Raw genomic sequence first — 57,671 nt, forward strand, 5'->3', positions numbered from 1 at the left:
TTCCTTGTTAGCCACTTGTAATAACCCGCTTTAGAAACGCCCAACCATTGGCATAGTCGTATGACAGGAAGCTTCACACTGGCCTTCTTAAGGATATACTCGAACCTTATTCTTTTTGGCTGTCGAAGAAAGCCTTCGCTTCCTTTAAGAAATCATTCTCCACCTCTGCCATCTCAAGCTTCTTTTTCAATTGACGGATCTCTTTCTCCAGTTGTGCAACGGATTTTTCGGGGCCGTGGTTAGGTATTGGGAGGGAGTTAGTCTTTTTCGATGTCATTTGGCATCTCCATTTAGAAAGTAGCACCGGCGATATTCCTAAGGATAGTGCTACTGACTTAACGGTATCAGAAGAATCGAGAGATCGCTGAACAGCTTCTCGTTTAAATTCGTCTGTATATTGTCTTTGTGATTTTACTTTCATGACACTCAATGCTCTGTATTAAGTGTCTACTTTTATGGGGTCACATCAGATACGAGATACGAGATACGAGATAAATGGGGAGTTTAAAAAGGTTGTTGGGATAATACAAAGGGAAGAAAAAAAATATCGTGGCATAGCCGGGGGGACTATACCACGGGTGCCAATGACACCTTCGCTTGCTGCCGGAGTGATATAGCAAAGCCATATCACCTCTGGAATAAAATTAAAGAGAAGTAGTTTCTCTTCGATGGAGTAACTATACGTCCAGGTACTTATTTTACTTATAAAATTAACGACAGATGCCTATGAGAAAACCGACATTATTTTAAGTGATTGATAGTTAATAATTTATTGTTGGCTGAGAGGGTTTGTACTAGTGAGGTAGTTCTCGCTAGTTGTTGAAAGTAACGTTTTTGACGTAAACGTTTTTAACGAAATTTACGAGTATGTATTTTCGAAAACATTGATTTCACACAATAGAATTGTGGGCATGTATGTGTATCATAGCGTTAATAACAATCTTTCTCATTATCAGTCACGAATTGGGTACTTATGAAACTCTCACAACTAGAGCAAGGAAAGGCGGCTTCTATTGTTGCACTAACAGGTTTAACACCAGACGTAAGGAAGAAACTTATGGTCATGGGTATGTTGCCAAAAACCGAGGTGACGCTTATCCGCCGTGCACCTATGGGTGATCCGCTTCAAGTTGAAGTGAGAGGTGTTTCTATCGCCATTCGTGAAAGCATTGCAGAACAAATCGAGGTTATCTAAATGGATTATCAAGTTCTTACCGTTGGTAACCCGAATAGTGGTAAAACAACACTGTTCAATGCACTGACAGGTGCCAAGCAGCACGTTGGTAACTGGGTTGGTGTCACTGTTGAAAAGAAGACGGGTTTATACTCGCACGCAGGTGATCAGTTTCAACTAACGGATTTACCGGGTATCTACGCACTAGACAGTGGTAATGATGCGAACAGCATCGATGAATCTATCGCGTCTCGCGCTGTTTTAACTCACCCAGCAGATGTGATCATCAATGTTGTCGACGCTAGCTGTCTAGAACGAAGCTTATACATGACATTACAGCTACGTGAGTTGGGCCGTCCAATGATCGTTGTGTTGAACAAAATGGATGTATTAAAGCGCGAACGTCAGGTGATTAACCTTAAAGCACTAGAGAAAGAGCTAGGTTGCCCAGTTCTAAGCTTGTCTGCAAACGATAAAGGTCAAGTGGTTCGCTTTAAAGAGCGTCTGCATAAACTGCTTGTTCAAGGTGTGAGCCTTGACCCTATCTCTATTGATTACGATGCCGCGTTAGAAGCTCTTATTCCTTCTGTTGAGTCACAATTTGATGATGCTGACGTATCTCACCGAGCGCTCGCGATTCGTGCTTTAGAGAATGATTACTTGGTATTGAATGGACTGGCTCCACAAACTCGCACTCAAATTGATAGCGTGCGTCTTGGTGCCGATTTCGATATTGACCTTGCTGTTGCTGACGCTAAATACACTTTCTTACATGACCTTTGTAAACGTGTTCGTCGCAGCGAAGGCAAACTAAGCCGTAATTTTACAGAGAAAGCCGATCAATTCATTTTGAACAAATGGGTCGGTATTCCTTTCTTCTTCGTCATCATGTACCTAATGTTCATGTTCTCTATCAATATCGGTAGTGCGTTTATCGATTTCTTCGATATTGGTGTTGGGGCAATATTAGTTGATGGTGGACACCACTTATTAGATGGCCATTTACCAGTTTGGTTAGTCACTGTACTTGCTGATGGTATTGGCGGTGGTATCCAAACGGTTGCGACCTTTATTCCTGTTATCGCTGCGCTTTATCTATTCTTAGCGGTACTAGAAAGCTCAGGCTACATGGCTCGTGCTGCATTCGTACTTGATAAAGTGATGCAGAAGATTGGTTTACCGGGTAAAGCATTTGTCCCACTTGTACTGGGCTTTGGTTGTAACGTGCCTTCAATCATGGCAACTCGTACTCTTGACCAAGAGCGCGAACGTAAATTGGCAGCATCAATGGCGCCGTTTATGTCATGTGGTGCTCGTTTACCGGTATACGCACTGTTCGCAGCGGCGTTCTTCCCAGGCGCTGGACAAAACGTAGTATTCGCTCTGTACATCATGGGTATTGTTGCTTCTGTATTTACGGGCCTTTTCCTGAAAAACACGATCTACCCAGGTAGCAGCGATAGCTTAGTGATGGAAATGCCAGATTACGAATTGCCGACAGTGCAAAACGTAATGCTGAAAACTTGGCAGAAGCTGAAGCGTTTCGTACTTGGTGCAGGTAAAACAATCGTGATGGTTGTGGCTATTCTTAGCTTCCTAAACTCTCTAGGTATGGACGGTAGCTTTGGTAACGAAGACAGCGAAAACTCAGTACTGTCTAAAGCGGCTCAAATTGTAACGCCCGTATTCCAACCGATTGGTATCACTGAAGAGAACTGGCCTGCAACGGTTGGTATCATCACGGGTATTTTCGCTAAAGAAGCTGTTGTAGGTACATTAAATAGCCTATACACAACGCCTTCTGATGAAGAAGCGGCTGAGTTTGACTTAGCAGCAAGCCTGCAAGAAGCGGTAATGACAATCCCTGAAAACCTAGCCGGTTTGAGCTACTCAGATCCATTAGGTATTGAAGTTGGCGACTTGTCTGATTCAAGCTCTGTGGCAGCTGACCAAGAAGTCGATACCTCTATCTTTGGTAACTTGAAAGACAAGTTTGTATCTGGTCATGCGGCGTTCGCTTACTTGATTCTTATCCTGCTTTACACGCCTTGTGTGGCAGCGATGGGGGCTTATGTTCGTGAATTTGGTCAGACGTTTGCACGCTTCATCGCGGTTTGGACGATGGCTCTTGGTTACTTTGGTGCGACTTTCTACTACCAAGCGGCAAACTTTGCTGCACACCCAGTGACAAGTGCAGTATGGATGGTGGCGATTGCTGGTGGTTTTGTGGTGACGTATCGCGTCTTCAAGAAAGTGGGCAGTAAGCAGAAAGCACTAGAGGTGCAAGTAGTATGATTTTAACTGAACTTCATCAATACATTGATAGCCAAGGCGTTGCGGCTCGTAAAGAGCTCGCTGCAAAGTTTGGCATGAGTGAAGATGGCGTCGATGCGATGCTGAGTGTGTGGGTCAAGAAAGGGAAAGTATCTCGCTTGGTCGATACGAATAAGCATGGTCATACAACGCGTATTCGCTACACCATCAGCAAACAAGATGGTTTGTCGCTTAACGTGATGATGTAGTTCAGGTCTTCAGACTCTCGTTGAAAAAGGCGAGATTAGAAAAATAAAAAGCCGCTTATCTAAGATGAGCGGCTTTTTGTGATGTGTCTTTTCTGAAGTGTTTTGCTTTTAAGCTCAACGAAACCAAGTCGAATTATGCTTTCTTGAAGATAGAGCTCAGTGACAGAACGTTTTGAATACGAGTCAGGATAGCAGCTTGATCTTCTTCATTGCGCTGTTCACCTTTGGTATTTCCCCATACTGGGCCAGGCCAAGCAATGTCGTCTTTAAAGCGTGCAATATGGTGAATGTGCAGTTGTGGCACCATGTTACCCAGCGCACCAAGGTTCAATTTGTCTGGTTGGAACGTGGCTTCTAGTGCTTGGCTTACCGCCTGAGATTCATGTAGGAACTGCTGTTGCTCTTTCATTGGTAAGTGGTGCAACTCTTTTAGGTTGGCACGTTTTGGTACCAAGATAACCCAAGGCACTGCGTTATCTTTGTGTAGCAGAGCCAAGCTCAGTGGAAATTCGCCGATAAGTGTGGTGTCTTTCGCAAGTTGCGGGTGAAGTTCGAAGCTCATGATCTTTCCAGTTAATTGTTTTACATGAGTATAAGGTCGGAGTTTGAATGTGGCTAGGGCTTACGTTCTCAATAAGCAGATTCCCCTTCACGTTCGTGCCTCACTGTAGGGAATGACGTTTGGGGAAGTGATGGTGTATTGCTTTGCTAGTGTTACGCGCCTAGAGGTGGATTCTCAATGACGTTGGTTCTTCACTAAAGGAAGTGACGATTGGGGGGAGTGATAACGAATTGGTTTGCTGTTGTTACGTGTTTTAGGGGATTGCCTATCATGTTTGTCCCTCACTGTAGGGAATGACGGTTGGGGAAAGTAATAACGATTTGGTGTGGTTTGATGGCGCATCATTGATGCTGTCTTGGATTCACTACACCTATTCTCGTCATCTCCTAGAGCGACGAAGGAGCGAAATAGGAGCTCTCTTGCGTGTAGGTTAGTTAATCGTATAAATAATCGAGTAAACAAACCTCCAGATAAAACAAAAGGTTGACGCTTTCACGCCAACCTTTCTAATTTTCTTGAATCGCTTACATGCGCTCTAGAGTATCGATACCTAGAAGCGATAGACCTTGCTTGATAGTCTTCGCTGTTAGTGCAGCAAGCTTCAGACGACTCTGCTTAACAGCTTCGTCTTCAGCAACTAGGATAGGGCACGCTTCGTAGAAGCTAGAGAATTGACCAGCTAGTTCGAACAGGTAGCTACACATGATGTGTGGTTGACCTTCACGAGCAACAGACTGAACTGCTTCTTCAAACTGTAGAAGTTTCGCGATAAGTGCTTTCTCTTTCTCTTCAGTGATTTTGATTTCACCTTCAAGCGAGTCCATAGAAATGCCAGCTTTAGCAAATACAGAAGCAACACGAGTATATGCGTACTGCATGTACGGTGCTGTGTTGCCTTCGAATGCAAGCATGTTGTCCCAATCGAACACGTAGTCAGTAGTACGGTGCTTAGAAAGATCTGCGTACTTAACCGCTGCCATAGCAACAGTGTTCGCGATCGCTTTCTTCTCGTCTTCTGCTAGTTCTGGGTTCTTAGATTCGATTAGCTGCGCTGCACGAACTTCGGCTTCATCAAGAAGATCAGCAAGACGAACAGTACCGCCTGCACGAGTCTTGAATGGCTTACCATCTTTACCTAGCATCATGCCGAACGCGTGGTGCTCAAGAGAAACAGACTCTGGGATGTAACCTGCTTTACGAACGATAGTCCAAGCTTGCATCAGGTGTTGGTGTTGACGTGAGTCGATGAAGTAAAGTACGCGGTCTGCGCCTAGTTCTTCAAAACGGTATTTTGCACAAGCGATATCTGTTGTTGTGTAAAGGAAGCCGCCGTCACGTTTCTGGATGATAACGCCCATTGGGTCGCCATCTTTGTTTTTGTATTCGTCTAGGAATACAACCTGTGCGCCGTCATCTTCTTTAGCAAGACCTTGCTCTTTTAGGTCAGCAACGATAGTTGGAAGCATGTGGTTGTACATGCTTTCGCCCATTACGTCATCACGTGTTAGAGAAACATTTAGGCGGTCGTAGTTGCGTTGGTTTTGAATCATTGTTACGTCAACAAGCTTCTTCCACATTTCTGCGCAGAACTCGTCGCCGCTTTGCAGTTTAACAACGTAGCCACGTGCTTTAACTGCGAACTCTTCGTCTTCATCGTAAAGCTTTTTAGATTCACGGTAGAAGCCTTCAAGGTCAGCAAGTTCCATTGAAACTTCGCCAGACTCAGCTTGAACGCGCTCAAGGTTTGCGATAAGCATACCAAATTGAGTACCCCAGTCACCGATGTGGTTAGCACGGATAACGTTGTGGCCTAGGAACTCAAGAGTACGAACTACCGCATCACCGATGATCGTTGAACGTAGGTGACCAACGTGCATCTCTTTCGCAACGTTTGGTGCAGAGTAATCCGCAACAATTGTTTGTGTTTCTGCTACTGCAACACCAAGGCGAGAATCAGCCAATGCTGCGTCTGCTTGTTGTGCTAGGAAAGCTTCATCTAGGAAGATGTTAAGGAAACCTGGGCCTGCGATTTCTACTTTAGAAGCGATACCGTCTAGGTTTAGAACGTCCAATACTTTTTGAGCAAACTCTCGAGGATTAGTGCCTAGTCGCTTAGCAACGCCCATAACGCCGTTTGCTTGGTAGTCACCAAATTGTGGTTTTGCAGATTGGCGAACAGCCGCAGGAGAGCCTGCAGGTGCGCCAGCGGCTTCTAGAGCCTGAGATACTTTGTCATTGATAAGTGCTTGGATATTCACACGCGTTTCCTTCAATTCAAGGATGATAAGAGTGGCCGTTATTTCGAGGTCATTAAATTGGTTAATTATGCGTCTAGTTAACGATTTAATGCCGAAATGAACAACAGACACTGTTTAAGTTCACAAAAATGGCGTTAATCATACCAATTTTGTGGGGTTTCTTATAGGTCGAATTGATAGAAAATTAACATTTCCTGAGTGGTTTTTGACAATCGACTTTTAGCAAGACGCGTTTGCATGTTTAAGGAGCAGAAAGAACATACCTATTGAGTATTTTTTGTAAAAGCAACGCTTGTTGCAAAAGGCAAAACTGATAACATGCAGCCATTATTTGGAGAACACAGACAATGATGATGAGCCTGAAGCAAGCTGAACTAGAACCAAAACAAATGATCGCCCGCCTTGATACCTTTATGGCAAAAATCGAGAACCTAGGAAATACATTGGGTTTGGATTTAAGCTTTGCTCAAGCCGATCATATTGCGCTGCGAATCAATGACACTGAGCTAGCCAAATCTGCCCATCAAGCATGGTCTGAGTACGGCTCTACAATTTCAGAGGCGATGATTAATGGTCGTCCAATTGTGGTGTTGGCTTTCGATGAACCGTTGCAAAGCCTTGGCTGGAAAATTGAATGCTTGGAGCTGCCATATCCTGCAGAAGGTAAGATTTACCCAAGCCAAGATTGGGAACATGTAGAGTTTGTGATTCCTTCTCACGCCCAAACGGCTGATGAGTACTTAGCGGATCTTAAAGAAACTTACCCGCAGTTCGCTGCTAACTTTGAAACGCTGGCTGAGCAAGGCGTTAAGATCAAACTCTCTAGCCCGAAAGGCGAGGGTGAACGTCTGAATAACCCAACGGTGGCTTTTAAACATCAAGGGATTTGCATCAAGCTGCATCCACACTCTTTGAAGAAAATTGTGGAATCAGAACAGGCTTAAGAGTTGCTGATAATAGATTCCTGATCTCGCCTAGGCTCGTCGGAATGACGTACACGAGTTCGGGTTTGTGCTTCATAGCGGACTCGTGTGATTAACGTGTGTATAGCCATGACTTTAATCACCCACGAGAGCCGTCATTCCCGATAGCGACGAAGGAGCGTAATTGGGAATCTCGTAAAGCGAGTTTGATCATCAGATACAAAAAACGCGCGATGGGTAAACCCTATTGCGCGTTTTTTATTGGGTTCTAACTGGAAGTCTTACCGGAAATCGAATCCTCGACTTACAGAATCACAGTCTTGTTGCCGTAAACAAACACATGATCATTGATCACCTTGTTTAACGCCTTACTTAATACATTCTTCTCTACGTCACGACCGGCTTGCGCCATGTCTTTCGCGCTGAAGTTGTGATCCACAGGTATAACATCTTGCTTGATGATTGGACCTTCATCCAAATCATTCGTCACAAAGTGTGCCGTTGCGCCAATGATCTTCACGCCGCGCTCATACGCTTGTTGGTATGGCTTCGCGCCAATGAACGCTGGCAAGAAGCTGTGGTGGATGTTGATGATCTTGTGGTTGTACTTTTCAACAAAACCTGGTGTCAGCACTCGCATGTATTTAGCCAAAACAAGGTAATCCGCCTCGTATTGGTCAATCACTTCTAGCATCTTCTTCTCATGTTCTTCACGGTTTAACCCTTCGTGAGAAACATGGTGGTAAGGGATGTCAAAACGCTCGGTTAGGCTTTGTAGAATGTCGTAGTTACCGACAACCGCCGCAATTTCAACGTCTAAGCTGCCATCGAAATTCTTCATTAGAATGTCGCCAAGGCAGTGTGCTTCCTTGGTCACGAGTATCACAACACGCTTGCGAGATGAATCAACAAGTTTACGTTTCGTGTTTGGTGGCAGGGCTTGGTCTAAATCGGCAAGCAAGGTTTCATCATTGAAATAGCCTTCAAGCTCGGTGCGCATAAAGAAGTGGCCACTTGTGTTATCTACGAACTCATTGTTGTGAATAATATTGAGTTGGTGCTTATAACAAATGTTGGTGATCTTAGAGATGAGGCCCGGGGCATCAGTACAATGTGTTAGTAAAGTTTTTCTTTCCATTTGCATCTTACTTCCATGAAATATTTTTATTCTTCAAATTAAATGCAGGCCGTCGAACGGTGAACTGAGCCGCAATATCACCGTTATAATTAATCTATTATCAAGTTGGTTTCAACAAATTCTGCTGCTCATTTATCGCTTTGATAAATTGTTTGATATGGAAATATCAGTTTTTAGATAGAAAAACAGGCAGAAGCTTCATTTTTAAAAGTTTTGACCGTAGTACGCATTTGAACTTCAACCGAGGCATTTACGCCTTGGCCAAAAATAGAGGTGATACTTATGGATAAAGAGTTACTAGCCAAAAAACTGTACTGCAAGCGAGTGAATTTATTGGCGAGAGGTACCGAGTTAGATAGTCATGTTCTAGATGAAATGTGGGAAAGTAAGACCTCACCAACCGATGCAGTGAAAGCCATACAGCCCGATGATAACCATTTTGAAGGTGCCCCTTGGCTGTCACGTTATCTAGGTCGAAAATAAAAACGATTCTCTAATTCCTACTTCTTCAATTCTTACCTTCAAGGTAGCTTAAGTCACGTTAAACTAAATCAAACACCTCCGGTGCGAAGTCATTCTTGATTCGCGCCGGCTCACTAAACCTGCCATAATTCGCCTTCTATTTTTCTAAACTTCGTACTCTATGATATCTAAAACGTTTTCTGCTGATGGTGCTCTGGGTAAAGCGATCCCCGGGTTTCAACCACGACAAGCTCAGCTAGACATGGCTGAAGCGGTTTCACAAGCTATTGAGAAACAGAGCCAATTAGTTGTTGAAGCGGGAACGGGTACCGGTAAGACCTTTGCTTACTTAGTGCCAGCACTGCTGAGTGGCAAGAAAACCATCATTAGTACGGGGTCTAAAAACCTTCAAGAACAGCTGTTTCACCGAGATTTACCCTTGATGGTCGATGCGCTTGGCTTTTATGGTCAAGTTGCGTTACTCAAAGGGCGTTCAAACTATTTGTGTTTGGACAGACTCAGCCGTCAAATGATCGAGAGTCATGGCACTCACACCGATCCCACATTGCTAGCACAACTGGTGAAAGTTCGTAGTTGGTCGTCTGCGACACAAACGGGTGATTTAGGCGATTGTGATGATATTGCAGAAGATAGCCCAATCATTCCAACAATTACTTCTACCAACGACAACTGCTTAGGCAAAGAGTGTCCAAGCTACACCGATTGCTTTGTACTTAAAGCGCGTAAAAAAGCGATGGATTCAGATGTGGTCGTCGTGAACCATCACCTTTTCCTAGCCGATTTAGCGATCAAAGAAACTGGATTCGGTGAGCTAATCCCAGAAGCAGACGTGTTTATCTTCGATGAAGCGCACCAGCTTCCCGATATTGCTAGCCAATATTTTGGTCAGTCTGTGTCGAGCCGACAGATTAATGAGCTCGCTAAAGACATCGAAATTGCCTACCGAACTGAAGCGAAAGACATGCGTCAGTTACAAAAGGTGGGTGATAGGCTCGTTCAGTCTGCCGCCGATTTACGCATTGTGTTGGGTGATACTGGCTTTCGTGGTAATTGGCGTGAGGCCTTAAAATCTGAGTCGATTGCACGAGAACTTGTTCGTCTACAAGATGCGCTGCAACTGGCCGTCGATGTATTGAAGCTAGCATTGGGTCGAAGCCAACTGTTAGACACGGCTTTCGAACGTGCAAACATGATTAAGTCACGCATTGAACGTGTGTGCGATGTGTCGATTACGGGATACTCCTATTGGTATGACACAACACCAAGGCAATTCGCTTTGCACATCACACCATTGTCAGTCGCAGATAAATTCCACGAACAGATTGAACTGAAGCCGGGCGCTTGGGTGTTTACCTCGGCAACCTTGGCGGTGTCAGATGATTTTGACCACTTTACCTCTCGACTGGGCTTAAAGCCGTCGGCTCAGTTTTCACTGCCGAGCCCGTTTGATTACCCGAATCAGGCACGCTTGTGTGTTCCTCGATATCTTCCTGAACCAAATAGCCCAGGCTTAGCCGATAAGTTAGTAAGAATGCTGACCCCAGTGATTGAGCAAAACCAAGGTCGCTGTTTCTTCTTGTGTACTTCGCACAGTATGATGAAAGAGTTGGGGGAGCGATTCCGTGAAACCCTCTCAGTTCCAGTTCTGCTGCAAGGTGAGACAAGTAAGCAAAAAACCTTAGCCGAATTCATGGAATTAGGTAACGCATTGCTGGTGGCTACTGGCGCTTTCTGGGAGGGGATAGATGTTAGGGGCGATGCATTAAGCTGTGTTATCATCGATAAATTGCCCTTTACGGCCCCTGATGACCCTTTACTTAAGGCTCGAATCGAGGACTGTAAATTAAAAGGGGGTGATCCTTTTGCACAGGTACAGTTGCCAGACGCTGTGATTACCTTGAAACAAGGTGTCGGCCGATTGATACGTGACAAGCGCGATAATGGCGCTTTGATTATTTGCGATAACCGATTGGTGACTCGCGATTACGGTGGCATATTTTTGGCGAGTTTACCGCCTATTCCACGTACCCGTGACTTAGGGGTCATTAAAGAATTCTTAGCTAAAGACCATTCAACCGCTGCTGATTAATTGGCATTGTTGAGTTTAGCCATTATTTTTAGATTAGATAACAGATATTTGAGACACAAATGAGCGCGAAAATTCTTGCAGTAGATACCGCAACTGAAAACTGTTCAGTTGCATTAGTAATGGGTGACCAGGTGTTCGCACGTAGCGAAGAGGCTCCTCGAGACCATACGAAAAAAATTCTACCTATGGTGGATGAAGTACTGAAAGAAGCGAATGTCGCTTTAACCGATATCGATGCTATCGCGTTTGGCCAAGGCCCAGGCAGTTTCACGGGTGTACGTATTGGTATTGGTATTGCTCAAGGCTTAGCTTTTGGTGCGGATTTACCGATGATCGGTGTCTCTACACTGGCAGCGATGGCGCAAGGCAGCTACCGTAAATTTGGTGAAACTCATGTTGCGACAGCAATTGATGCGCGTATGAGCGAAGTGTACTGGGCGCGTTACAGCCGCGAACAAGATGGTCGTTGGACTGCGATTGATGCCGAATGTGTAACGCCACCAAGTAAATTGGCTGCGCAGTTAGAAGCAGATTCTGAAACATGGGCGAAAGTCGGTACCGGTTGGGAAGCTTACTCTGAGCATATGGATACACTTGCGATCAACACCAAAGCGTGTGAAGTGCTATTCCCAGAAGCTCAAGATATGGCGTTCCTTGCTCAATTCGCTTATGCAGAAGGTAAAGCGGTTGCAGCAGAAGAGTCTGAGCCAGTTTATCTTCGTGACAAAGTGACTTGGAAGAAACTGCCAGGTCGCGAATAATTTTTACAAGGTTCTGATGCAAATTAGGTCTAAATGCGTATTATTTAGATTTGAGAGGGCAGATATTTAGTCATGGTATCAATTAACAACTTACCTCCTTCTTCGATAGGCAGCACGTCTAAGCCGAATCGAATCAAAAAGAAGGAGCAGGCAAAAAAATCTGATGCTAGCACTGCGGTTGGGCAACCGACTAAGGTGGCTAATGCTGTTTCTCATTCTATTCGTCAAGTTAAAGAGTCTGAACTACACAAGGCTCAAATCCAGTATGATCTTCCAGAAGGCCGAGGACGTAAGGCTATGGAAGAGTATATGGACGTAATGAATCAGGCGAAGAAAGAAGAACTTGCAATGCTTATCGGTGTCGATATCTACATCTAGAGCTTCTTATTAATGCCTGTTTAAGGACCAGAACCATGTCAAATTATCTCTCTAAATTACGCTTAATAGCCTTTTCTCTTGGTGTCTTGGTACTTGCCGGGTGTTCATCACTTCCTAGCGAGCTTGAAGCAAAATCAGAGCCCGTGATTAGCGATTACCAACAGTGGGTCGACCAACTACCGGATGCGCAAAGTGTTCGATTAGGTGGCGTTATCTCTAAAGTGACCAACTTGAAAGACAGGACTCGAATCGAAGTCGCTAATATGCCGATTTCGAGTAGCGGTAAGCCAGATCTAGACGCAGAGCCAAGTGGACGTTTTGTTGGTTATATTGAAGGGTATGTTGAGCCTCTAAGTTTTGCAGAAGGCCGTCTGATTACATTGGTTGGTCAGTCAAGCGGAAGTGAAGATGGAAAAATAGGGGAATACCCTTACACCTTCCCTGTGATGAAAGTGGACAACCAACGACTGTGGAACATTACTGAGCGCGTTGTTGTTAACGATTTTGCACCAACCTACTACTCGTGCAGAAGTTTACATTGCCGCAGTTTTCAAACGATGCCAAGACAAGGTCGAGTGATACAGGACGTAGAGTAATTAACTTTATCCGATGTTGATTACGCAAACAGATGGAACTACATGTTTGATGATTGAAAAGTCATACTCCCTCGCGAGCGGGACGCTTGCAACACAACAGATTGGCAACCCACAAACGACCGCAACGACGGTCGTTTTTATTCATGGGTGGTTGGATAATTCGTCCAGTTTTAATCAGGTTATGCAGCAAGTCGCCAAGTTTGCTCCCAATGCTCACCTTGTAGCTATCGATCTCTTCGGACACGGCTTCTCGTCGCACAAATCGGGAAGTTACTACCCATTTCATGATTATATTGATGACTTGCATCAGTTGGTGACTAAATTATCGCCAAACAGACTGGTACTGGTAGGACATTCACTTGGTGCATTGATAGCAAGTTGCTATAGTGCCGCCTTTCCTGAAAAGGTGTCAGGATTAATTCAAATTGAAGGTCACGGACCTCTTTCTGAAGTTCCCCACGAAACAGTCTCTCGCTTGAGGGATGGGGTACTCAGTCGTCTTCGACAGCGAAGAAAGCCTTCACGTCCTCTGGCAAGCCTTGAGGATGCTATTAAGCTGAGAGCTCACGCCAACCAAATTAATGCTGAATTAATCGCTCCTATTGTTGAGCGAGGTATTGTCGAGTTCGAGAACTCTTGGCAATGGCGCTGCGACCCTAATCTAAAATGTGACTCGTTATATCGAATGTCACAGGCGCACGCTGAAGCGATTATGGCGGCTATTGAATGCCCTCAATTAATAATCCTAGGGAATGATGGATTCAGACATTTGCAGCATAATCGCTACAAATCAGTGCATAGTCCTCTGCATATAGAGACTGTTCCTGGTGGACATCATTGTCATTTAGAGAGCCCAGAGCTAGTTTCAGAGCTAATTCTTGGTGTAGTTAACAAAATTTAAACAAGTGTTTGAGCCTTTTAGTGCTCATGCACTAAAGCTGTGCTGTAATACCGCAATGATAAAAAGCGGCGAAGCAGTCGTCAGCTGATAAACGAGGAGTAACATCGTGGATAAACCTTGGCTTTCACGTTATCCAAGTGACGTACCAGAAACGATCAACCCAGATCAGTACCCATCTCTTGTAGAAATGTTTGAACAGTCGGTACAGAAGTACGCGGACCAACCTGCATTCGAGAACATGGGCTCGATTATGACATTCCGTAAGCTTGAAGAGCGCAGCCGTGCTTTTGCCGCTTACTTGCAGAATGACTTGAAACTGAAGAAGGGCGATCGCGTCGCGCTAATGATGCCAAACCTACTGCAATACCCAATTGCACTATTTGGTGTATTGCGTGCAGGTATGATTGCAGTGAACGTCAACCCACTGTACACACCTCGTGAGCTTGAACATCAACTGAACGATTCTGGTGCAAAGGCGATTGTTATCGTATCTAACTTTGCGAGCACTTTAGAGAAAGTCGTTGATAACACACCGGTTAAACACGTTGTTCTAACTAGCCTAGGGCAAATGCTGCCACGTGCGAAAGGGACAATTGTTGACTTCGTAGTGAAATACGTTAAAGGCATGGTGCCTAAGTATGATCTGCCGGGTGCTATCTCATTCAGAAAAGCGCTGCACAAAGGTCGTCGTCTTCAATATGTGAAGCCGTTCATGGCGGGTGATGATATTGCGTTCCTACAGTACACAGGTGGTACTACGGGTGTTGCTAAGGGCGCAATCCTAACGCACCGCAATATGATTGCGAACGTACTTCAAGCGAAAGGGGCTTACGGTCCTGTTCTGCAAGAAGGCCGCGAGTTGGTTGTAACGGCATTACCGCTTTACCACGTATTTGCACTGACGGTGAACTGCTTACTGTTTGTAGAGATGGGTGGTCGTAACCTTCTAATTACTAACCCTCGTGACATTCCTGGCTTTATTAAAGAGCTGCAAAAGGTTCCGTTTACCGCAATTACCGGCGTAAACACCTTGTTTAATGCGCTAGTTAATAACGAAGATTTCCACGAGTTGGATTTCAGTAACCTACGCCTATCTGTTGGCGGCGGCATGGCGGTTCAACGCGCTGTTGCTGAGCAATGGAAGAAAGCGACAGGCATTCACCTATTGGAAGGCTATGGCTTAACTGAGTGTTCACCACTAGTAACAGGTAACCCATACGACCTTAAAGACTACACAGGTGCTATCGGCCTACCAGTACCATCGACAGAAGTTCGTATTGTTGATGATGAAGGTAAGGTTATTGCAAATGACCAAGTGGGCGAGCTGCAAGTTCGTGGTCCTCAAGTGATGCAAGGTTACTGGCAGCGCCCTGAAGCGACCAAAGAAGTGATCGATCAAGACGGTTGGTTATCGACAGGTGACATCGTTAAGTTTGATGACGAAGGCTTGTTGTACATCGTTGACCGTAAGAAAGACATGATTCTTGTATCAGGCTTCAACGTTTACCCGAACGAGATTGAAGACGTCGTCGCTCTGCACGGTAAAGTGTTAGAAGTAGCAGCTATCGGCCAACCTCATGAAGTGTCTGGTGAGTTAGTTAAGATCTACGTGGTTAAGCGTGATCCTAGCCTGACCAAAGAAGACATTATCGCGCACTGTCGTGAGCACTTAACGGGTTACAAGATCCCTAAATTAGTCGAGTTCAGAGATGATCTTCCAAAGACTAACGTAGGTAAGATCTTACGCCGCGTACTGCGTGAAGAAAACGATGCAGAACTTGCGAAACGCGCTAGCGAATAACTAGCCCGTTTACGAGAAAGTACTGCACCATAACCATAGAGGCGCTTAATCTAAGCGAGCGCTGAAAAATGGTGTTAGAATGCCGACAGTTAATGTCGGCATTTTTGTATCCGGCGATCAAATAGAAACCTGTGAGAGTTTTTGTGGATTATCAAATCATTACCCAATTGAAAGACCTTGAGCGAGTTTGCCAACAAGCACGTGAAGCCGATGTCGTTATGCTTGATACGGAGTTTGTTCGTACAAGAACCTATTACCCTCAATTAGGCTTGATTCAGTTATTTGATGGTGAAACGCTGTCACTGATTGACCCTATTGCTCTTGGTGAAATGACACCATTTGTTGGATTGTTGAAAGACGCTTCTGTTCTGAAAGTGCTGCATGCTTGCGGTGAAGATTTGGAAGTGTTCCAAAATGCATTTGGCTGCACACCAACCCCAATGGTTGATACACAGATCATGGCAGCTTTCTTAGGTCATGGTTTATCAACTGGCTTTGCTGCTCTGGTTTCAGAGTTTGTCGGTGTCGATCTCGATAAGAGTGAATCTCGTACCGACTGGCTAGCGCGTCCGCTTTCTCAAAAGCAATTGGACTACGCAGCAGCAGACGTGCATTACCTAATGCCAATGTACAATAAGCTTCTAGAAAAAGTGATGGAAGCTGGCTGGTGGGAAGCGGCTCAGCAAGAGTCTGATTTACAAGTTGCCAAGCGCATCCGTAAAGTAAACCCAGATACAGCCTACCTTGATATTAAAGGGGCGTGGCAGCTTAAACCTAAGCAGCTAGCGATCTTACGACCTCTAGCAACTTGGCGTTTAAAAGAAGCAATCAAGCGCGATTTGGCGCTGAACTTTGTCTTCAAAGAACAAGACCTATGGGCTGTGGCGCGTTTTGCGATGAAAGATCCTAAGCACATGGAGCAAGAAGGTTTCGATTACCGCTCTGTGCGTCGCCATGGTGCGAAGATCAGCTCAATTGTTAAGTTAGCTGAACATACACCAGAAGAAGAGTACCCAGCACCAGTAGAACGTCTAATGGACTTCCCTGGCTACAAGCAACTCTTCAAAGTGCTGAAAGATGAAGTGAAAACAGCATCACAACACAGCGGTTTGGCGACGGAATTCTTGGCATCTAAGAAGCAACTTAACCAAGTGTTAAGCTGGGTGTGGAAGCACGATCGTAACCCAGAGAAGCTGCCTGATGTTATGCAAGGCTGGCGTTTAGATGTGGTTGGCGAAAAGCTGAGTAAAGCGATCAAATAACCGTTTGCTGCTTTAAAGCCTAACTTAGTTACAGCTATAAACTGCAGATACAAAAAAGAGAGCCTAGGCTCTCTTTTTTTATTCAATCAATACAAGCAAGTGTATTACCTGCCAATCTTGTTCAGAAAGATTATCGATCTTCTTCTGGAAGCTTAACATTCAGCTCTAGCACTGAGATGTCGTCATCTTTGTGTTCAAAAGTTAGATCAACCATTGATGGATCGACCTCAACGTACTTGGCAATACACTTCAAGATGTCTTCTTTTAGTTGCGGCAGGTAAGACGGCGCTGGGTCGTCATGGCTGCGTCGTTCGGCAACAATGATCTGCAAACGTTCTTTGGCTAGGTTTGCGGTTGTCTTTTTCTGTGGTCTAAAAAACTCTAATAATGACATTGTGCATTAGCCCCCGAACAGTCGTTTGAAGATGCCTTTCTTCTGTTCCGTTAAGAAGCGGAAGTCAACTTGGCTACCCAGTAGTCGCTCTACAGTATCATTGTAAGCCATACCTGCGTCGGTTGCTTCGTCAAAGATAACGGGAACACCCTTGTTCGATGCATTGAGTACCGCTTGGCTCTCTGGAATTACACCCAGTAGAGAGATGTGCAGGATTTCTTCAACGTCTTCCACACTGAGCATCTCACCTTGAGTTACACGTGCTGGGTTGTAGCGAGTCAGTAGAAGGTGTGTTTTCACTGGTTCTAAGCCGTCTTCTGAACGACGAGATTTAGAGTCAAGAATACCTAGAATACGGTCTGAATCGCGTACTGAAGAGACTTCTGGGTTCGTGGTTACAATCGCTTCATCAGCGAAGTACAACGCCATCAGAGCGCCTTGTTCGATACCCGCAGGAGAATCACAGATGATGAAATCAAAGCCCATTTCATCCAGTTCATCAAAGACACGACGAACACCATCTTTTGTTAGTGCGTCTTTATCACGAGTTTGAGAAGCAGGAAGAATGAATAGGTTCTCGGTGCGCTTGTCTTTGATCATCGCTTGGTTCAGCGTCGCTTCACCATTGATAACGTTAACGAAGTCGTACACAACACGACGCTCACAACCCATGATTAAATCTAGGTTACGCAGACCGATATCAAAGTCGATAACTGCGGTTTTCTTTCCTTTTAAAGCCAGACCCGAGGCAATAGCTGCACTGGAGGTCGTTTTGCCTACCCCGCCTTTACCTGACGTTACAACGATAATGCGTGCCATTCTGTTTTCCTTTTATTTCTCTTATATTGCGAGGACATCAACGTGTAATACATCGTTTGCCATACTGAACATGGTTTTCTTTTGCCAGTACTCGCTTTCAATTTGATCGCTGAGCCAGTAATTTCCAGCAATGGAAACCAGCTCGGCTTGTAAGTCATTACAAATTATTTTTGCTTCAGTTTGACCACTTGCACCTGCAATCGCACGGCCGCGTAAAGTGCCATGAATATGGATGCTGCCATCGGCAATCACTTCCGCGCCTGCACTCACATGGCTGAGTATCAATAGATCGCCATCTTTCGCATAAACCTGCTGACCAGAACGAATAGGGGTTCTAATCACCTTGATTGGTGCCATTTTCGCTGGAGCTTGAGACGGCGACTTGCTTGCCGTCATCACTGCAAAACCGGCTTCTTTAGCGAGGTTTTGCATGCGCTTATCAGAACAGCCAGCCACACCAACCGGGATCATGCCCGCTTGAGATATACCATTTTTAAGTTGCACAAAATCGATATCGCCCGCGACTTTGCTGATGTTGATAACAACAGGCGCGGCAGCGAAAAACGTAGGTGCTTGGTCTACTTTCTCTTGAAGAAAAGAGACTGCATTTTCGACTTGATCATCGGATAAGTGCAAAACAGATAGCGTAAAGCTGCTACCTTTTAGATCTGGGTTACTAGACATCGAAAAACTACAGGACCTCAATAGCGGATTGGTACAATTTCTTTATCAATAAAATAAAGGGCATTGCCTGAAACTAGGTTTATCATGTTATATTCCCAAACCAAGCACAGCAAGTAATCTTGTTGTCAAATGGACGTTTTGTTCCCAATATTTCCCTAACATAAACTATTGATCTCGCAAGTGAGAGTTTTGTAGTCATAATCAATTAAAAGGTTTGTCATGCTGTGTTCTATATATAAAAGCTCAAAGAAAGAAGGAACATACCTCTATATCCCTAAGAAGGATGATTTTTCACAAGTTCCTGACGCATTGATGCAAATGTTTGGTAAACCTAGTTTTGTAATGGTAATTAAAATGGATGGCCGTAAACTGGCTCAAGTAAACATCGAAAAAGTGAAAGAATCACTGAATACCGATGGTTTCTTTTTGCAGGTTCCGCCGCCACCAGTTAACGAACTTGAACTTCATAAAGAGCGTAAAGCTCAACAGAAATCTCAAGACGAAGAGTGATAGCCACCTCAATTCAAGGAGGAGTGATCGTTGAGTAAATTTTCGAAAACCATATTGGCTGTGTCGGCATTACTATTGGGTAATAGCCTGACCATAAGTTCAGTACAAGCAGAAGAACTGAGCTTCGAGCAATATGTAGAAAAACTAAAACAACAAGGCCGTGAAGAAGGCATCTCTGAAGCGATCATTGATGAAGCCTTTGATGGTGTAACGTTTAAGCCAAGAGCGGTAAAAGCCGACAAAAACCAACCTGAGAAAAAACTGACTCTGGATGAATACATTCCACGAGCGGTTCCAGATTGGAAAGTGAAGCAAGCAAGGTCACTCTATAAGGAACACTACACCGCGTTAAAGCGTATTGGTGATGAATATGGTGTTCAACCAAGATTCATTGTCGCGCTATGGGGCGTTGAGAGTAATTTTGGTAAGTTCACGGGCAATTACAGCGTTATCGACGCCCTAACTACCATGGCTTATGAAGGACGCCGAGAAGCTTTCTTCCGTAGCGAAGCGATGGCGGCATTGAAGATTCTTGATCAAGGCCATATTGCACCAAAAGAGATGAAAGGCTCTTGGGCTGGTGCGATGGGTCAACCTCAGTTTATGCCAAGCTCATTCTTAGCTTACGCCGCTGATGGCAGTGGTGATGGCAAGAAAGACATTTGGGGCACTGAAGAAGACGTATTTGCTTCGGCGGCCAATTATCTCAGCCAATCAGGGTGGGATGACAAATATACTTGGGGTCGTCAGGTTCATGTTCCGTCAACCGTGTCGATCGATTTACAAGGTCGAGACGAAGACAAAGCGAAATACTTAAAAGAGTGGTCTGAACTCGGTATTAAACGCTATGACGATCGCCCACTGCCAACGCTTGATGAAGACATTAAAGCTTGGTTGATAATGCCAGATGACGAAGCGGGTCGTTCGTACCTCATTTACAACAACTACAATGTGTTAATGAAGTGGAACCGTTCTTACTACTTTGCTTTGGCAGTAAGCCATCTAGCCGACAGAATTAAGTTTGATTAACAGACGTAAGTCGCTTTGAATAGCATTTGGCCTACCATAGGCAGAACGAACTAAAGGACTCTTCGGAGTCCTTTTTGATTTTATATTTCAGAGATTTAATAAGGTGATCTTGTGCTAACAGATAGAGCTGCACAGATGGTGATATTTCATGCGCTGATCAAGCACGAAGGCTTTACCAGTGCTGCAAAAAGCTTGAACGTTTCGGTGTCTCATATCAGTAAGCAAGTCGCTTTGCTTGAAGACTCAATCGGCATCAAGCTGGTGCAACGCACCACACGAAGCCTCACGCTGACTGAAGCGGGAGACGTGTTCTATCAACATTGTGAGCAGTTGTTTAACACGGTAAAAGCGGCTCAGATGGATATGGACAGCCAGCGCGATGATATCTCTGGAATCTTGCGCGTCGGGTTGTCGCAGTCATTTGGCACACTGCATATCATTCCGGCGATTGATCAACTCAGACAGCTTTATCCTCAGTTGAGAATCGAGGTCCACTTGTTCGACTATAAGGTGGACATGATTGAAGAGCGCTTGGATCTCTGGATCACCAATAATGAAGACCTGCCTGAAGGTTACATTGCGCAGCGTTTAGCCGACAGCCAGTTTGTGGTGGCTGCGTCACCGGATTATCTGATTAAGGCCGGGACGCCACATGTACCTTCCGATTTGATTGACCATAACTGTCTTATTTATCGCAGCCGTGAAAGAGATTACACATCGTGGGCTTTTGATAACGGGCAAGAAAACCTCAGCGTCAAAGTTGCGGGTGATTACTCAGTCGATTTGGCTGAGGCAGTACGAGACGCGGCAGTATCAGGGTGGGGCGTTGCTTATTTGGCGACTTACTTAGTGAAAGAAGAGTTTAGAACGGGTAAGTTGATTCAAGTATTACCAGAGTGGAGAGCCAGTCAGCTGATGCCATTTTATGCCGTTTACCCGAGTCGAAAGAACATGCCAAAGAAGCTTTCAGCTGTGATTGAGTTCATCAAAGATCATATTGGGTCGCCGACGTATTGGGACAAAAACCTCAAAACGTGCGTTGAACTGCATCGCTAACTGTTTCCTAATCTATAAATATAATTTCCATATGGAAAAAGTACGCTTTTTAATCAAAGTTAATTATTAAAATTCAATAACTTAATTATACTCATAGTTAAATCGTGATTACCCCAACATCACGTTAACAACCTCAGCTTGCCGCAAACGATTTCCTCTATAGAATGCGTCGCCTTTCCTATCTACAACTTTTAGGTTGACGCACATGGCTTCCCTACTTGGAATTATCACTATTTTAGTTGCCGCTTGGTTACTATCTACGGACAGAAAAAATATTCCACTAAGAACAGTCTCTTTGGCTTTCTTATTACAAATCTCATTCGCGCTATTGGTTCTTTATGTACCAATGGGTAAAGAAGCGTTGAATGCAGCCACGGGTGCGGTATCTAGCTTGATCAACTACGGTCAAGAGGGGATTAACTTCCTATTTGGTGGCCTTACGAACAACGGTTTCGTTTTCGCGATTAATGTTCTGGGCATCATTATCTTTTTCTCTGCGCTTATCTCTGGTTTGTACCACATCGGCTTTATGCCAAAAGTGATCAACCTTATCGGTGGTGCACTGCAGAAGTTCTTGGGCACAGGTCGTGCGGAATCACTGTCTGCGACTGCCAACATCTTTGTCGGCATGATTGAAGCGCCATTGGTGGTTAAACCTTACTTAAAACACATGACAGATTCACAACTGTTTGCTGTGATGGTGTGTGGTTTGGCGTCTGTAGCTGGTGGTACGCTAGTGGGTTATGCATCGCTTGGCGTTGACCTAAACTTCCTGATCGCTGCGGCATTCATGTCTGCACCAGCCGGTCTATTGATGGCTAAAATCTTAGTACCTGGTAGCCCAGATGACGCTCAAGAAAATATTGAGTCTGATGTAGAAATTCCACGAGCAACAAACGTAGTTGAGGCAATGGCAGATGGGGCTATGTCTGGACTTCGTATTGCCGTTGCAGTGGGTGCAACACTTCTTGCCTTTATCAGTGTGATTGCAATGCTGAATGGCTTGCTAGGTATCGTTGGCGGCTGGTTTGGCGTAAACCTCAGCTTCGAACTTATCCTAGGCTATGTGTTTGCACCCGTTGCATGGCTGATCGGTGTACCGTGGTCTGAGGCTGTGGTTGCGGGCTCATTGATCGGTAACAAGATTGTCGTGAACGAGTTCGTGGCTTTCATCCAACTAATGGATGCTAAAGAGGCGCTAAGTGAGCACTCACAAGCGATCGTAACTTTTGCTCTATGTGGCTTTGCTAACATCTCTACCATGGCGATTCTTATCGGTGGTTTGGGTAGCTTAGTTCCAGAGCGTCGCTCTTTCATCTCACAATATGGCTTCAAAGCAATTTGTGCCGGTGTGTTTGCTAACTTAATGAGTGCCGCTATTGCTGGTGTTGTACTTTCTCTATAGCTAACGGATCATGACTTTACTCCCCCCTATAGTAAAGTGACTGATTAATCACAATAATATTCGGTTAGCGTGAAAAAGAGAGCCTATAGTGTAAGAACGTAGGCTTTCTTATTTCATTGAATAGTTTGTACCACAGGGTGTGGTGCAAACCTTTTAGGGGCACAAATGGATTTGTCGATTACTTCTTCTTTGGCGTTAATTGGACTCTTGTCTTTAGCTTGTCAGCTGCTCGGCTGGCGTTTACGTCTTCCCGCTATTCTTCCTCTCCTTATCGTTGGCCTGTTGTTAGGTCCTGGCCTGAATATTCTAAATCCCGATGCCATTTTCGGTGATGTGCTGTTTCCTATGATTTCATTAGGGGTTGCCATCATCCTGTTTGAAGGAGCATTAACCCTAAATTTCAAAGAAATCAGAGGCCATGGTCGGATGGTGACTCATCTCGTGAGTTTCGGCATGTTGATTACATGGGCGTGTATCGTGGTGGGGGCATACTACTTTGTGGACTTCAGTTGGCCGTTAGCCGCACTGTTTGGTGCATTAGTTGTGGTAACTGGCCCTACGGTAATCGTGCCCATGCTTCGCAGTATTCAGCCTAAATCTTCGTTAGGCAGTATCTTGCGATGGGAAGGGATAGTGATTGATCCGATTGGGGCTTTGTTTGCGGTTCTCGTCTACGAGTACATTGTTTCTTCTGCCGACCCTACCGGACACGTTCTGTCAGCTTTGGGCCTGACGTTAGTCATAGGTTTAGGCTTAGGGATCATCGGTGGCCATTTGATTGCTAAGATGCTGAAAGGGCATTGGGTTCCACACTATTTGCGTAATGTGGCTGTGCTGACGTTAATGTTGGCGGCGTTCTCGTTTTCTAATGATTTGAGTGAAGAATCGGGTTTATTAACCGTGACCATCATGGGGATCTGGCTTGCCAACGTGAAAGGCTTGGATATCGAAGACATCATCGAATTCAAAGAAACCCTAACCGTGTTGCTTATTTCTGCGTTGTTTATTCTGTTAGCGAGCAGGCTCGATTCCGGAACCTTCCTCTCGATAGGTTGGGGTGGGGTTGGTCTGTTAGCGGTAGTGATGCTGGTGGCGCGCCCTTTGAGTGTGTGGATCAGCGGGATCGGCACGGATCTTACCTCTGCGGATAAGTGGTTTTTGAGCTGGATGGCACCGCGCGGGATCGTTGCAGCCGCGGTTTCTTCTCTGTTTGCGATCAAACTTCAAGAGAAGCAATTGATTGACGGGGCAGATCTGCTGGTGCCCATGGTGTTCTTGGTCATTATCGGCACAGTTGTGATTCAGAGTTTAACCGCAAGTTGGTGGGCGAGAAGGCTAGGTGTGACTCAAGAGAAGGCACAAGGCGTTATCTTCTTTGGTGCGACTCAGTTTTCACGCCAGTTTGCCAAAGTGCTGGCCACACACAACATCAACAGTGTGCTTGCTGATACCAACTGGGAGAGCATTCGTTTAGCGCGCATGGAAAACTTGAATGTTTATTTTGGTAACCCGGCTTCGAGCCACGCTGAAAATAATCTGGAATTGGATGGGATAGGGCGTGCGATGATCGTGTCGCCTTATCGTCAAACCAACCCGTTAGTTAGCATGCACTATCAAGACGAGTTTGGTGAAAATAAGGTGTTTGAGCTTGAATCCTCAGAGAACAAACATGAGAGGCACCAAGTGAGCCGCGATGGCAATAGAAGTCTATTTTCGGAGGGGATTACCTATTCTAAGCTTAACTCACTGATGGCTCAGGGTAGCCAAATTAAAAGTACAGGTTTGACCGAGGCATTTGATTTAAAAGAGTTTAACGCTTTGTATCCTAAAGCCATTCCTCTTGGGGTGATTAATGGCGGTGATTTCCGTTTAATTACACAAGGATCTGAGTTGGAAAAACTCATATCAACGGAGTGTGAGCTTATTAGTTTATTACCGCCTTCTGAACAGACGGAAAAAGTTGAGACTCCAGATAAGTAGCAACGAGCACTTCATCAAAAGCGAGTCGCCTTGTTTCAAAGACGAATCGTTAAGCATCAAAAAAGCCGCAACGTTCATCACGTTGCGGCTTTCTAATTTTATTTATATGCGCTGCGGACTACTTTGAGTGAAATTGCTCACAAGCGATCATGGTGTTCTCGATTAGGCTCGCCACCGTCATTGGGCCAACACCACCCGGTACAGGTGTGATGAAGCTTGCGCTTTCTTTCGCTACGTCGTATTCAACGTCACCCACTAGTTTGCCAGATTCCAAACGGTTGATACCAACATCGACCACAACAGCGCCTTTCTTAATCCAAGCGCCAGGAATGAAGTTAGGCTTACCTACGGCAACTACAACAACGTCTGCTTGACGCACGTGGCCTTCAAGGTCTTTGGTGAAGCGGTGACATGTTGTCGTCGTACAACCTGCTAGAAGAAGTTCTAGCGTCATTGGGCGACCTACGATGTTTGATGCGCCAACCACAACCGCGTGTTTACCACGTAAGTCGATGTTGTAACGGTCAAGCAGCGTGATGATGCCTTTTGGCGTGCAAGAGCGAAGCTTAGGCATACGCTGAGCCAAACGGCCAACATTGTATGGGTGGAAGCCATCAACGTCCTTTTCTGGCGTAATACGCTCAAGAACGTGAGTGCTATCAATGCCAGCTGGTAGAGGCAGTTGAACAAGAATACCGTCGATCTCTGGATCGTCGTTCAGTTGGTCTACCAGTGTTAACAATTCGTCTTCTGTCGCAGTGGCTGGCAAGTCGTAAGATTTAGATACGAAGCCAACTTCTTCACACGCTTTACGCTTACTTCCAACGTAAACCTGAGAAGCAGGGTCTTCACCCACTAAAACAACCGCTAGGCCCGGAGCGCGTAATCCTGCTTCAGTACGAGCTTTTACACGTGCAGCAACTTCGGAGCGAACCGTTTGAGAAATTAGCTTTCCATCAATATTTTGAGCAGTCATGAATTTCCTTAGTATTGATATTCAAGTTAGTGGCTGATGTTTTTGGCGCATTATTCCAGAAAATCTTTTTGATTACCATCAAGCAAACGTTTGCTTTGGTCTATTTTCCAACACTTATATGTTTGTTGGCCTTTTTTTACCCACTTAGATCAGAATGTTACATAAAGCCGTTGCTTTACTGATTCGAATTCGTATAATTCGTTCCTGTAGCGCGCCCTTAGCTCAGCTGGATAGAGCACCTCCCTTCTAAGGAGGTGGTCGAAGGTTCGAATCCTTCAGGGCGTGCCATTATTCTATAAGGCCTGATAACTTTTTAAGTTGTCAGGCCTTTGTCGTTTCTGGCCTTTGTAGTTAAGTATATGGTCAAGTAACGATGAATCTACAGGTATGGCAAAGTGAAAAAAGCCCACGCTCAGAGGTCAATTAAGTGGGCAAATAAATCTTAACTTGTTGCTTCAAAGTTTGCGATAGCTCCTCTGGCTACCAAAACATTAGCTATTGCATGAGTGGGTTATTAATTGGCTTTCCAATATCGGGCAGTGGTCTTTCGTTCGTATCCCCATAACCAATCTTAAATCTGACTCGATTTATGCAAATTTTGTCGATTTGTGGAGTCATCAAATCAAATTGATTAAACCTCTCTTCAAGGTGTGAATGTTGTTCTTTATACGCCTGAATGACACGACGTAATAAGCGATAGAAGTCTATCTCTTCGAAGCCCAACGCCGCGATTTTCGGAGAAATAATTCCTCAAGTCGTGGGGATTGCTCTTACCCCTTATCGCCTAGTGCTGCTCGGGGTTGCTGCTCTATTAACGGCGGTTGCAATATCAACTGTTGGTGCGATTAGCTTTGTTGGCTTGCTAACGCCACATTGCGCACGTCTATTGGGTTTATATCGTCATGTTCACCTGATCCCCGCCGCGGGTCTTACTGGTGCGTCTCTTTTAATTTGGGCTGACGGAATAGGACGCAGCCTTATGCCTCCTTCTGAAATAGCTGCTGGCTTGGTCGTGTCTATTTTAGGAAGCCTTTACTTCTTATTTTTACTACTAATCGGATATCGAAAACAACGTCATGGAATTGATTAAATTTCTTCAACAATGTGTCTCTTATCATGTTCATGAGTTATCTCTACCAGCTCCGGCTGGGTGTGATTTAGAGACCATACTGCAAACCGCAATGAGTACTCCAGATTATGGGAACCTTAACCCTTGGCATTTTCTAGTGATAGAGCATGAACAAGTTGAAGCACTGGTTGAACTATTGAGTGCCGCATGGGTTGCGTCTGATGTGAATGTAGATAAAGGGCAAGTCAAACGACTATCAAGTTATTTACGCCAAGCTCCGATGCTGGTGTTGGTCTCTGCAGAGATCAAACCACACAAAGAGATCTCACAACAAGATCAGATCCTTTCTGCGGCTGCAGCATGCCAAATGATACTCCTAGCAGCGGATGCGAGTGGTTACGGTGGCGTTTGGTATTCGACGGAAGCCGTGAGTCTACCAAATGTGAAAGAACATCTGCACCTTAATGAGAGTCATGTTCCTGTGGGTTTCTTGGTACTAGGTACTCCTGCAGAAACACGTAAAAAACGTAGACGGTGTGCAAAACCGCTGACATCAAAATGGTCGCCACAGACGACCTATTAAATAATGAAATGAATCCTAAGAGATAGAGTTAAATGACGCATTTACTTACGATGCAGCACTTCCTAAATAGCTTGCTGCTTGAAACATCTGAATATCAAATCAAGGACAACAGTATTTATGTTGATTTGAACAGTCATGGGCAATTAGAGATTTCTCTTACCTATGTATCTGCCTCAGGTCGTCATCGATATAGTGGAAAAGTACTGCTTCGAGAGCTAGATAAATTATCACAAATACCGTTTTCTCAAGCTGCTTCTTTGTTGGTTGAACGTTACTTCCCTGAAGTTGATAAAGATAAAAAAGCGCTGTTTTTACAACGTGTTGAAAACTCAAATGATTATGTAACGCGGGCATCTTTCGCATTGGCTTTGCGTCAATCTAAACATGATTTGCAAGGTTTTATCACATCAGAACAGGCACTTAGTGGTGGACACAGTATGCATCCAGCACCTAAGTGTAATGAGCCTCTGAACCAACTAGAGCAAGAAGCGTACTTACCTGAATTCGCCGGTGAATTCGCCGTGGAATGGTTTACCGTAAAAGAAGATAAGCTCGCTGGCGAATACGTTTCCGGGAGTTTGAAATATGAACTAAAAGAAATGTTTCTGAGCTGTCACACTCAAGGTAGTTCTTCATTACCAGATGCAGATTGGGTGCCAGTTCCCATGCATCCGCTCCAAGCAAGAGAGTGGCGAAAAGCACAAGCAAATTGTCAGTTTTTTTGTATTTGAGGGCAATCTAATCTTCTTATTGAGATGTGATACGTTAACATCTGAAATATTGCCACCTTCAATGTATGCATTGTTTATTGGTGTCTAATCATCGAAAACTGTATCAATTCATTTCTAGGCTATGTAATTAGGTTTATATTGTATTATATAAGATGAGTAGCGATTGTTACTGGCATCAAAAATGAATACAGACCTCGGTAGTACCAAAATTTTTTATCAAATGATTGATATGGATCCGAAGAATTGGCGTTCAATGCTCTCGGAATTAAACCAAGGTTCCCCAGAAATCGCTCAAAGGGTATCCGATCTACTTGTGGCTCATGAGCAGCAATGTTTGAGCGAATTGTTAGATGTCCATTTATCTTCCTCAACGCTCACGATTCAATCATTTGAAAATGACCTCGTTGACGGTCGCTACTTGATTGGCCATGAGTTAGGCAAAGGTGGTTTTGGAGTGGTTTATTTTGCTTCTAGATGTGATCATCTATTTGAACATAACTACGCGGTCAAGTTTTTCAACGCCGAAGCATTTGATATTTTAGGTGAAGAAACGTTGTTCACTGAAGCTCAGATAATGGCAAATCTCAGTCATTCTAACATTACTAAGGTTTATGACGCTGGCCTTCATAAAGGGTTTGCTTATATTGTAATGGAATACGTGGATGGTTGTTTACTCGATGAATACCTGTCAAACACTCCCCTTTCTTTTGATCAAAAGCTCATTTTGTTTCGAGATATTTGCTCTGCTATCGAGTATGCGCATGAACTGAAAGTTCTACATGCTGACTTAAAGCCAGAAAATGTACTCATAAATAGTCATGGGATTCCCAAGATTATCGATTTTAATTTAACTCAAACTCTTAGATGTTCTAGTGAGCCCTTGGGTAACTCTATTCGCGCTGTAAGTCGAACTTATGCTAGTCCAGAACAAATTGTAAGTGGAAGCTTGGATGAAAGGTCTGATGTCTTCTCTTTAGGTCGAATTTTACAAGAGATGTTTCCAAGCGATACAGCACCAAGAGATTTAGTTCGAGTATATCAATATGCCACCAACTTGAACCGTACTCATCGATATCAAAGTGTTCGTGACCTAGCCAATGATATAGAGAATGTAAGGTGTTGTTATCCCCTAAATTATCGCAATCAACATTGCGTTTATAGGACTACTAAGTTTATTCAGCGTTATCCCGCCAGCACTGTTTATGCCTCTTTTTTTATTGCAATTTTGACTACAGCCTTAATCGCTCTTTCAATCGAGGCGAAAAATCTTAGTCGTCAAAAGCTACAGCTTGATTCGATCATATATGACGCAACATCGATGGTTTACCCGTTGAATAATTCCTTACTGGATTGGGATGAAATTATTCGCTCGCGAAATAACATTGTCGTCGATGTAGATGTTTATAGTGAAGGGATTAATTCCGAAGTTAATGGGGAGCTATTAAATGAGACATTATACGACTCTTGGATTGCAACAGATGATATTGAGCCCATTGGGTCTCTAGTTGTTACTTATCCTCCGATTGTTTAAAGGTGATTAATTGTGTCGAAATCAAACAACCCGCAGATGCAAAAAGGTCTTACTGAACTCATTTCTCAATGGCAACATGGTTGTAAAGAGTCTGAAGCTGAACTGTATCGATTGGCTTACTCTAGGCTCAAAGAGTTGGCTCAATTACGTCGCTATAAAAGTGCAAAGGTATTTAACAAGCCTCTTGATGATACAAGCTGTACGGCGACCATATTGACTCATGAAGCGTATTTAAAGGTGGGGTCTATAAGAAAAGGTGAAATAGAAGGTACGCGTGATTTTTTTTTAATGGCAGTTAAAGCGATGCAGCATATTCTCATTAACGACTCTTGGGCGTTGAAGGCTGATAAACGTCAGGAAGACAATTTAATCTTCGCTGAAAACGCATTGTCAATCGAGTATTTATCTCTTGATAAGCGTGTAGAGCTAGAAAAATCCTTGATGGACTTCACTCACCACTACCCCCGTCAATCCAATGTATTAAAACTAAAATACTACATTGGTTTAAAGCATCAAGAGATCAGTGAATTATTAGGTTGCAGCAACAGCCTGATTGATAAAGACCTCAAATTTGCTAAGAGTTGGCTCCATGATAAGTTGGCGGCTTAACTTCGCATAATTGGAAAAAATCAGAATTTATTTTACGAGTTTTCCATTATTCCCTGTGCCTTGCGAGTTCCAAGTAAACCTCTAAAAATAGTGATGTTTTAATTATCACAGCCTACTGAAGTTGGCTGTATGAAGACTCATTGAATAGGTTTAATAAGGAACAATAATGAAAAAGCAAGGCTTGCTCGCAGCGTCAATTGCAATGGCTCTGGTTGGGTGTGGTTCAGACAGCGATTCGTCGAGCAACCCAACGACGTTTTCTATCACGGCCATTGATGGTTATTTGGCGTATGCTAATGTCAGGGTTGATACGACCCAAGATGGTATTTGTGATACGGACTTAACAGGCAAGAGTAGTCAAACTGATGTCGATGGTAAGGTAAACATTCCAGTTGCGCATCTAGGTGCCGTGGTCTGTGTTGAGGCAGTTGCAGGTCAAACAATAGACAGCAACCGTGGTCTTGTTCAACACGATTTCACACTAGCTAATGCGGGCAGCGGCGCAATCATTAACCCAATGACGAACATGGTGAACAAACTGCTAGCTGCAGACTCGGAGTTGACAGTAGCTGAAGCTGAGGAGCAAGTAGTTGCTGCTATCACGGGTGACGAAGGTCTTGAGGTGTCACAAGCACTTATTTTTGGTGACTACATTGCAGATACCACAGAGCAAGCAGAAGCACTTAACCTGATTGGCGAAGTGTTGGTTGATAAATCCGACCAAGATATCGACACCAAGCTAAAACTAGCACAGGCGATGGCGGAGGCAACACAAGAGATGATTGAGGCTGGAGACTCGCTTGATGATTACTCGCCAATTGTTAATATTCCACCGGGTGGCGGCGATATCACCGTTATACCAAACACCCGACCAAAAGTTGTCGGTACCACTGAGCCCGTTGAATTGACGCTGGGTGAAGCATGGCGCCCATACAATGTTAGCGACAAATTCCAAGACGCCGAAGGCGATGACATGTCCTTCACTATGACTGTCGTTGATGGTGATGGTAATAATGGTCTGTCTATAGACTCGGAAACAGGCATGATTACGGGTGAACCAGAGGGGGCAGGCAGCTTTATTTACCATATCTTTGCGACCGATGAGCACGAGGCACGTTCATACCCACTGACCTTTGAAGTAACCGTGTTAACGGATAACCAGCCTCCAGTTGTAGATGAGGGCGAGCTTGCATACCTACAGTCGGAGATGAATGTATGGATGCTAACAGAAGGCGAGTCGCTGACGGATACGCTGGATGTAAGCGCGCTGTTCACAGATCAAGATGGTGACGCTTTGGAATACAAAGTAGAAACGACGCTATCAACGACTTCACGTACGGGCTTTAATGCTCTAGTAAGCGAACAAGGCGTGGTGAGTTTCTCTGGTTTGCTTCCTCGTTCTTCGGCAGCTGACACAGAAACACTCACGGTTTCAGTCAATGATGGCGTCAATAGTGAGTGGGTCGCAGCAACTCTGAGCTTCCCGGTTATCGAAGAGTCACCATTGCCGCCAGTGGATGGTCACCCATTAGAAGACAATACATGGTACTTCCTTGAACGAGGATCAAATGGAACTAAATACGCTCAAGTATGGTGTGACACAGTGCGTTTTGAAGATGGTGAAATCTTCTACAATGACCGTGGCCTGACTAATAAGACGGAATGTACGACAGAGGCGACTTTGAAAGTCGGTACGTACGCTATTGAAGGTGACACGCTGGTGGGTTCATTTGTCGATGACGAAGAAACGATGACCATGGCTTATGATATCACTAACGATTACGATACTAACCTAATCTCACAAGGTGCGTTGACTATGCTCTGGACTGAGGAAGGTAAATCAAGTCGTTATATTGGATTTAGCAACAAGGCTGATGCAGAAAAACGCATCCAAGTAAAATCAAGTCACGGCCCTGAGTTGCGAGATGCTTACCTATATTGGCCTGGTGAACAAGACCACCAATACGAGCTTATCTCTACGTCACTACAGATGAGTACAGCCGAGCTTTCATCTGGTAATTCACACGACTATATCAAGGTATGGATGAATGGCATTAGCTGTGATGGATTGTTGAGTTCGCACAATGGTGATGCGGCTATTTTTGAAAGGTTCACTGTGACGTCTGAATCCATTTCAGCAAGCAACGGTGATACTTTAAACTCACAATTTTGTGACGATGTGTTTGAAGGTGATACACCGAATGCGGTGCTTTCATTCTTGTTTGGGTTGAATAATAGCTACTCACTTGAATTAGATGAAAACTACAGCATCATTGGCAAAATCAGTGATGAGTGGAGTCAGTACATTACCGATGTGAACTTTAATATGGTGTGGGATGGTTCATCGAACGACGATTAATTTGAACGCTTGAGTTAGTCGCATATTGAATGCCAAGTGAATCAAAGGTATTGAAAGAAGGAAGCCTAGTGATGGGCTTCCTTTTTTATTTTTCGATAAACTGACAATTGTTCGTTTTTTGGGGTTTACATCATTTGGTAATAAAGCCACTATGAATTCACGAAGAATAGACAAGTAAAGCTATTAGTCAGTCGGTTTAGGAATCAAACCTTCTGCTCAATAGCTGATTTAGAGGAAGTAATGGCAGGAAACAGTATCGGACAACATTTCCGCGTGACCACGTTCGGAGAAAGTCACGGTATCGCACTAGGATGTATCGTAGATGGGTGCCCACCAGGATTAGAAATTACCGAAGCAGACCTTCAAAGAGATTTGGATCGTCGTCGCCCTGGTACTTCTCGTTATACAACGGCTCGCCGTGAAGCGGATGAAGTGAAAATCTTATCAGGTGTATTTGAAGGCCAAACTACGGGTACTTCTATTGGTCTATTGATTGAAAATACAGACCAACGCTCTAAAGACTATTCCGAAATTAAAGACAAGTTCCGCCCTGGACACGCTGACTATACGTACCATCAAAAGTACGGTGTGCGTGATTACCGTGGTGGTGGTCGTTCTTCTGCTCGTGAAACTGCAATGCGTGTAGCGGCAGGTGCAATTGCGAAGAAATACCTAAAACAAGAATTTGGTGTTGAGATCCAAGCTTACCTCTCTCAAATGGGTGATATCTCAATTGATAAAGTGGATTGGAACGAGATTGAAAACAACGCTTTCTTCTGCCCAGATGCCGACAAAGTACCGGAATTTGACCAACTGATTCGTGACTTGCTAAAAGAAGGCAACTCGATCGGTGCGAAGATTCAAGTGGTTGCGACGAAAGTGCCTGTAGGCCTTGGTGAGCCAATCTTTGATCGTCTAGATGCAGACATCGCCCACGCTCTAATGAGCATCAATGCGGTGAAAGGTGTTGAGATTGGTGATGGCTTTGATGTGGTTAATCAACGCGGTAGTGAACACCGTGATCCATTAACTCCGGAAGGTTTCAGCAGCAACCATGCTGGCGGTATCTTAGGTGGTATTTCTACTGGCCAAGATATTGTGGCAAGCATTGCGCTTAAACCAACCTCAAGCATTACCGTTCCTGGTGACACGATCACTAAAGACGGTGAAGCAACGCAGCTAATCACTAAAGGTCGTCATGATCCATGTGTGGGTATCCGTGCTGTGCCGATCGCAGAAGCTATGTTAGCGATTGTATTGCTTGATCACTTGCTACGTCACCGTGGTCAAAACTTTGGTGTGACAACTGAAACGCCAAAAATCTAGTTCTGCTTCGTTTTATTCAGAACAGATTTGAAGCTGATTTGATAGAAACAAAAAAAAGGGTTGCTTCGTAATGAAGCAACCCTTTTTATATTGTGCGTAATTGAGAATATATTATACCAATCACAGTAAGTAAGTGATCAAAAATAGCGCAGGGAAAAGGCTTGAGAACAAGGCAGAATTTTTTCGATAAGTAGTTATTCTACAATCAAAAATTCTAACGCAGTTATCGAGCGTTTTAGCAAGCTAGGGTGACCAGTTATTTACTACGATTGGTATTACCTAATGTACCGAGCTTTCTGGATCAAGCTGGAACGAAGGTAAGCGCCACTTGAATCGCACGGCCGCCATGCGCAGCAAGTAACCAACCACAAGCGTAACAATCGTCGCGGTTACGTCGTTGATCCCAAGCTCAAGCAAACCTAGGTATAAACCTGAAGCGACAAGTGCGACAGACGCATACAGCTCTTCATGCAATACCAATGGTGTTTGACGACAGATAAGGTCGCGCAGCAAACCACCAAAGACACCGGTGACTAGCGCAGACACCATGCAGATCATAGGGTGAAGACCCATGGTCATCGCTACCTTAGTACCAATGATACTGAACACGATAAGCCCTAGTGCATCTAAACGAATGAACAAGCCTTTTAGCTTGATTACCCATTTAGCCAGTCCGGTTGTAATAACACCTGCGATACAGGTGATCGCTAGATATTGCGGGTTTTCCACCCAACCTAAAGGGTAATGGCCAAGTAAGATATCGCGTACTGTGCCGCCGCCAATAGCCGTTGCACTCGCAACCAACATTACACCAAACCAATCCATTTTTTGTTTGCCAGCACTGAGAGCGCCGGTCATGGCTTCTGCCGTGATGCCAATGATATACAAAACACTTAGTAGCATTGCTGTAGCTCTATAATATAGGTCTATAAATTGGAGTCTTATAGGCCTTAGGGATATAAAAATGAAGCGCGAGTGTAGTAGTAAAAACGCTGATTGACGAATGAATATTTGTACCGTGAATGGGCATTTCAGATTAGCTAAACTAATCATTCACCTCAAAGTAGTGTATTCTGGGATCTGCAATCGATTGTCACGGTAAAGTATTGGGGTCAACCCAATGCCATTGCTTGTGATAGGGCTTTACCGAGCGCTTAAAAAAACGCAAAATGCCCCAGTTCTTTTTACTTAAATTTGATTTTATGACGCACCAATACTCAGACATCATCGATATTTTCAATCAAACCTTTTTCGAGAGCTACAATACTAAGCTCGAACTGGGTGCAGACGAGCCTATTTACCTGCCAGCCGACGAACAGATTTCTCATCACCGTATCGTATTTGCTCGCGGCTTTTACGCATCTGCCCTTCACGAAATAGCACACTGGTGTGTCGCTGGGCCTGAACGTCGTTTGTTGGAAGATTTTGGCTATTGGTATGAGCCTGATGGTCGAACTGAGGCGGTTCAAGCTGAGTTTGAAAAAGTAGAAATTCGCCCACAAGCGTATGAATGGATCATTGCGATGAGTGCGGGCTTTCCTTTTAATGTCAGCTGTGACAATCTACACGGCGATTTTGAGCCAGATCGTTTGGCCTTTATGAATAAAGTACACAGTGAAGTCATGGGTATCTTTGAAGCTGGTCTTCCGCCTCGCGTGAAAATGCTCTCTGAAGCATTACGCAGCTTCTACGATGTAGAACCTTTATGTACTAGCCAATTTATTGTGAAATAAGAGAATATTATGATTATCGAATTTGAAGAAAAACTACTTGAAGTAATTGATGCTCGCATTGAAAATGCATCAGACGATGAACTGTTTGCTGGTGGTTACTTACGTGGTCATATTTCTCTTTCAGTGGCTTCATGTGAAGAAGAAGGCATTGAAGATGTGGCTGAAGTAAAAGCTCGTATTGAACAGAGCCTAGACGACGCTCGCTCTGAACTAACACCAGCAGACCGCACTATCGTTAATGACCTTTGGGTTGAGCTACAAAACCAAGCTTAATCTCGATATATTAATACTATCCGCTCAGTCCCTTCCTTTCCATTTTGCTGAGCGAACTGGTTTATTTGAGACTCGTTCGAAATTTTTGAATGAGTCCGTTCATTTCTTGTGATGGTTACATTTTCTTACTACGTTATTCTAATCCCACTTAACGGAATTACAGAAAAGGTCACATCATGAAAGTTATCGCATTTGGCGCAAGCACAAGTTCTACCTCAATCAACAAAACACTAGCAACTTACGCAGCAAACTTGATTGAAGGTGCTGAAGTTAAAGTCCTAGACATCAACGATTACAATGTTCCTATGTTCAGTGAAGACACTGAAAAAGAGATCGGCCAAGCTGAAGGCGCTCAAGCATTCTTACGCGACCTAGCTGAAGCTGATGCGTTTGTTATCTCGTTCGCAGAACACAATGGTCACTACCCAGCAGCGTATAAAAACCTATTTGATTGGGCGACACGCATTGAGCGTTCAGTATTTGGCGAGAAGCCGGCGGTTTACCTAGCGACTTCACCGGGCCCTGGCGGCGCACAAACGGTACTTGGTGCAGCAACAGGTTCTGCACCTTACTTCGGTGGCAACGTGCAAGCGTCAGTTTCAGTACCAAGCTTCTACGATAACTTTGATTTTGAATCTGGTTCTATCAGCAACGAAGAGATCGCTCTACAGATTAAAGACGCGGTTGCTAAGCTGTAAATACTGCTTCGTTTAAAGCATCAGTTTAGAACCACACGATCAACAAAAAGCCCGAGGGACATAACGTCGCTCGGGCTTTTTAGCTTTTAACTTATTAGTTTCAGATATTTCAGATGTTCAGAATAGCTGAACTAGAAACTACGGATTTGATTTAGAATGCTTGTCAGCAACCCATCCAGCCGTTAATGCCTTACCTTTACGCAGTCTGCGTACCCACATTCGACTTGGGTGAATCGCCTCAAGCACATCAACAGGCAAGGGCAGCGGATCGCCACAGATCTGTGATGCTAATACTTCAGCCAATAATGGTGCAGAGCTCAAACCACGTGAGCCTAGCCCGATAAAGCAATAAAGGTTAGGGAAGCTCGTAACGGTTTCTACATCCTCAACTGAGTCACGCTGCGGGTTGAAGTTGTGCAGGTCTTGGTACTGCTCCTTAATGGCTTCAAAGTCACCGACGTTTCCGACAAACGGAAGGTGGTCACGGCTTACGCTTCGGATACCTTGGCGCGCTAAGTTGTCACTGGTATCGACATCTTTTGTCCATGCTTGGTCTGGTAGTGACCCATGTAGGCGCTCGCCATTGTGCTGTTGAACCTCAATATCAAATTCTTGATCGATATTGGTTTTGTCGTAGTTCGCACCAATACAGTGATGACCATTGTTTGGATTCTGTGGCGTCAGGTAGCCATCAAAGCACAACACGGTTTTTAGCTGGCTGAGATTTTCCGTGGTCGGAATATGGCTCACTTGCCCTTTAACTGGCGTCAGAGGTACTGGCTGAGTTTGTTCAAACTGAATGAACTTGTGTCCATTCGCGACAACCACTTGGTCGTGCCTGGTTTGAATCTCACCTTGAGGTGTCTCAATCGTCAGTAACCATTGTTGTTCAGCTTCGAGCCACTCAAGTTGCGTTACTTGATGTTGATAGTGTGCGCTCACTTGGTTGCTCTCTTCTAGCTTGCCAATCAAGCCTTGAGTCAGTTGAAGAGGGCTTAGCCAACCACCCAGAGGAAAGTAAACACTCTCTTTATCGACCGGTAAGCCAATCTTTTCGTTGGCTTGCTCTGGCGATAAACGCTGAATTAGGTCGGTGTGGAAGTTGCCTTCCAACATGCGGTTGAGCTTTTTAGTGGAGCCTTGATCCCACATCAAGATGTTCACGCCACACCAGCTGTGATCAAATTGGATAGACTGAGCCGCTTGATTAATAAATTGACGAGCAAACAGTAACCCTGGGCCAAACACGCGAGACACGTTCGATGTCGCTTCACTCAATAGCGGGTAAATCGCACCTTGGTTGTTACCTGAGGCATTGCCAGCAGCTTGTGGGTGTTCACAATAAAGGGTGATGTTTTTACCACGACGGCTTAGCGTTTTGGCTAATGCAGCACTGGCGACACCACCACCAATAATGGCGATATCTTGTGAATCACTATGTTGAGCGAGGCCATACCAAGGTTTGATGTTGGTATGAGCCTGCTTTTCGCCAAGTCGGCCGGCAATCATTTCTCGCTTAGTACCAAAGCCTTTGACCTTTTTCATTTCAAAGCCAGCTTCAATTAAGCCACGGCGAACAAAGCCAGCAGCGGTGAAGGTGGCGCAGCTACAATCTTGTTTCGCTAGCTTGGCCATGCCGTTGAACAGGTTTTGATTCCACATCTCTGGGTTCTTGCTCGGAGCAAAACCATCTAAGAACCAAGCATCAACCAAACCTTCACGTGAGGTTGGTACGTTAGGCATGCAATCTTTAATATCGCCAAACCACAAATCAAGCGTGATTGCGCCGTCGCCCAGCACAATACGGTGACACTCAGGGAGAGCGATAGGGTAGTGTTCTTGGAGTTGCGTCGCATACTCGGCTAATTCTGGCCACGATTTGTGTGCTTTGATGAGATCCTCTTTATTTAAAGGATATTTTTCAAAACTGATGAAATGTAACTCTTTGGTCATCGCTTGTGGGTTATCTTTAAGAAAAGCATCGAACCATTGCCAAACGGCAAGAAAGTTCAAACCTGTGCCAAAGCCGGTTTCAGCAATCACAAAGCGGCGTTGTTCATGTTCAAGCCAACGCTCTGGAAGGTGGTTTTGCTTTAAAAAGACGTAGCGAGTTTCTTCTAAACCGTTAACATTGGAGAAGTAAACGTCGTCAAATTGGTCTGAAACTGGCGTGCCAGACTCATTCCATTCCAGTTCTGCATTAGTAATTGAAGTCATAAAATCTATCATTTTGTGATTTGAAGCGATATGTTGGTAGGGATTGTACGAATTTCTAGGAAAGCTGACCACTTTTGTTAGGCTTCTTAGTTATCATCTAGCTGAATTTAGAATTATAGGAATGTCACATGAAACGAGTCGTAATCACCGGTATGGGTATTGTTTCAAGTATCGGTAACAACGTCGAAGAAGTTTTAGCATCACTGAAAGAGGGTAAATCTGGTATTACCGCTTCAGAGCAGTTCAAGGAAAATGGCTTGCGCTCTCAAGTATGGGGTAACCTAAAAATGAACCCTGCTGACCATATCGATCGCAAAAAAATGCGCTTTATGGGTGATGCAGCGGCATTCGCTTATCTTTCAATGGAGCAAGCAATTGCTGATTCTGGTTTAACTGAAGATCAAGTATCTAATGACCGCACGGGTATCGTTGCGGGTTCAGGTGGTGCTTCATCTCTAAACCAAGTAAACGCGGTAGACATAATCCGTGAGAAAGGCGTGAAGCGCGTTGGTCCATACATGGTTCCACGTACAATGGCTTCTACGGTTTCTGCTTGTCTAGCAACTCCTTTCAAAATCCGTGGTGTGAACTACTCTATGAGCTCTGCATGTGCGACATCTGCACACTGTATTGGTCACGCAATGGAGCTTATCCAACTTGGTAAGCAAGACGTTGTATTCGCTGGTGGCGGTGAAGAACTGGATTGGTCTCTGACTATGATGTTCGACGCAATGGGCGCACTTTCTACTAAGTACAACGACACACCAGAACTGGCTTCTCGTACCTACGATGCAGACCGTGACGGTTTCGTTATCTCTGGTGGCGGCGGCATGCTAGTTATCGAAGAGCTTGAGCACGCTGTTGCTCGTGGCGCGAAAATTTACGGCGAGATCGTAGGTTACGGCGCAACTTCAGATGGCTACGACATGGTTGCTCCTTCTGGTGAAGGCGCGGTTCGTTGTATGAAGATGGCAATGCAAAACGTTGATGGCGTTGACTACGTGAACACTCACGGTACTTCAACTCCAGTTGGCGACGTGAAAGAGCTAGGCGCTATCCAAGAAGTATTTGGTGGCAACAGCCCAGCAATTTCTGCAACTAAAGCGATGACAGGTCACGCTCTAGGTGCTGCTGGCGTACACGAAGCAATTTACTCAACGCTAATGCTAGACAACGGCTTTATCGCTCCAAGCATTAACGTTTCTAACCTAGACGAAGCTGCTGCTGGCCTAGACATCGTAACTGAAGCTCGTGATCAAGAGCTAACAACGGTTATGTCTAACAGCTTTGGTTTCGGCGGTACGAACGCAACGCTAGTAATCAAAAAGTACCAAGCTTAACTTAGGTTTGAGTTACAGAGACAAGGTTAATCGTTAAAGGGTTGCGCTAGTGCAGATTCAACACGTACAGGTCACCCAGTAATAATGACCATCAGAACAAAGTTTTTAGACGTAGGTTTGTAAACATAGTTTTTAAATCTGGGTTTAGAGATTGAAAGGTTTCCAGAGCTTGACCAGTACTGACCTTGGTTAGTACTGGTTGAACAGACGCAAGACTCTGTCTCCTGGAGAGCGAGATAGGATCCTTTTGTTCTGGATGTTTGCCCGATTGTTTATTCAATCGGGCATTTTTCGTTTTAGCCGTTTGATCTTGGGCGTTAACTCTGGTTTCGGTTCTTGCCTGTCAATGCCTGCCGATTCAGCCCTTTATTTATAATGTATTCCAATTGCTACTCGACACCGTGTGTGGAATTTTGCACAATCATTTCAATTCACGTTTAGGTCGATAGACCCCAAAAAAAGTAATCGCCAAATGAAAATCTTAATCGACGAAAATATGCCTTACGCTGAAGCGCTTTTTAGCCAGCTAGGGGAAGTGACAATGAAGTCTGGTCGCACATTAACAGCTGACGACCTAGTTGACGTAGACGCATTGATGATTCGCTCTGTTACCAAGGTAAACGAGTCGTTGATCAGCAAAGCCAATAAGCTGAAGTTTGTCGGTACTGCGACGGCTGGTATGGATCACGTTGACCAAGAATTGATGAAAGAGCGTGGTATTTTCTTTACTGCGGCGCCTGGCTGTAACAAGGTGGGTGTTGCTGAGTACGCGTTCAGTGCGATGATGGTGCTTGCGCAGCAGCAAGGCTTCTCTGTTTTTGATAAAACGGTTGGTATTATCGGCTGTGGTCAAGTGGGCAGTTACTTAGCGAAGTGCCTAGAAGGCATTGGTATTAAAGTTCTGCTGAACGATCCTCTAAAACAACAAGAGGGTGATACTCGCGAATTTACTGATTTAGAGACTCTGCTTGAGCAATCAGACGTTATTACATTACACACGCCAATCACTAAGACGGGTGAGTATCCAACGCATCACTTGATCAGTGAGCAAGTGCTGAACAACTTACGTGCTGATCAAATCCTTATTAATGCAGCTCGCGGTCCTGTGGTTGATAACCAAGCGCTAAAAGCTCGCCTGCAAAAAGCCGATGGTTTCACTGCAGTGCTTGATGTGTTTGAGTTTGAACCTGAAGTCGACTTTGAGCTTCTTCCGTTACTCGCTTTTGCAACGCCTCACGTAGCGGGCTACGGTTTAGAAGGTAAAGCGCGTGGTACCACGATGATCTTCAACAGCTATTGTGAGTTTTTAGGTACTGAGCAGCGTGCTTATGCAAGCGACTTATTGCCGACAGCGCCTGTACCTCAAATGAAATTAGATAGAGCTTGGGATGAAGCAACACTGCACAATTTGACTCAGTTGATCTATGATGTGCGCAAAGACGACGCCTTATTCCGTCGCAATATCGCTATGCCGGGTTCTTTTGACAAGATGCGTAAAGAATATTGGGACCGCAGAGAGTACAGTGCAGTCGAGTTAACGGGCGACGAATCTTGTAATTTAACGCCGTTATCTAAACTCGGTTTTATGGTAAAGCCAACTTTATAAAAGAGAGAAACAATGAGCCAAGAATTTAATATTGCTATTTTAGGTGCGACTGGTGCGGTTGGTGAAACCATTCTTGAAGTACTTAAAGAGCGTAAATTCCCTGTCGGTGAAATGCACTTACTAGCAAGTGAACGTAGTGAAGGCAAAACTTCCCGTTTTAACGGCAAAACAATACAAGTACAAAACGTAGAAGACTTCGATTGGTCTCAAGTACATATTGCGTTTTTCTCTGCAGGTAGCGAGCTTTCAGAGCGTTGGGCTCCAATTGCGGCTGATGAAGGTGTGGTTGTTATCGATAACACATCACGTTTCCGTTACGAATACGATGTTCCTCTGGTTGTGCCAGAAGTGAACCCTGAAGCAATTGCTGAATTCCGTAACCGTAACATCATCGCGAACCCTAACTGCTCGACTATCCAAATGGTAGTAGCGCTAAAACCAATTCACGATGAAGTGGGCCTTGAGCGTATTAACGTTTCAACTTACCAATCTGTGTCTGGTGCAGGTAAGCCAGGTATCGATGAGCTAGCGGGTCAAACGGCTAAGCTTCTTAACGGTATGCCAGCTGAAAACTCAGCGTTCTCACAGCAGATCGCTTTCAACTGTATTCCTCAAATCGATGAATTTACAGAGAACGGCTACACGCGTGAAGAGATGAAGATGGTTTGGGAAACTCAAAAAATCTTTGCTGACTCTTCAATCACAGTGAACCCGACTTGTGTTCGTGTACCAGTATTCTACGGTCACGCAGAATCTCTACACATTGAAACTCGCGCACCAATCGCTGCAGAGCAAGTGGTTCAGCTTCTAGAAAATACAGAAGGTGTTGAAGTATTCCAAGCGCTAGACTTCCCAACTCAAGTTCGTGATGCAGGTGGTAAAGACCACGTAATGGTTGGTCGTATTCGTAACGACATCAGCCATCACAGCGGCGTGAACATGTGGGTTGTCGCTGATAACGTTCGTAAAGGCGCAGCAACAAACGCAGTTCAAATCGCTGAAGTTTTGATTCGCGATTACTTCTAAGCTTTATTGCTTTGATAAACAAGCCTCACTCTTTAGTGGGGCTTTTTTAATCGATTAAAAATATTGTTAGTCAAATTGTGTGAAATTGCTGCGAATATTGTTGCTGCAACACATTTTTTGTTTTCATCTCTATAGTTTTACGTCATTTATCCGATATATTTAATAGATCATCACTTTTCCGAATTTAAGCACCTAGCTGAGCCTTTTATGTTTCAAATTTTCAAGCCGTGGTTAATGCCTTTTGCCTTTATCATTGCGACTCAGATTTCCGTTGTTCGTGCAGATTCCATTCGAGTTGTAGGGCCTAATGGCCAGATACAATCAGCGCCTACGTTTTCAGAACCACTTCAAAGAGCGCAATCGAATAGCGCTGAGCCTTCACGTTTCTATGGTCCAACTCGCGGCTCAGAAACATTGTGGTCTATTGCTTCAAAGTTACGCCCAGATAACTCCGTGTCAGTCCAACAAACCCTGTTGGCTATTTATCGCTTAAACCCACAAGCGTTTGAAAACCAGAATATTCATAGCCTGCTGCCTGCCAGTAATTTACGTGTGCCTTCTTTAGAGCAAGCACGTGCAAGCTCGACGCAGCAAGCTATCAACATTATGAACTCACATCTTGCTAAGCTTGATGCTCCTGCAAGTAAGCCTGTCGCTTCAAAACCAAAAGCGCCGAGTTCTGATGCAAAAAATGTTGCTCCTGCTAAGCAAGTAAGCACTACTGAAACCGCTAAAAAGCCATTGTCTGCAACTCAATCATCTCTAGCTCAATCTGCTCCAACCCAAGAGATGAACAAGTTAGAGAAGCAGCTAGAGCTTTCAGAAACTGAACTGCTGTCACTTGAAGAGAAAAACCACCAACTTCGTTTGATGTTATCGAATGTTCAATCGGAAGTGGATGAGCTAAAAACTGAGCTCAGCGATGAAGACCGCATTCGTAGCGAAGTTGAAAAGCTGCTTGATGAAGAGCGCAGAAAGAACGCCGAAATTGAAAAAATGGCACCAAGTGCCATGGACGAACTGTTATCGAATGGTTGGTTAGTGGCGGCTCTGGCGATTATTCCAGGTCTGCTAATTGGTTTGATCGTTGTGATGCTGTTGGGTCGTCGTTCTAAAAATGATGAGCAACAGCAGACGACTCAAGAACAACCGCTTCAGCCAGAACCAAGCACCGTTGCACCTATTACATTGGGCGACGAGATGGATGATCTTAACGAGTTGTCTTTAGACGATGACTTGTTTGGTACGGAAGATGACGCCAACAAGCTGTTTGACGATCAAGCGCTAGCTGAAGAAGACGATGTTTTTGCTGGTTTAGATGAGTCTGATCTTGATTTCAATCTAGATGGTGAAGACGATGACCCATTTGCCAGCATTGGCGAAAACGGCGATTTAGACACCAACTTCGACGATCTAGATTTAGACAGCAGCAACGGTATTAGTGTTAATGGCGAAGAGAAAGCGCTTGGTCTTGAAGAGATGGAGCGTGCGCTAGACAAAACTGCGGAAAGCGCCGTCGATACTGATGATGTCGACTTCGACCTTTCTGATGATAACGCAATGTCTGCTGATGACATTGAAGCTTTACTATCTCAAGAGTCTGAAACTGAAGATCTCGGTTCCAACGAGCTAGACCAATCTTTATTAGATGATCTGTTTGCTCTTGATGACGAAGATGATGACAGCTTCGATATTGATGCTTTGATTTCGGAAGAGCAAAGTGATTCGCCTTCTAACACGGAAACACCAGCAAGCGATGATTTTGACATCGATGCGCTTATCTCTGAGCAACAAAGTGAGACTAAGCCTGCTGATTTGAGCAATGACGACTTTGATATTGATGCTCTAATCTCTGAACAACAGTCCCCTGAGCCAGCTTCACCGACAGCGAATGATGATATTGATGACATATTTGCCCAGGTTGCCGCTCAGAACGATCAAGCGAATGACCCTTTCAACCTTGATAGCGACGATGAGATTGCCACTAACCTAAACAGTGGTTTGGCGTCTGACGATGATATCGAAAACATTCTGTCTCAGTTCGATAAGCCAATCGTAGATGAAGAACCTCAAGACAGCGTTGACCTGCTTGATGAGCAATTGGCCGGGGATGACGTTGATCTAAGTAACTCGACCGACCTTCTTGATGAAATGTTGGAAGACGAATCGGATGATGAGTCTGAAAGTGAGCCTCTAGGCTTTGATTCCTTATCTGAACTTGAAGAGCTTTCTGGTTTATCGACCGATGATGACCTCAACATCGCAGAAGACAGTACGGAAACCTTGGATGAATTGATAGGTGACTCTGACGACGATGATTTCGAACTCGACGCCGAAAGTACCGACTTACTGGATGATTTCCTTGATAGTGAATTGTCAGATGATGAGCTTTCAGCGGATGCATCAAAATCAGAATCTCTAGACCCATTTGATGACTTACTGACAAGTGGCATTGAAGACGAGCTTGAATCTGAAGATAAGACGTTTGATAAAGAGTTAGACGCAGCCTTTGGTTTTGACAACGTTAACGATGAGCCTGAAAAGGACTCAGGCGTTGAGTTTACTCCGTTAACCTCTGAAACATTTGAAGTTGAGCCTGAGCAAGCATCGGACATTAGTGAAACACCACAACCTGAAGTCGTTACTGATGAATCGTTAGACTCGGAAGTGACTCAAGAAAGTACAGACATTAAGCCAGAAAATGATGAAGCCTTTAATCGTGATGGTTTTATCGATGATTTGTTCGGTGTCGCACCAGCAACGGATGCTTTGCTTGATGACTCGCTAGAAACAACAGATGAAGCATTGATTGATGAGTTAATGACTTCTGATGACAATGATTTGTTGCCAGCAATAGAAGAGCCTGTTGAATCATCAATTGACAATACGGTTGAACCAGAGCAAGCGTCTCTTTTAGACAGCGACGAAGTATCAGCGGAAGAAACCGCATCATCGGTGGAAGATGATGAATTGGATATCGACTCGCTGTTATCTGAGAATTCTGATTTTGATAAACCAGATTTTGAAGAGCGAGTTCAAGAAGAAACCGCACAACAAGAACCAGAGCCGAAAGAAGCCGACGCCCAAGAACAGCGTGAAGACATTGCTGCGAGTACTGAAGATCAAGCTTCGCCGTCGTCTTTGAATGATATATCTGAAGACGATGAAGAAACGGTAGAAGACTGGTTAGCCGAAGCTATCGACGATGTAGAGTCGCCAGCGAACGTTACCTCTGATTTTGACTTCGAACCGAAGAGCCAAGGTAGCGAACAGCTTGAAGATGTCGTTGAATCCTTGCCAGAGCCAGAGCCAGAGCCAGAGCCAGAGCCAGAGCCAGAGCCAGAGCCAGTTCGTGCTGCAAATATGCCAGAAATTATTCCAAATGAATTCGGCGTACCACAAGACGACGATTGGCTGATTGAAGATGAGACGTCTGCACCAGAAGCATTAGCAGAAACTGACGCAACACCAGAACCTGTAGCACCTGTTGTTGAACCTAAATTAGACGCTGAATCGCAAGTTGAAGCTACTCCACAAGCAGAAATAGAAGAACAAGAAAGCGCAGAAGAATTCTCGTTTGATGACTTTGAACTACTAGAGTTTGGTGAAGAAGACACACTAGCGGAAGCTGATGCTGAATCAACAGCAGAACCAGTAACGCCAGCTATTGATGCTCAACCAAGTGTTGAACCTCAAACTGAAGCCCAAGTTATAGCTCAGGCGCGAGACGACGAAGAGTTTTCGTTTGATGATTTCGACTTACCAGAGTTTAGTGAAGAAGACGCACTAGCGGAAGCTGATGCTGAATCAACACCAGAGCCAGCAACGCCTGCTATAGACTCTCAATCAAGTGTTGAATCGCAACCAACCGCTGAGCCTCAGCTAGATACTGCACCACAAGCTGAAACTGCGAAACCAGAAAGCGAAGAAGAGTTCTCGTTTGATGACTTCGAACTCCCAGAGTTTGGTGAAGAAGACGCGTTAGCTGAAGTGGTGAGTGACCCAGATGAAGCGCAGCTAGAGCAAGACTTAGCGCCTGACACCGAGAAGTTCGAGTTCGATGACCTTGATCTTCCTGAGTACGATGAAGAAAGCGCAAAAGCGGACTCTGTTTTAGATGATATTGAGCAAAGCAATGCTGAGCCGGTAGCGGAAGACCAAGGCGTAGAGTTTGATGAGTTTGATTTACCGGAATACGGTGAAGACGAAGCGATCTCCGATGCGTTTGCAGAGAAGCCAACACCACTGACCTCTTTCAGCCCACAAGGCGAAGAGCAAGATGCGTTGCATGATCTGTTCTCAAATCCGCAGAGCTACAGCCAGGCCGATGATTTCTCGAATGCTGAAGACTCTGAACCGGCTGGTTTTGCACAGCCAGAACAATCACTGAGCGCGGCTTCAGAGCCAAACTCAACGCCTGCAGCGGTTCAAGACGAGCCACTAGAAGGCTTTGATGACTTTGATGAGACAGCATTAGCTGAGTTGCTTTCTGAAGATGTTCAAGACTCTGTCGACAACATGTTCGATAAGCCATTGGACGCAACTTCGATTGATAGCGCAGGGCTAGATATTGACGCCATGCTTGAAGTTGGCGGCGAAGACTGGAAAGGCTTTAACCTAGCACCAGAGCAACAATCGAGCATGCATAATGATGTGCCTGATGACCAACAAGAGATTTGGGCATCGGCTGAGCAGCAAGCTGAACCGAAAATCAAAGAAGAGAATTGGGCTCAACAAGACAACCTAACCGAATCAGGCAACAGTCGTGATAAGCAGTACATGACGATTGATGAACTGATGGCTCAAGTCGAGCAAGAAGGTGAAGAAGTCATTAACCCAGACGATGAAGAGCTTAAACTGGATGTTGGTCTTAACGAATTCCCTGATGTTATCGGTGATATTGGCAATTATGATGTCGACAGTAATGCAGAAGCTGCAGGTAAGCTTGATTTGGCCAAAATCTACATCGAGATGAGTGACTCGCAAGGGGCAATTAAGCTTCTAGAAGAGGCTATTGTTGACGGAAGCGATGATATTCGCCGTGAGGCCAAGAATCTCATCGATACGTTAAACGGTCGATAAATTTACAAATCAGAAAGGGTAGCGTTGGCTACCCTTTATTTTAAGGCGATGCAGAGCACTATTGTTTGATTTGGTTTTTCAACAGCATCGTCTCGGTCGATGCTGATTGTTTATTAAAGTTTTAGCCCCATCCTATTTGGGCTAGTACTGATTTCCGTATATACTTCTCGCCCATTTTCAAAGAGAACAAGAACATGAAAATTGCTTTAGGTATTGAATATAACGGTACCCACTACTTTGGTTGGCAGCGCCAACGAGACGTGAAAAGTGTCCAAGAAGAATTGGAAAAGGCTCTTTCAGTTGTCGCGAATCACCCTGTAGAAGTTATGTGCGCAGGTCGTACAGATGCCGGTGTTCACGGTACGGGACAAGTCGTTCACTTTGAAACTAATGTCGATCGTAAAATGGTGGCATGGACAATGGGCGCGAATGCCAACATGCCGAAAGATATTGCGGTTCGTTGGGCTACAGAAGTGAATGAGGATTTCCATGCTCGTTTTTCTGCAACAGCTCGCCGTTATCGCTACATTATCTTTAACCATGCACTACGCCCAGGCATTTTGAATTCAGGCGTGAGCCATTATCATGGTCACCTTGATGAGAAAAAAATGCATGAAGCGGGTCAGTACTTACTTGGTGAGAATGACTTCACTTCGTTCAGAGCAACACACTGTCAATCTCGTAGCCCATGGAGAAACATGATTCACTTGAACGTGACTCGTCATGGACACTACATTGTGATCGATATTAAAGCGAATGCGTTTGTTCACCATATGGTGAGGAATATTACTGGTAGCCTTATTGCCGTAGGTAAAGGTGAGCAGAAACCAGAGTGGATCCAGTGGCTTTTAGAAGCTAAAGATCGAAAAGTAGCCGGCGCAACTGCAAAAGCGGAAGGTTTGTATCTGGTGGATGTTGATTATCCTGAACATTTTGAGCTACCACGAGAGCCAATTGGTCCTCTATTTTTACCGGATAATTTGAACTAAATGTGAGACTTAGGTTCAAAAATTATTACGGTTTAGTGCGTAAGATAGTCCCAGAAAATAGGTACAACCAGTTTTTTATCTACAGTCGCTGTTTTATGTGCTTTAATTCCCACGCATAATTCCCAAATTTATTTCTTTCGCAATCAAGCGGAAGAATCGAAACAAAAAGGTCTTCCATGAGTTGGCTTGAAAAGATTTTAGAAAAAAGCAACATCGTAACATCTCGTAAAGCGTCTATCCCTGAGGGTGTTTGGACGAAATGTACTTCTTGTGAGCAGGTTCTGTACCATGCTGAACTAGAGCGTAACCTAGAAGTATGTCCAAAATGTGACCATCACATGCGCATGAAAGCACGTCGTCGTCTGGATACATTCCTAGACAAAGGTGAGCGTGTTGAACTAGGTGCTGATCTTGAGCCACAAGACAAGCTGAAGTTTAAAGACTCTAAGCGTTACAAAGAACGTATCTCTGCTGCTCAAAAGAACAGTGGTGAAACAGACGCATTAGTTGCAATGAAAGGCGAACTATTGGGTTTACCTATCGTAGCGTGTGCTTTTGAATTCTCATTCATGGGCGGCTCAATGGGTTCTGTTGTTGGTGCTCGTTTCGTGAAAGCGGTAGATGCTGCTATCGAGAACAACTGTGGTTTAGTGTGTTTCTCTGCAAGTGGTGGTGCTCGTATGCAAGAGGCATTGATGTCTCTAATGCAAATGGCGAAAACCAGTGCTGCGCTTGAGCGTTTATCTGCGAAAGGCCTACCGTTTGTTTCAGTCATGACTGATCCAACAATGGGTGGTGTTTCTGCAAGTTTGGCAATGCTTGGCGATATCAACATTGGTGAGCCAAAAGCACTGATCGGTTTTGCTGGACGTCGTGTAATCGAACAAACGGTACGTGAAGACCTTCCTGAAGGTTTCCAACGCAGTGAGTTCCTACTAGACCACGGTGCTATCGACATGATCGTTGACCGTCGTGAGATGCGTCAGCGCGTTGCAAGCCTTGTTGCTAAAATGACCAACCAGCCTTCACCATTAGTAGTTTCTGTGAACGATTCACCGAATGAAGCTACTTATGAAGTACCAGAAGCGCCAGAAAAAGGGTAAAGTACCTTCTAACAAACCAACTTTATTATGGTTATGAGTTAGATGAGTCAACAACCTATTCCTCAAGCCACATCCTCTTTGGAGATGTGGCTTGATTATTTATCAAACATCCACACAAGTGCTATTGATCTTGGATTAGACCGAGTTCAGGCCGTCGCCTCTAAGGCAAACCTCACCAAACCTGCTCAACATGTTATTACTGTTGCCGGAACCAATGGCAAAGGCTCAACATGTGCACTGATGGAAGCGATTCTATTGGACGCTGGTTACTCAGTTGGTGTCTACAGCTCTCCTCACTTAATTCGCTATAACGAACGTGTTCGTATCAACGGCCAAGATCTATCTGATGAAAAGATGGTTCAGTCTTTCGATTTCATTGAGAAAGAGCGTGGCGAAATCAGCCTGAGTTTTTTCGAATATGGCACTTTAGCGGCGTTACGCGCATTTCAAACTGAAGCGGTTGATGTTGTGCTTTTAGAAGTGGGTTTAGGCGGGCGTTTAGACGCGACCAATATCGTTGAGCATGATGTTTCTGTGATTACGAGTTTGGCTGTCGACCATGTTGACTGGCTAGGTGATGACATCAATGTGATTGGCTTTGAGAAAGCGGGCATTTATCGTAGTGGTAAACCCGCTATCTGTGGTCAACCCAAGCCACCGGCTACGGTTGCAGCGCACGCTGATGACATTAAGGCTGAGTTCTACCAAGTCGGTATTCAATACACTTATGATGTTGACGGTGATACGTGGAACTGGCGTAGTGGTGCATTCCAACTAGAATCGCTACCTATTCCAAGCCTGCCTTTACCTAACGCTGCAACAGCGTTGATGGCATTGGGCACATCAGAGCTAAGTATTAGTGACGTGAACGTGGTTAACGGCATGAAGAATGCGCAGCTTCCAGGGCGTATGCAGCAAATTAGCGAACAACCCGTGATTGTGCTTGATGTGGCGCACAACCCGCATTCCGCTGAATACTTTGTGCAGCAAGTTACGAAGAAGTATGCAGGTAAACATTTACACGTTGTAGTCGCCATGCTTCATGACAAAGATATCCCAGCGACATTGGAAGTATTAGCGCCAATCGCAACTCATTGGTATCCAGCTTCATTGCAAGGGCCACGCGCTGCGACAGCCGCTGAACTGTGTCAAAGCCTACCAGAAGGCGTAGAACAGCATCCAAACCCTGTCACAGCGTTTGAAGCGGCTTTAGCTTCTGTTAAAGGTGACGATGTTGTGTTGGTTGTCGGTTCTTTCCATACCGTGGGTGAAGTGTTGGAGCATTGGCAGAAAAAAGGAAACTAAATGGCAAGTAAATTCCAAAGCCGATTAGTCGGCACCATCATTTTAGTGGCCATTGGCGTGATTGTATTGCCCGATGTGCTAGATGGTAAGAAGCTCCACTATAAAGAAGAGTTTGCAAGCATTCCGATTAAGCCAGAGCTTGATAGTAATGTTGAAGTGTTTGAAGTACTCGATCCCGTTGAAGATCAGATAGCGCTACCGGATTCTCCAGTTGAGCAAGTGGTTGAAAGTGGTCGTACTGATAATTCAAACACGCAAACCGCGTCTTCTTCCAATAATAAAGAAGCTGACAAAGTGGCAGTAGTAGTTAAGCCAGTACCGGAAAAAAATGAATACCAAGACAGTGCTTGGATTATTCAATTGATGGCTTTGAAGAATGCTGACAACGCAAAAAACGTTGTTGAGGATCTGCAAAAGCGTGGTTATCAGGCTCACACCAAGCAAGAAAAAACTTTTACGCGAGTAATTATTGGCCCGGATGTCTCTAAATCCAAACTTGAGCGACAAATTAAGGAATTAGAAAAAATTACGGGTTCAAAAGGCCAGTTGCTCAAATTTAAACCGTTAAATCCATAAGAAAACGTTTGCGTCAGCATTTTTTCTGTTAAAATGCGCGCCAACTTAAGATGAAGAATTCATGAATTGGTTAGATTTTGTCATTTTAGGCGTGATCGGCTTCTCTGCCGTGATCAGTTTAGTTCGTGGTTTCGCTAAAGAAGCCTTGTCACTCGTAATTTGGTTTGGAGCATTTTTTATTGCTAGCCAGTACTACGCTAAATTAGCGATGTACTTCACCAATATCGAAGATGAGATGTTTCGAAACGGAACTGCGATAGCAGCATTGTTTGTTGCAACGTTAGTTGTTGGTGCCTTAGTTAACTATGTCATCGGTCAGCTAGTTCAGAAAACAGGCCTGTCAGGTACAGACAGAATCCTCGGTGTCGTCTTTGGTGGCTTACGTGGTGTTTTGATTGTTTCTGCAGTGTTGTTTTTCATGGATGCGTTTACTGCATTCCCAAGTTCTGAGTGGTGGAAGAATTCGCAATTGGTTCCGGAATTTAGTCGAATCATTGCGCCGTTCTTCGAGCATTTACAAGCAACATCTAGTTTCTTATCTGGCGCGCTCTAGCGCCAGTTAATGTCGAAAAATCGAGGATTAGGACATGTGTGGTATTGTTGGAATCGTGGGTTCAACACCTGTAAACCAGTCTATTTATGACGCTTTAACGGTATTGCAGCATCGTGGCCAAGATGCCGCTGGTATTTGTACCATAGAAAGCAATCGTTTCCGTCTGCGTAAGGCGAACGGTTTAGTAAAAGATGTTTTTGAAGCAAAACACATGCAGCGCCTACAAGGTGAAGTTGGTATTGGCCATGTTCGTTATCCTACAGCGGGTAGTTCAAGTGCGTCTGAAGCTCAGCCTTTCTACGTAAACTCTCCTTTTGGCATTACGTTGGCGCACAACGGTAACCTGACGAACGCAAACGAAGTTCGTGAGAAGTTGTTCGAAAAAGACCGTCGCCATGTAAACACAACCTCTGACTCTGAAGTTCTACTGAACGTATTGGCTCATGAGATCGATACTGTTAAAGGTAACGTGACTTCGGATGATGTTTTCCGCGCTGTGGCAAATGTGCACCGCACAATTCGCGGTGCTTACGCCGTAACTGCGATGATCATCGGCCACGGTATGATCGCATTCCGTGACCCACATGGTATTCGTCCACTGTGTCTTGGTAAGCGTGAAGTTAATGGTAAAACAGAGTACATGGTTGCGTCTGAATCGGTAGCACTCGATGCTGTTGGCTTCGACTTCATGCGCGACGTAGCGCCAGGTGAAGCTATCTACGCAACATTCGACGGTGAGCTTTTCACTAAGCAATGTGCAGACAACCCACAACTAAACCCATGTATCTTTGAGTTTGTATACTTTGCACGCCCAGATTCATTCATCGATAAAATCTCGGTTTACAGCGCACGCGTTGAGATGGGTGAGATGCTTGGTAAGCGTATTAAAGAAGAGTACGCAGACTTAGATATTGATGTGGTTATCCCAATCCCTGAAACATCAAACGATATTGCGCTGCGAATCGCTCAAGCGATCAATAAGCCATACCGTCAAGGTTTCGTAAAAAACCGTTATGTTGGCCGCACGTTCATTATGCCTGGTCAGCAACAGCGTAAGAAGTCGGTTCGCCGTAAGCTGAACGCAATCCGTTCTGAGTTTAAAGGTAAGAACGTTCTATTGGTTGATGACTCTATCGTTCGCGGCACAACATCAGAGCAGATCATTGAAATGGCTCGTGATTCTGGCGCAAACAAAGTGTTCATGGTTTCAGCAGCTCCAGAGGTTCGCTTCCCTAACGTTTACGGTATTGATATGCCGAGCGCGACAGAGCTGATTGCTCATGGTCGTGATAACGAAACGATTTGTAAGCAGATTGGCGCAGATGCCTTGATTTTCCAAACACTACCAGATCTGATTTCGGCAGTGGGCATGGGCAATCAAGACATTTCTCGTTTCGATACTTCTGTATTTAACGGCGAGTATGTAACGGGTGATATCGACCAAGCGTACCTAGATTTCCTAGACTCTTTGCGTAATGACGACTCAAAGGTTCAGCGTGAGATTCAACAAGATCTAGCGAACCTAGAGTTACACAACGAAGGTGCTTAGTTTTCGTTAGTGGCAAGAATATAAAAAACCAGAGCATCGGCTCTGGTTTTTTTGTTTACGGAGAAGGGGATTGACCTTAATGAATGTGGTACGCGATCACAAAATCAATAAACAATCTAACTTTCTCTGGTAGATGGTCTTTGTGGTTATAAAGCATGTAAATATCACGAGGGTTAGCGCTCCAGTCTTCTAAGACTTGGACTAAGCTGCCATCTTCAATGTATTCACGGATCATCACGTCAGGCATTAGGGTGATACCTAGGCCTTCTGAACAGGCTTGTCTCACGACATTAAGCGCATTCGCATTGAAACGGCCTTTCTCGCTATTCACCACCGTCTCTTCATTCGAATTACTCAGCTGCCACTTAATCAGCGGGTAGCCTTTGAGTAGCGAATGGTTCGCTAGCTCTTCAGCATGGCTTGGTGCTGGGTTCTTCGCTAAATACTCAGGGCTCGCGATAAGAATATCTTTTACTTCACTGATTTTTCGAGCGATTAGGCTTGAATCACGTTGTGGGCCGACACGGAAAATCACGTCCCACTCAGTTGGGTCCAGCTGATCCGCTTGGTTGTTCATCATCAGCTCAATATTGATATCAGGGTATTGAGTCATGAAATCGCTGAACATTGGCATCATCATGCGCTTGGTCAGGTTGGAAGGTGCCGTAATACGAATCTTACCGGAAGCTCCTTTGCACACGTCAGTTAACTCTTCAGCAGTAGAAGAGAGACGCTGCAATAACGGAGAGCATTCATTGTAGAAACGTTCGCCAGCCTCTGTTAAAGAAAGTTTACGCGCGTGTCTATTGAGAAGCCTAAGGTTCAAAGAGTCTTCTAAGGCTTGGATGCGTCGTGTGATGGTCGCAACCGGAATCATAGTCTTGCGCGATGTTGCGGTGTAGCTCCCATTTTCAACGACGAGTCGAAAGAGGTTTAAATCATCTAATTTCATAAATCCAGACACATTTGTTTACAATCTCATCTAATTTATACGTAACAGTGAGATCAATGTTTGCGTTACGTCAACTCGTTGCACTATTTACAAGTATTCCAACCCTCGTCACGAATTACCAGCAAAGAGTGCAAATTTGTGTATTTAGCATTTTATTACTAAGTTTTATATTAGTTCTTAGAACAGATAACAATAATAATTCGACTTAGTTTTGTGAGGTTATAGATTATGTACAAAACTCACAGTCAGCCAGTAATGACCTCGGCTCAGGAAGTAATTAACCAAAAATGCGTGATGTTGGTTGATGATGATCCTATTTTTCGCCGGATAACCAGCGCATACCTAGACAAGGTTGGTTATAAAGTGGTTGAGGCTGAAAATGGGCTGGACGCTCTGCAAAAGCTTAGAGACTCAGCGCCAGATTTAATTGTGTGTGACTTATCAATGCCGATACTTGATGGCATCGAGCTTGTGGAAGAGCTCAGTTTAGAGTACCCGTCGCTGCCTATGATCGTTGTGTCCGGCACAGATGACATGTCTGATGTGGCGAAAGCATTGCGATTTGGTATTAAAGATTTTTTAGCGAAACCGTTAGAGGATCACGGTCACTTAGGAAGTGCGATTGCGAATACATTGACAGATTCGTTCGATAACATTTCAGACCAACGAGATTTTTCAAGCCAATGGTTCTGCGTTGATGACGGGGGAGAGATCCCTGAAGACCAAGAGCTACATTGGCACCTGAATTACCTGCAAGAGAACCCTAGTGCGGCAAGAGACTTATTGCACGCGTTGCTACCAGAGAAAGACACACGACAAGGCTCATGGCGTTGCAGTTACCGACTACTGCAATCAACAGAGATGATGCCACTCGTCTTTGATTACGCTTGGATGATGAATGGGCAATTTGCTTTTTACCTCGTCGATTCGTCTTCTGCCGATAATGGCAGTTCAGCGTCAACACTGCTGGTGAGAGCCTTATTCCACGATTACATAAGAAATCGAAAAGATTTTAATGTTGATCTCAAAGATATTGCCGAGATTTTAGAGAAGGGGATTGAGTGCTCGAAATGCGCAACGCCCGTTAACGCTTTGTTTGGTGTCGCCAATCTTGCCGAGGGTACTATCTCTATTTTGCCTGCGGGTTTAGATGGACAATGGTCGAATGGTGAATTGAATCAACATATTGCCGCGGGCGAACGCTTAGGTGAGAATTGTAAGAAGAACTTCATTACACGGGATCTGCCGATTGAACAGGGCTGCCAACTTTCGTTGAGCCTGCTTGGTTCGGCGAGTTTTAGCTTAGACATACATCAAGGGTCTACTGATTAACCCTATATTTCCTCGGTTTTTGTGAATAATTGATTAAGGTATAGTTGCGCAAATGGTGTTGCTATGCCTTTTTTGTTAAATGTCGATTTAGCAAAGCGGGTTTGGTTCGCCAGACACTTACCTTTACTAACAAAAACAAGAAGTAATCATGGCAGATAACAAAGACTTTCAAGACCCGTTTAATGTATTCTACTTTTTAGGATTTTTAGCCGCATTTTTAATGATTCCATTGCTACCAGCAACACTTACGTTGATCCGTGTATTCAATGGTTACGCAACATTCTAGTGACGTTATCGTCGCCAATTGGCGATAGCTAACTCAAGGAGGCCACAATTAGCGTTCGAGTTTTAAGCCTCAATATTGCTGGTGGCCTTTGTATATTTCTTGCAGTTTTAGGGATAGTTTTACCCGTTCTGCCCACAACACCTTTCCTCCTTCTTGCTAGCGCATGCTTCATGCGAAGTAACCCTAAAGTTCACAAATGGATGCATGAGCATAAAACGCTCGGCCCGTTACTGAACAATTGGTATCAGCACGGTGCTGTGACTAAACAAGTTAAAACGCGTGGCGTATTCTTTATCTTGTTGAGTTTTGCGTTATCGATCTACTTTGCCCCTATCATTTGGGTCAAGGCTTTCCTAATTTGCGTACTTGTTATTCTTCTCACATGGTTTATGCGACTTCCAACTCATGAGTTGGTTGCTGACAGCAAAGAAAATCACTACCATTAAGCCAGTGTGCCTGCTTGTATAGCGGGCGTTTATTATTTCAGCAACCAGAGTTATGACTCTCGTTGCAATGAATACCAATCGTACCTTTCCTTAATTTCGAACGTTGATGTTTAATTCGTTAACGAGAGTTTGGAAAGCGGCCTAATGAAGTGCATAAGATTATGAACACAGAAAAAATCTCTCTGATCAAAGCAAGCATCAAAAGCATTCCTGATTACCCTAAAGCGGGTATTTTGTTCCGTGACGTAACAAGCTTGATGGAAGATCCAGCAGCTTACAAAGCGACTATCGATCTGCTAGCGGAAACATACAAGGACATGGGCTTTACTAAGATCGTTGGTACTGAAGCTCGTGGTTTCCTATTTGGTGCGCCTTTGGCACTTGAGCTAGGTGTTGGTTTTATCCCTGTTCGTAAACCGGGCAAGCTGCCTCGTGAAACTGTGGCACAATCTTATGAGCTTGAGTACGGCACTGATACGCTAGAAATCCACACTGACGCTATCGTTGAAGGCGATAAAGTGTTGATGGTTGATGATTTGCTAGCAACGGGCGGTACGATTGAAGCAACAACAAAGTTGATTCGTCAGCTAGGTGGTGTGGTAGAACACGCTGCATTTGTTATTAACCTTCCAGAAATCGGTGGTGACAAGCGCTTACAAGGCTTAGGTCTAGAAGTGTTTAGCATCTGCGAATTCG

At 44.6% G+C, this 57,671-nt stretch carries 53 protein-coding genes and 1 tRNA gene (1 of these 54 running past the window's edge); 42 read left to right on the plus strand and 12 right to left on the minus strand.

Going from position 1 to position 57,671, the window contains the following annotated elements; translation table 11 throughout:
- Positions 1 to 106 precede the first annotated feature (106 nt).
- Positions 107 to 421 (minus strand): transposase, encoded by a 315-nt coding sequence (locus IQQ51_RS04925; RefSeq protein WP_082153993.1) that lies wholly within the window; start codon positions 419 to 421, stop codon positions 107 to 109.
- A gap of 552 nt (positions 422 to 973) precedes the next feature.
- Between IQQ51_RS04925 and IQQ51_RS04930 the strand changes: the two genes are divergently transcribed.
- Genes IQQ51_RS04930 through IQQ51_RS04940 form a run of 3 tightly spaced genes read left to right on the plus strand, consistent with a single transcriptional unit; the run spans position 974 to position 3,696 of the window.
- On the plus strand, positions 974 to 1,195 hold the full coding sequence (locus tag IQQ51_RS04930) for a FeoA family protein (protein WP_004734203.1): 222 nt from the start codon (positions 974 to 976) through the stop codon (positions 1,193 to 1,195).
- Positions 1,196 to 3,469 (plus strand): Fe(2+) transporter permease subunit FeoB, encoded by a 2,274-nt coding sequence (feoB, locus tag IQQ51_RS04935; protein WP_048615063.1) that lies wholly within the window; start codon positions 1,196 to 1,198, stop codon positions 3,467 to 3,469.
- Complete coding sequence (locus IQQ51_RS04940) at positions 3,466 to 3,696, plus strand: FeoC-like transcriptional regulator (protein ID WP_010436811.1); 231 nt, start codon at positions 3,466 to 3,468, stop codon at positions 3,694 to 3,696. The genes feoB and IQQ51_RS04940 overlap by 4 nt, the downstream gene beginning before the upstream one ends.
- Positions 3,697 to 3,829: 133 nt before the next feature.
- Here the strand turns inward: IQQ51_RS04940 and IQQ51_RS04945 are convergent, their stop codons facing one another.
- Both IQQ51_RS04945 and argS read right to left on the minus strand, forming a co-directional pair.
- Complete coding sequence (locus tag IQQ51_RS04945; RefSeq protein ID WP_048610423.1) at positions 3,830 to 4,258, minus strand: HIT domain-containing protein; 429 nt, start codon at positions 4,256 to 4,258, stop codon at positions 3,830 to 3,832.
- Positions 4,259 to 4,782: 524 nt separating this feature from the next.
- Positions 4,783 to 6,516 (minus strand): arginine--tRNA ligase, encoded by a 1,734-nt coding sequence (gene argS, locus IQQ51_RS04950; RefSeq protein ID WP_017063415.1) that lies wholly within the window; start codon positions 6,514 to 6,516, stop codon positions 4,783 to 4,785.
- A gap of 347 nt (positions 6,517 to 6,863) precedes the next feature.
- On the opposite strand from argS, the gene IQQ51_RS04955 reads away from it, so the two are divergent.
- A complete protein-coding gene (locus tag IQQ51_RS04955; RefSeq protein WP_193840523.1) occupies positions 6,864 to 7,460 on the plus strand; it encodes a VOC family protein in 597 nt (198 codons plus the stop codon).
- A gap of 283 nt (positions 7,461 to 7,743) precedes the next feature.
- Here IQQ51_RS04955 and purU read toward each other — a convergent pair whose 3' ends face one another.
- Positions 7,744 to 8,577 (minus strand): formyltetrahydrofolate deformylase, encoded by an 834-nt coding sequence (purU, locus tag IQQ51_RS04960; RefSeq protein WP_059020334.1) that lies wholly within the window; start codon positions 8,575 to 8,577, stop codon positions 7,744 to 7,746.
- Positions 8,578 to 8,859: 282 nt separating this feature from the next.
- Here purU and IQQ51_RS04965 point away from each other — a divergent pair, with 282 nt between their 5' ends.
- The 8 genes from IQQ51_RS04965 to rnd all read left to right on the plus strand — a co-directional run bounded on the left by IQQ51_RS04965 (position 8,860) and on the right by rnd (position 16,848).
- A complete protein-coding gene (locus IQQ51_RS04965; RefSeq protein ID WP_122081836.1) occupies positions 8,860 to 9,060 on the plus strand; it encodes a hypothetical protein in 201 nt (66 codons plus the stop codon).
- 160 nt (positions 9,061 to 9,220) lie between these two features.
- Entirely contained in the window at positions 9,221 to 11,149 is a 1,929-nt protein-coding gene (locus tag IQQ51_RS04970) for an ATP-dependent DNA helicase (protein WP_193840524.1), read from the plus strand.
- A 59-nt stretch (positions 11,150 to 11,208) separates the two neighbouring features.
- Positions 11,209 to 11,910, plus strand: a complete 702-nt coding sequence (gene tsaB, locus IQQ51_RS04975) for a tRNA (adenosine(37)-N6)-threonylcarbamoyltransferase complex dimerization subunit type 1 TsaB (RefSeq protein WP_193840525.1) — start codon at positions 11,209 to 11,211, stop codon at positions 11,908 to 11,910.
- 72 nt (positions 11,911 to 11,982) lie between these two features.
- On the plus strand, positions 11,983 to 12,288 hold the full coding sequence (locus IQQ51_RS04980; protein ID WP_193840526.1) for a chromosome partitioning protein ParA: 306 nt from the start codon (positions 11,983 to 11,985) through the stop codon (positions 12,286 to 12,288).
- Positions 12,289 to 12,323: 35 nt separating this feature from the next.
- On the plus strand, positions 12,324 to 12,884 hold the full coding sequence (locus IQQ51_RS04985) for a Slp family lipoprotein (protein WP_050620930.1): 561 nt from the start codon (positions 12,324 to 12,326) through the stop codon (positions 12,882 to 12,884).
- A gap of 49 nt (positions 12,885 to 12,933) precedes the next feature.
- Complete coding sequence (locus tag IQQ51_RS04990; RefSeq protein ID WP_193840584.1) at positions 12,934 to 13,785, plus strand: alpha/beta fold hydrolase; 852 nt, start codon at positions 12,934 to 12,936, stop codon at positions 13,783 to 13,785.
- Between the two features lie 106 nt (positions 13,786 to 13,891).
- Positions 13,892 to 15,586, plus strand: a complete 1,695-nt coding sequence (gene fadD, locus IQQ51_RS04995) for a long-chain-fatty-acid--CoA ligase FadD (protein ID WP_017062375.1) — start codon at positions 13,892 to 13,894, stop codon at positions 15,584 to 15,586.
- Positions 15,587 to 15,729: 143 nt separating this feature from the next.
- Positions 15,730 to 16,848, plus strand: a complete 1,119-nt coding sequence (rnd, locus tag IQQ51_RS05000; protein ID WP_050620928.1) for a ribonuclease D — start codon at positions 15,730 to 15,732, stop codon at positions 16,846 to 16,848.
- A 130-nt stretch (positions 16,849 to 16,978) separates the two neighbouring features.
- Here rnd and minE read toward each other — a convergent pair whose 3' ends face one another.
- The 3 genes from minE to minC are packed head-to-tail and all read right to left on the minus strand — an operon-like array spanning position 16,979 to position 18,745.
- Complete coding sequence (gene minE / locus IQQ51_RS05005) at positions 16,979 to 17,242, minus strand: cell division topological specificity factor MinE (protein WP_010436847.1); 264 nt, start codon at positions 17,240 to 17,242, stop codon at positions 16,979 to 16,981.
- A gap of 6 nt (positions 17,243 to 17,248) precedes the next feature.
- The gene (gene minD, locus IQQ51_RS05010) at positions 17,249 to 18,061 is read right to left on the minus strand and encodes a septum site-determining protein MinD (RefSeq protein WP_009848498.1); all 813 of its coding nucleotides are present in this window, start codon (positions 18,059 to 18,061) and stop codon (positions 17,249 to 17,251) included.
- 21 nt (positions 18,062 to 18,082) lie between these two features.
- Positions 18,083 to 18,745, minus strand: coding sequence for a septum site-determining protein MinC (gene minC / locus IQQ51_RS05015; RefSeq protein WP_017063419.1), 663 nt, complete (start codon positions 18,743 to 18,745; stop codon positions 18,083 to 18,085).
- Between the two features lie 219 nt (positions 18,746 to 18,964).
- On the opposite strand from minC, the gene IQQ51_RS05020 reads away from it, so the two are divergent.
- From IQQ51_RS05020 to IQQ51_RS05040, 5 genes are all read left to right on the plus strand, one after another.
- Positions 18,965 to 19,255: a YcgL domain-containing protein gene (locus tag IQQ51_RS05020; RefSeq protein WP_017062372.1), complete on the plus strand. Its 291-nt coding sequence runs from the start codon at positions 18,965 to 18,967 to the stop codon at positions 19,253 to 19,255.
- Positions 19,256 to 19,285: 30 nt separating this feature from the next.
- Positions 19,286 to 20,284, plus strand: a complete 999-nt coding sequence (locus IQQ51_RS05025) for a lytic murein transglycosylase (protein WP_048615080.1) — start codon at positions 19,286 to 19,288, stop codon at positions 20,282 to 20,284.
- A gap of 135 nt (positions 20,285 to 20,419) precedes the next feature.
- The gene (locus IQQ51_RS05030; protein ID WP_017063421.1) at positions 20,420 to 21,340 is read left to right on the plus strand and encodes a LysR family transcriptional regulator; all 921 of its coding nucleotides are present in this window, start codon (positions 20,420 to 20,422) and stop codon (positions 21,338 to 21,340) included.
- Between the two features lie 205 nt (positions 21,341 to 21,545).
- Positions 21,546 to 22,745 (plus strand): NupC/NupG family nucleoside CNT transporter, encoded by a 1,200-nt coding sequence (locus IQQ51_RS05035; protein WP_019826134.1) that lies wholly within the window; start codon positions 21,546 to 21,548, stop codon positions 22,743 to 22,745.
- A gap of 165 nt (positions 22,746 to 22,910) precedes the next feature.
- The gene (locus IQQ51_RS05040) at positions 22,911 to 24,725 is read left to right on the plus strand and encodes a cation:proton antiporter (RefSeq protein WP_050645442.1); all 1,815 of its coding nucleotides are present in this window, start codon (positions 22,911 to 22,913) and stop codon (positions 24,723 to 24,725) included.
- Positions 24,726 to 24,843: 118 nt separating this feature from the next.
- On the opposite strand, the gene folD is transcribed toward IQQ51_RS05040, so the two are convergent.
- Positions 24,844 to 25,701: a bifunctional methylenetetrahydrofolate dehydrogenase/methenyltetrahydrofolate cyclohydrolase FolD gene (folD, locus tag IQQ51_RS05045; RefSeq protein ID WP_017062367.1), complete on the minus strand. Its 858-nt coding sequence runs from the start codon at positions 25,699 to 25,701 to the stop codon at positions 24,844 to 24,846.
- A 211-nt stretch (positions 25,702 to 25,912) separates the two neighbouring features.
- Between folD and IQQ51_RS05050 the strand changes: the two genes are divergently transcribed.
- Positions 25,913 to 25,989 (plus strand) — tRNA-Arg (locus IQQ51_RS05050).
- 207 nt (positions 25,990 to 26,196) lie between these two features.
- On the opposite strand, the gene IQQ51_RS27950 is transcribed toward IQQ51_RS05050, so the two are convergent.
- Positions 26,197 to 26,424 carry a ferric iron reductase gene (locus IQQ51_RS27950; RefSeq protein ID WP_197279018.1) on the minus strand — a complete coding sequence of 76 codons (228 nt, stop codon included), beginning with the start codon at positions 26,422 to 26,424 and terminating at the stop codon, positions 26,197 to 26,199.
- Between IQQ51_RS27950 and IQQ51_RS05060 the strand changes: the two genes are divergently transcribed.
- The 7 genes from IQQ51_RS05060 (at position 26,408) to aroC (ending at position 33,909) form a co-directional block, all read left to right on the plus strand.
- On the plus strand, positions 26,408 to 26,791 hold the full coding sequence (locus tag IQQ51_RS05060; protein WP_193840585.1) for an iron chelate uptake ABC transporter family permease subunit: 384 nt from the start codon (positions 26,408 to 26,410) through the stop codon (positions 26,789 to 26,791). The genes IQQ51_RS27950 and IQQ51_RS05060 overlap by 17 nt on opposite strands.
- Positions 26,778 to 27,353, plus strand: a complete 576-nt coding sequence (locus IQQ51_RS05065; RefSeq protein WP_193840527.1) for a nitroreductase — start codon at positions 26,778 to 26,780, stop codon at positions 27,351 to 27,353. Before IQQ51_RS05060 ends, IQQ51_RS05065 begins: the two co-directional genes overlap by 14 nt.
- A gap of 32 nt (positions 27,354 to 27,385) precedes the next feature.
- Positions 27,386 to 28,084, plus strand: a complete 699-nt coding sequence (locus tag IQQ51_RS05070; RefSeq protein ID WP_193840528.1) for an IucA/IucC family protein — start codon at positions 27,386 to 27,388, stop codon at positions 28,082 to 28,084.
- Between the two features lie 181 nt (positions 28,085 to 28,265).
- Positions 28,266 to 29,615, plus strand: a complete 1,350-nt coding sequence (locus IQQ51_RS05075; protein ID WP_193840529.1) for a serine/threonine-protein kinase — start codon at positions 28,266 to 28,268, stop codon at positions 29,613 to 29,615.
- 12 nt (positions 29,616 to 29,627) lie between these two features.
- On the plus strand, positions 29,628 to 30,224 hold the full coding sequence (locus IQQ51_RS05080) for an ECF-type sigma factor (protein WP_193840530.1): 597 nt from the start codon (positions 29,628 to 29,630) through the stop codon (positions 30,222 to 30,224).
- A 166-nt stretch (positions 30,225 to 30,390) separates the two neighbouring features.
- Positions 30,391 to 32,583: a putative Ig domain-containing protein gene (locus IQQ51_RS05085; protein WP_193840531.1), complete on the plus strand. Its 2,193-nt coding sequence runs from the start codon at positions 30,391 to 30,393 to the stop codon at positions 32,581 to 32,583.
- Between the two features lie 240 nt (positions 32,584 to 32,823).
- Positions 32,824 to 33,909, plus strand: coding sequence for a chorismate synthase (gene aroC, locus IQQ51_RS05090; protein WP_004734182.1), 1,086 nt, complete (start codon positions 32,824 to 32,826; stop codon positions 33,907 to 33,909).
- Positions 33,910 to 34,188: 279 nt separating this feature from the next.
- On the opposite strand, the gene IQQ51_RS05095 is transcribed toward aroC, so the two are convergent.
- Complete coding sequence (locus tag IQQ51_RS05095; protein ID WP_004734183.1) at positions 34,189 to 34,812, minus strand: trimeric intracellular cation channel family protein; 624 nt, start codon at positions 34,810 to 34,812, stop codon at positions 34,189 to 34,191.
- A gap of 299 nt (positions 34,813 to 35,111) precedes the next feature.
- On the opposite strand from IQQ51_RS05095, the gene IQQ51_RS05100 reads away from it, so the two are divergent.
- The 3 genes from IQQ51_RS05100 to IQQ51_RS05110 all read left to right on the plus strand — a co-directional run bounded on the left by IQQ51_RS05100 (position 35,112) and on the right by IQQ51_RS05110 (position 36,613).
- Positions 35,112 to 35,642 carry an elongation factor P hydroxylase gene (locus IQQ51_RS05100; RefSeq protein WP_048611495.1) on the plus strand — a complete coding sequence of 177 codons (531 nt, stop codon included), beginning with the start codon at positions 35,112 to 35,114 and terminating at the stop codon, positions 35,640 to 35,642.
- A gap of 9 nt (positions 35,643 to 35,651) precedes the next feature.
- Entirely contained in the window at positions 35,652 to 35,915 is a 264-nt protein-coding gene (locus tag IQQ51_RS05105; protein ID WP_017063425.1) for a YfcL family protein, read from the plus strand.
- A gap of 176 nt (positions 35,916 to 36,091) precedes the next feature.
- Positions 36,092 to 36,613, plus strand: coding sequence for an NADPH-dependent FMN reductase (locus IQQ51_RS05110; protein ID WP_017070306.1), 522 nt, complete (start codon positions 36,092 to 36,094; stop codon positions 36,611 to 36,613).
- Between the two features lie 138 nt (positions 36,614 to 36,751).
- Here the strand turns inward: IQQ51_RS05110 and mnmC are convergent, their stop codons facing one another.
- A complete protein-coding gene (mnmC, locus tag IQQ51_RS05115; protein ID WP_228012684.1) occupies positions 36,752 to 38,830 on the minus strand; it encodes a bifunctional tRNA (5-methylaminomethyl-2-thiouridine)(34)-methyltransferase MnmD/FAD-dependent 5-carboxymethylaminomethyl-2-thiouridine(34) oxidoreductase MnmC in 2,079 nt (692 codons plus the stop codon).
- A gap of 128 nt (positions 38,831 to 38,958) precedes the next feature.
- On the opposite strand from mnmC, the gene fabB reads away from it, so the two are divergent.
- The 10 genes from fabB to purF all read left to right on the plus strand — a co-directional run bounded on the left by fabB (position 38,959) and on the right by purF (position 53,959).
- Positions 38,959 to 40,170 carry a beta-ketoacyl-ACP synthase I gene (fabB, locus tag IQQ51_RS05120; RefSeq protein ID WP_017062353.1) on the plus strand — a complete coding sequence of 404 codons (1,212 nt, stop codon included), beginning with the start codon at positions 38,959 to 38,961 and terminating at the stop codon, positions 40,168 to 40,170.
- A 472-nt stretch (positions 40,171 to 40,642) separates the two neighbouring features.
- Positions 40,643 to 41,776 (plus strand): 4-phosphoerythronate dehydrogenase, encoded by a 1,134-nt coding sequence (locus tag IQQ51_RS05125; RefSeq protein ID WP_193840533.1) that lies wholly within the window; start codon positions 40,643 to 40,645, stop codon positions 41,774 to 41,776.
- 12 nt (positions 41,777 to 41,788) lie between these two features.
- Positions 41,789 to 42,802 carry an aspartate-semialdehyde dehydrogenase gene (locus IQQ51_RS05130; protein WP_048615089.1) on the plus strand — a complete coding sequence of 338 codons (1,014 nt, stop codon included), beginning with the start codon at positions 41,789 to 41,791 and terminating at the stop codon, positions 42,800 to 42,802.
- A 207-nt stretch (positions 42,803 to 43,009) separates the two neighbouring features.
- Positions 43,010 to 47,884: a FimV/HubP family polar landmark protein gene (locus IQQ51_RS05135; RefSeq protein ID WP_193840534.1), complete on the plus strand. Its 4,875-nt coding sequence runs from the start codon at positions 43,010 to 43,012 to the stop codon at positions 47,882 to 47,884.
- A gap of 194 nt (positions 47,885 to 48,078) precedes the next feature.
- Positions 48,079 to 48,873 (plus strand): tRNA pseudouridine(38-40) synthase TruA, encoded by a 795-nt coding sequence (gene truA, locus IQQ51_RS05140; protein WP_004734161.1) that lies wholly within the window; start codon positions 48,079 to 48,081, stop codon positions 48,871 to 48,873.
- A 176-nt stretch (positions 48,874 to 49,049) separates the two neighbouring features.
- Positions 49,050 to 49,976, plus strand: coding sequence for an acetyl-CoA carboxylase, carboxyltransferase subunit beta (accD, locus tag IQQ51_RS05145; RefSeq protein WP_017062348.1), 927 nt, complete (start codon positions 49,050 to 49,052; stop codon positions 49,974 to 49,976).
- Between the two features lie 42 nt (positions 49,977 to 50,018).
- On the plus strand, positions 50,019 to 51,281 hold the full coding sequence (gene folC, locus IQQ51_RS05150) for a bifunctional tetrahydrofolate synthase/dihydrofolate synthase (RefSeq protein WP_193840535.1): 1,263 nt from the start codon (positions 50,019 to 50,021) through the stop codon (positions 51,279 to 51,281).
- Positions 51,282 to 51,857 (plus strand): SPOR domain-containing protein, encoded by a 576-nt coding sequence (locus tag IQQ51_RS05155; protein ID WP_048660824.1) that lies wholly within the window; start codon positions 51,282 to 51,284, stop codon positions 51,855 to 51,857.
- A 61-nt stretch (positions 51,858 to 51,918) separates the two neighbouring features.
- Complete coding sequence (locus tag IQQ51_RS05160) at positions 51,919 to 52,410, plus strand: CvpA family protein (RefSeq protein WP_009848678.1); 492 nt, start codon at positions 51,919 to 51,921, stop codon at positions 52,408 to 52,410.
- A 34-nt stretch (positions 52,411 to 52,444) separates the two neighbouring features.
- A complete protein-coding gene (gene purF, locus IQQ51_RS05165; protein ID WP_048660823.1) occupies positions 52,445 to 53,959 on the plus strand; it encodes an amidophosphoribosyltransferase in 1,515 nt (504 codons plus the stop codon).
- A 76-nt stretch (positions 53,960 to 54,035) separates the two neighbouring features.
- Here the strand turns inward: purF and IQQ51_RS05170 are convergent, their stop codons facing one another.
- Positions 54,036 to 54,911, minus strand: a complete 876-nt coding sequence (locus IQQ51_RS05170) for a LysR family transcriptional regulator (RefSeq protein WP_048660822.1) — start codon at positions 54,909 to 54,911, stop codon at positions 54,036 to 54,038.
- Between the two features lie 228 nt (positions 54,912 to 55,139).
- Here IQQ51_RS05170 and IQQ51_RS05175 point away from each other — a divergent pair, with 228 nt between their 5' ends.
- From IQQ51_RS05175 to apt, 4 genes are all read left to right on the plus strand, one after another.
- Positions 55,140 to 56,243, plus strand: coding sequence for a response regulator (locus IQQ51_RS05175; protein ID WP_048660821.1), 1,104 nt, complete (start codon positions 55,140 to 55,142; stop codon positions 56,241 to 56,243).
- 148 nt (positions 56,244 to 56,391) lie between these two features.
- A complete protein-coding gene (locus IQQ51_RS05180; RefSeq protein WP_017067606.1) occupies positions 56,392 to 56,529 on the plus strand; it encodes a hypothetical protein in 138 nt (45 codons plus the stop codon).
- 74 nt (positions 56,530 to 56,603) lie between these two features.
- Positions 56,604 to 56,975 (plus strand): YbaN family protein, encoded by a 372-nt coding sequence (locus IQQ51_RS05185; protein ID WP_029225617.1) that lies wholly within the window; start codon positions 56,604 to 56,606, stop codon positions 56,973 to 56,975.
- A 161-nt stretch (positions 56,976 to 57,136) separates the two neighbouring features.
- Positions 57,137 to 57,671 carry the 5' portion of an adenine phosphoribosyltransferase gene (gene apt / locus IQQ51_RS05190; RefSeq protein WP_019823185.1) on the plus strand. The gene runs 11 nt beyond the window's last position, so 535 of the gene's 546 nt are visible here — the first part of the coding sequence; it begins with the start codon at positions 57,137 to 57,139; its stop codon lies beyond the right edge, outside the window.

This window comes from Vibrio sp. OPT18 (assembly GCF_015163615.1).
In the GTDB taxonomy this organism is placed as follows: Bacteria; Pseudomonadota; Gammaproteobacteria; order Enterobacterales; family Vibrionaceae; genus Vibrio; species Vibrio coralliirubri.

Excerpts from the sequence above, each read along its gene's own strand:
- mnmC (WP_228012684.1), bottom strand. The coding sequence starts at position 38,830 with ATGACTTCAATTACTAATGCAGAACTGGAATGGAATGAGTCTGGCACG.
- IQQ51_RS05075 (WP_193840529.1), top strand. The coding sequence starts at position 28,266 with ATGAATACAGACCTCGGTAGTACCAAAATTTTTTATCAAATGATTGAT.
- IQQ51_RS04990 (WP_193840584.1), top strand. The coding sequence starts at position 12,934 with ATGATTGAAAAGTCATACTCCCTCGCGAGCGGGACGCTTGCAACACAA.
- purF (WP_048660823.1), top strand. The coding sequence starts at position 52,445 with ATGTGTGGTATTGTTGGAATCGTGGGTTCAACACCTGTAAACCAGTCT.
- IQQ51_RS04955 (WP_193840523.1), top strand. The coding sequence starts at position 6,864 with ATGATGATGAGCCTGAAGCAAGCTGAACTAGAACCAAAACAAATGATC.
- aroC (WP_004734182.1), top strand. The coding sequence starts at position 32,824 with ATGGCAGGAAACAGTATCGGACAACATTTCCGCGTGACCACGTTCGGA.
- IQQ51_RS05105 (WP_017063425.1), top strand. The coding sequence starts at position 35,652 with ATGATTATCGAATTTGAAGAAAAACTACTTGAAGTAATTGATGCTCGC.
- folD (WP_017062367.1), bottom strand. The coding sequence starts at position 25,701 with ATGACTGCTCAAAATATTGATGGAAAGCTAATTTCTCAAACGGTTCGC.
- IQQ51_RS04980 (WP_193840526.1), top strand. The coding sequence starts at position 11,983 with ATGGTATCAATTAACAACTTACCTCCTTCTTCGATAGGCAGCACGTCT.
- IQQ51_RS04925 (WP_082153993.1), bottom strand. The coding sequence starts at position 421 with ATGAAAGTAAAATCACAAAGACAATATACAGACGAATTTAAACGAGAA.
- IQQ51_RS05040 (WP_050645442.1), top strand. The coding sequence starts at position 22,911 with ATGGATTTGTCGATTACTTCTTCTTTGGCGTTAATTGGACTCTTGTCT.
- IQQ51_RS04945 (WP_048610423.1), bottom strand. The coding sequence starts at position 4,258 with ATGAGCTTCGAACTTCACCCGCAACTTGCGAAAGACACCACACTTATC.
- minC (WP_017063419.1), bottom strand. The coding sequence starts at position 18,745 with ATGTCTAGTAACCCAGATCTAAAAGGTAGCAGCTTTACGCTATCTGTT.
- IQQ51_RS04940 (WP_010436811.1), top strand. The coding sequence starts at position 3,466 with ATGATTTTAACTGAACTTCATCAATACATTGATAGCCAAGGCGTTGCG.
- IQQ51_RS05160 (WP_009848678.1), top strand. The coding sequence starts at position 51,919 with ATGAATTGGTTAGATTTTGTCATTTTAGGCGTGATCGGCTTCTCTGCC.
- IQQ51_RS04970 (WP_193840524.1), top strand. The coding sequence starts at position 9,221 with ATGATATCTAAAACGTTTTCTGCTGATGGTGCTCTGGGTAAAGCGATC.
- IQQ51_RS05125 (WP_193840533.1), top strand. The coding sequence starts at position 40,643 with ATGAAAATCTTAATCGACGAAAATATGCCTTACGCTGAAGCGCTTTTT.
- IQQ51_RS04985 (WP_050620930.1), top strand. The coding sequence starts at position 12,324 with ATGTCAAATTATCTCTCTAAATTACGCTTAATAGCCTTTTCTCTTGGT.
- IQQ51_RS05110 (WP_017070306.1), top strand. The coding sequence starts at position 36,092 with ATGAAAGTTATCGCATTTGGCGCAAGCACAAGTTCTACCTCAATCAAC.
- fabB (WP_017062353.1), top strand. The coding sequence starts at position 38,959 with ATGAAACGAGTCGTAATCACCGGTATGGGTATTGTTTCAAGTATCGGT.
- tsaB (WP_193840525.1), top strand. The coding sequence starts at position 11,209 with ATGAGCGCGAAAATTCTTGCAGTAGATACCGCAACTGAAAACTGTTCA.
- IQQ51_RS05095 (WP_004734183.1), bottom strand. The coding sequence starts at position 34,812 with ATGCTACTAAGTGTTTTGTATATCATTGGCATCACGGCAGAAGCCATG.
- truA (WP_004734161.1), top strand. The coding sequence starts at position 48,079 with ATGAAAATTGCTTTAGGTATTGAATATAACGGTACCCACTACTTTGGT.
- IQQ51_RS05030 (WP_017063421.1), top strand. The coding sequence starts at position 20,420 with ATGGTGATATTTCATGCGCTGATCAAGCACGAAGGCTTTACCAGTGCT.
- IQQ51_RS05035 (WP_019826134.1), top strand. The coding sequence starts at position 21,546 with ATGGCTTCCCTACTTGGAATTATCACTATTTTAGTTGCCGCTTGGTTA.
- IQQ51_RS05100 (WP_048611495.1), top strand. The coding sequence starts at position 35,112 with ATGACGCACCAATACTCAGACATCATCGATATTTTCAATCAAACCTTT.
- IQQ51_RS05170 (WP_048660822.1), bottom strand. The coding sequence starts at position 54,911 with ATGAAATTAGATGATTTAAACCTCTTTCGACTCGTCGTTGAAAATGGG.
- IQQ51_RS05175 (WP_048660821.1), top strand. The coding sequence starts at position 55,140 with ATGTACAAAACTCACAGTCAGCCAGTAATGACCTCGGCTCAGGAAGTA.
- IQQ51_RS05020 (WP_017062372.1), top strand. The coding sequence starts at position 18,965 with ATGCTGTGTTCTATATATAAAAGCTCAAAGAAAGAAGGAACATACCTC.
- accD (WP_017062348.1), top strand. The coding sequence starts at position 49,050 with ATGAGTTGGCTTGAAAAGATTTTAGAAAAAAGCAACATCGTAACATCT.
- folC (WP_193840535.1), top strand. The coding sequence starts at position 50,019 with ATGAGTCAACAACCTATTCCTCAAGCCACATCCTCTTTGGAGATGTGG.
- IQQ51_RS04965 (WP_122081836.1), top strand. The coding sequence starts at position 8,860 with ATGGATAAAGAGTTACTAGCCAAAAAACTGTACTGCAAGCGAGTGAAT.
- IQQ51_RS05180 (WP_017067606.1), top strand. The coding sequence starts at position 56,392 with ATGGCAGATAACAAAGACTTTCAAGACCCGTTTAATGTATTCTACTTT.
- minE (WP_010436847.1), bottom strand. The coding sequence starts at position 17,242 with ATGTCATTATTAGAGTTTTTTAGACCACAGAAAAAGACAACCGCAAAC.
- IQQ51_RS05130 (WP_048615089.1), top strand. The coding sequence starts at position 41,789 with ATGAGCCAAGAATTTAATATTGCTATTTTAGGTGCGACTGGTGCGGTT.
- IQQ51_RS05065 (WP_193840527.1), top strand. The coding sequence starts at position 26,778 with ATGGAATTGATTAAATTTCTTCAACAATGTGTCTCTTATCATGTTCAT.
- purU (WP_059020334.1), bottom strand. The coding sequence starts at position 8,577 with ATGGAAAGAAAAACTTTACTAACACATTGTACTGATGCCCCGGGCCTC.
- IQQ51_RS05085 (WP_193840531.1), top strand. The coding sequence starts at position 30,391 with ATGAAAAAGCAAGGCTTGCTCGCAGCGTCAATTGCAATGGCTCTGGTT.
- IQQ51_RS05135 (WP_193840534.1), top strand. The coding sequence starts at position 43,010 with ATGTTTCAAATTTTCAAGCCGTGGTTAATGCCTTTTGCCTTTATCATT.
- IQQ51_RS05070 (WP_193840528.1), top strand. The coding sequence starts at position 27,386 with ATGACGCATTTACTTACGATGCAGCACTTCCTAAATAGCTTGCTGCTT.
- IQQ51_RS04930 (WP_004734203.1), top strand. The coding sequence starts at position 974 with ATGAAACTCTCACAACTAGAGCAAGGAAAGGCGGCTTCTATTGTTGCA.
- minD (WP_009848498.1), bottom strand. The coding sequence starts at position 18,061 with ATGGCACGCATTATCGTTGTAACGTCAGGTAAAGGCGGGGTAGGCAAA.
- feoB (WP_048615063.1), top strand. The coding sequence starts at position 1,196 with ATGGATTATCAAGTTCTTACCGTTGGTAACCCGAATAGTGGTAAAACA.
- IQQ51_RS05155 (WP_048660824.1), top strand. The coding sequence starts at position 51,282 with ATGGCAAGTAAATTCCAAAGCCGATTAGTCGGCACCATCATTTTAGTG.